Below are 56706 nucleotides of genomic sequence, written 5' to 3'. Positions count from 1 at the left end.
CCGAGGTAGCCGTTGTTCCAAGCGTGGGCGGCGAGCAACTGCGCCGTCGCGGCGAGGATGTCGCCGAGGTGGAACCCGCCCTCCGCGGCGAGATGTCCGGCGAGCCGGAAGCTGCGTCTGCCCTCGCCGACCGGCCCCTCCTCGCGAATCGCTTCGAGCAGCGCCCCGATCTGCCGCGTCAGGTAGTCCTGACCCGCGCTCTCCACCGTCACAGCAGTCCTCCACCCAGTCGCCGAGATCGTAGAAAGGTGTCAATGGGGAGCACATCAGATACATCGAATGCCGAACCGTTATCACCCGAATGGGGTGCACGGCGGTGGCTCACGGCGAACAGGGTGCCACGGCTCCCGTCTCGCCCGCGGCGCACCACCCCGGATGCCGACGCAGCCACTGGTCGCGAGCCTTCTCGATGTCGCGCTGAGTCATCCCGCGCGCGGCGTCGACGCAGCCACCGGTCTGGCATTTGGTGCTCGTCCCCGGCTCGTAGCACTGGCTCGCGTCCTTGCGGCAGGCCGTTCCGCGTTGGCCGGCCTTCGTCTTGGTGGGCGCTTTGGTGGTCGGCGCGGCGGTGGTCGAGGTGGCGACGATCGTCGTGGTCACTTTCGTGCTCGGCGGGTCGGTCGTGGCAGGCGCCGCGCTCGTCGTGACCGTGACGACCGGGCGCGCGGGCGAATCCGGCGTCGCACAGGCCACTGTCCCGAGGAAGAGCACGCCTGCCGATACCAGGAGCAGGACACGCGCCACGATTCCTCCGCCTCCGCCATTGAACCCGCCTGTATTCGGCGGGAAGACGAAGAGCGTTACAGAGTCCCGGGGCGACGCGCAGGAGACGTCGCCCCGGGACTCACTGGCGCGGCAAGGGTCAGCTCGTGGTGGCGGTGTTGATCGCCCTCGCGTAGGCGGCGGCCGTGCCTTGCGCCGAACACTTCTTGATGTCGTCGTACAGCCACATGAAGCCTCCGGGGATGCCCGCGGACGACTTCCACGACCTCATCCGGCTCTCCACCTGCGCGGGCGAGTTCCCCGCGGTGCAGCCGGAACCGTTCTTGCTCCACAGCCCCGGATCCACCGGCATGCCGAGCGACTGCGACCACGTCGCCGGGTTGTTGCCGCTGCCGCCCGCGTACGCCTGGAGATAGACGCGATCGACCAAGCCGCCGAGTCCGTTCTTCACGCCCTGCCAGTACGAGACAGCGGTGTACGGCGCGAGAGTGAAGTTCCGATAGCCCATCGCGTTCGCCATGCGGGCGAAGGTGACGGTGGAGTCGACGTCGTAGTGCGCTTCGTCGTCGTTGTTGATCGCGTCGGCGCCGGTGGCGTTCTTCAGCGCCAGGAAGTTGCGGTACAGCATGGTCCCGCTGCCGGTGCCGTCGCGCGTGATCAGCTTGTCGATGGCTTCCCAATCCGGCGTACCCCAGGCGCCGACCGAGACCTCGATGCGGTTGACCGACGTCGGTGCCTGCTTCAGCGTCCGCAGCCGCGCGGGCCATCCGGCGTCGCCGACGTACTTGCCGCCCGAGACCACGAGATGGTCGTTGTAGTACAGATCTCCGTTGTCGTGGACATGGATGCTCCACAGGATGACCGTGGTGAACCCTGAGGAGCGAAGGGTGTCCATGACGCCCTGTCCGTCCTGATAGAACGGTCCCCCGCCGTAGATCGCGGACCGGCCGGCCGCGGCGGGCGCCGTCCGGGCTTCGGCGGCGGCCGGTTGACTCGCCGGGACGATCGCCGCGGCGGCCACGAAGGCCACCATCGCACGCACCCAGGTCCACCTCATCAGGTCAGCTCCCTTCGGCCTGCTCCGGAGGGTATGAGATTTTCCAACGGGACGACCAGATTTGTTCAGAGATCTGTCCGGTGGAATAGACCATTCAGCTCACCGAGCCGGCGCCGCGGTGTCGCGAAAGCCACTTTCGGGACATCTGATGTCCCGAAAGTGGCTTTCGCGACACCCCAAGTCGCACCTCGGCGACCGCCAGGGCCCGCATCCAGAGGACTAAACGCGAGGAGCGGCACCCCGCTGCTCCTCGAAGATCAGCCAGGTCCGCGTAGACCGCACTCCGTCCAGTGCCTGGAGGCGTTCCAGGACGACATCCCGCAGCGACGCGTTGTCCGGCGTCCGCACCAGCAGCAGGATGTCGAAGTCGCCGCCGACCAGGGACACGTGCTCGACGTACGGGATCTCCCGCAGCTCGGCCGACATCGTGCGCCACGACGTCTGCTCGACGGTGATCAGGATGTACGCGCTCGTCCCGAGTCCGGCTCGCCGCGGGTCGATCCGGGCGCCGAAACCGGTGATGACGCCTTCGGATATCAAGCGATCGAGGCGAGCGTAGGCGTTGGTGCGCGAGATGTGCAGTCGTTCCGCCAGCGCGCGGACGGCGAGCCTGCCGTCCGAGGACAGTTCGCCGACGATCGCGCGGTCGATGTCGTCGAGGGCAAGGACCGTTCGTCCCGGATCCGGTCCGTGAGCCATGCCACTCGTGGACGGTTGGCGTGTCTGAACCGATTCTTCGGGCAGTTTGTCGCTCATTTCGCCTGCCTCTTGAACACCAGGACTCCGGAAACCACCATTTCAGCATCATATGTCTGTGAAAGGTGGTGCTGCGTCATGTCGCGGGAGACCCTTGCCGCCGCGTTGCTGCCGTCACCGGTCCCGGTGCGGTTCCTCGCCGAGGACGGCACGCGTGTCGACGAGCACGGCGCCTACACCGAGCCACCGTCCGAGCGGCTCGTCGAGGCTTACCGGCTGATGGTGCTCGGCCGCCGGTTCGACATCCAGGCGACCGCGCTGACGAAGCAAGGCCGCCTCGCGGTCTATCCGTCGAGCGCCGGCCAGGAGGCCTGCCAGGTCGCGAGCGCGCTGGCCCTCACCGAAGCCGACTGGCTCTTCCCCACTTACCGTGACTCGGTCGCGCTGGTCGCCCGCGGCCTCGAGCCGGGCGAGATCCTGACGTTGCTTCGCGGCGACGCGCACTGCGGCTACGACCCCGCCGAGACCCGCGTCGCTCCCCAGTGCACCCCGCTGGCCACCCAGACCCTCCACGCGGCCGGGCTCGCCCACGCGATGCAGCGCCGTGGCGAGGAGGCCGTCGCGTTCGCGCTCATCGGGGACGGCGCCACCAGTGAGGGCGACTTCCACGAGGCACTCAACTTCGCGGCCGTGTTCAAGGCGCCCGTGGTGTTCTTCGTGCAGAACAACGGGTTCGCGATCTCGGTGCCGTTCGAGAAGCAGAGCGCCGCGCCCGCGCTGGCCTACAAGGGTGTCGGCTACGGCGTCCGTTCCGAGCAGGTCGACGGCAACGACGCGGTGGCGGTCCTCTCGGTGCTGGACGACGCCGTCGCGCACGCGCGGGCCGGTCGCGGACCGGTCCTGGTCGAGGCGCACACCTACCGGATCGACGCGCACACCAACGCCGACGACGCGACCCGCTACCGCGATCCGGCCGAAGTCGAGAAGTGGCGCGCGGCGGACCCGGTCCGTCGCCTCGAGACCTACCTGACCACCGAGAACCTGCTGTCCGGCGAAGACATCGAGCGTTTCCGCGCCGAGGCCGAGACTTTCGCGGCCGGGGTGCGCGACACCTTGAACGCGGACGTCGAGCCGGATCCGTTGTCGTTGTTCGAGCACGTGTACGCCGTTCCGACCCGTCAGCTGGCCGCTCAGCGCGCGCTGGTCGCGGCCGAACTGGAAGCCGTGGAGGGCTGATGACCGAGATCTCGATGGCACAGGCGCTCAACGCCGCTTTGCGTGACGCGGTCAAGGACGACGATCGCGTGCTGATCTTCGGCGAGGACGTCGGCCCGCTCGGCGGTGTCTTCCGGGTGACCGACGGCATCACCGCCGACTTCGGCGAGGAACGCTGTTTCGACACACCGCTCGCGGAGTCCGGCATCGTCGGCTTCGCGGTCGGGATGGCGATGGGCGGCTTCCGCCCGGTGGTCGAAATGCAGTTCGACGCCTTCGCGTACCCCGCATTCGAGCAGATCACCTCGCACGTCGCGAAACTGCGGAACCGCACCCGCGGCGCGCTGTCGCTGCCCATGGTCATCCGGATCCCCTACGCGGGCGGGATCGGCGGCGTCGAGCACCACTGCGACTCGAGCGAGGCCTACTACACCCACACTCCCGGCCTGCGCGTCGTCACGCCGGGCACGCCCCAGGACGCCTACGACCTCTTGCGCGACTCGATCGACTCACCGGATCCGGTGATCTTCCTCGAGCCCAAATGCCGCTACTGGTCGAAGGAAACCGTGTCCTTCACCCGCGACGGCGCGGCCATGGACCGCGCGGTCGTACGCCGCGAGGGCAAGGACGTCACGCTGATCGCGTACGGCCCGATGGTCGCCACCGCGATGGAGACGGCGGAAGCCGCGAAGGCCGAGGGCTGGGACGTCGAGGTGGTCGACCTCCGGTCGCTGAGCCCGTTCGACGACGAGACCGTCACCGCTTCGGTGCGCCGCACCGGTCGCGCGGTCGTCGTCCACGAGGCCGCCGGGTTCGGCGGCTACGGCGCGGAGGTGGTCGCCAGGGTCACTGAACAGTGCTTCCACCAGCTGCACGCGCCCGTCCTGCGGGTCACCGGACTGGACATCCCTTACCCGCCACCGAAACTGGAACGCCACCAGCTTCCGGACGTCGACCGGATCCTGGACACCGTCGCCCGGCTCCAGTGGAACGACGAACCGGCGGTTGCCGGTGCCTGACTTCCTGCTCCCGGACCTCGGCGAGGGACTGACCGAGGCGTCGATCGTGAACTGGCTCGTCGCGGAGGGCGACACCGTCGGCGTCGACCAGCCGGTCGTCGAAGTGGAGACCGCGAAGGCCGCCGTCGAGGTACCGGTGCCGTTCGCCGGTGTCGTCACGCGTCTCCATGGCGAGCCCGGCCAGTCGCTGCCGGTCGGCGCTCCCCTGCTCACCATCGGCCCCGCGTTCACCGAACCCGGCGTGACGACGGCGAGCGAAGGCAGCGGCAACGTCCTGATCGGCTACGGCACGACCACCACGACGCGGCGTCGCCGGACGCGCGCCACCGTCGTCGAGCTGCCGCCCAAAGCACCGGGCGTGATCTCGCCGTTCGTCCGGAAAATGGCCGCTGACAACAAGATCGACCTGACGAAACTGACCGGCAGCGGCCCGGGCGGCATCATCCGGCGAGCCGACGTCGAAGCGGCGCTCACCGTCCCCGAGCAGAGGGACGGCGAGACGCGGATCGCGCTCACCGGGGTCCGCAAGGCTGTCGCCGACAAGCTGACGACCTCGCGACGCCAGATTCCCGAGGCGACGGTCTGGGTCGACGTCGACGCGACCGAACTCCTCGCCGCGCGGAAGTCGCTCAACGCCTCGGCACCGGACCGCCCGGTGAGCCTCCTCGGCCTCGTGGCCCGGTTCGCCGTGGCGGGACTGCGGAAGCACCCCGAGCTGAACTCGCGTGTCGAAGGCGACGAAATCGTCCAGCTGCGGGACATCAACCTCGGTTTCGCCGCGCAGACGGACCGCGGTCTCGTGGTGCCGGTCGTCCGCGACGCGGGATCACTGTCCACAAGGGAGCTTTCGGCGGCGATCGGCGAGCGGACGACCCAGGCCCGCGAAGGAAAACTCGGCCCGGCCGGCCTCACCGGCGGAACCTTCACGGTGAACAACTACGGCGTGTTCGGGGTGGACGGCTCCGCCGCGATCATCAACCATCCGGAGGCGGCCATCCTCGGGATCGGCCGGATCATCGACCGCGCCTGGGTCGTCGACGGCGCGTTGGTTGCGCGGAAGATCTGCGAGCTGACCTTGGCGTTCGACCATCGGGTGTGCGACGGCGGGACCGCAGGCGGGTTCCTGCGCTTCGTCGCCGACTGCGTCGAGTCGCCGGTCACCGCGCTCGGGGACCTCTGAGCGGCGCGTCGCACAACCGCCGGTTGTAGGCCGTCAACGACGCGTTGTTCGACTTCGGCGCCCAGCCTTGCTTTGATCTCGCGAATGGGTGGGCGGTCGCTGGGGCGACGATTCGGCTGGCTTTGGGCGGCGTACGCGGCGAGCGCTTTCGGCACGAGGTTCGCGTTCGACGCGTTCAGCCTCATCGCCATCGTGGCGCTGGGTGCGGGCGCCACCGAGGTCTCGCTGCTGGCGGCCGCGGGGCTCGTCGTGGGCGCCGTGGTCGCGCTGCCGCTCGGCCCCTGGGTCGAGTTCCGCCGCAAACGGCCGGTGATGATCGCGATGGACCTGGTCCGCTGCGCGGCGCTGCTGACCGTTCCGGTGGCCTACGCGTTCGGGCTGCTCGGCTTCGGACAGCTGCTCGCCGTGTCGGTGATCGTCGCCGCGGCGGACATCACGTTCCTCGCCGCCAGTGGCGCCTTCCTGAAAACGCTGCTGCCGAAGGAAGACCTGCTCGTCGCGAACGCGCGGTTCGAATCGACCACGTGGACGGCGACGGTGCTCGGCCCGCCGCTCGGCGGTTTCGCCGTCGGCCTGTTCGGGCCGGTGATCACGATCGCCGCCGACGCGGTCAGCTATCTGCTCTCGGCGGTGGGGATCCGCGCGGTCGGCGGCTCGGAGCCACCACCCGCGAGGCCGGACGGCCCCCGGCTGAGCGGCCGCGACCTGTGGGAAGGCTGGCGGTTCATCCTCACCCATCCGCTGCTGCGGCCCTTGTTCGTCAACACGATCGTGGTCAACGGCCTGATCATGGCGACCGCGCCGCTGCTCGCCGTCCTCATGCTCGGTCAGCTCGGTTTCGCCCCGTGGGAGTACGCGGTGGCCTTCGCCGTGCCCTGTCTCGGCGGGCTGATCGGGTCGAGGCTTTCCCGGAGCGTGGTCGCCCGGTACGGCCGTGACCGGGTCCTCTTCGTCGCGGGGTGGCTGCGCGTCTGCTGGCCCGTCGGGCTGGTCTTCGTCCATCCCGGTGTTTCGGGGCTGGTCCTGGTCATCGTCGTCGAACTCTGCCTGATCACCTGCATCGGCGTGTTCAACCCGGTGCTGGCCACCAGCAGGCTCGAACAGGTACCCCTCGACCGCGCGGCGCGCACCCTTTCGGCCTGGTCGATCGCGGGCAAGCTCACCACCGCGGGCTTGACCGCGACATGGGGCCTGCTCGCCGCGTTCACCGGCCCGCGTGCCGCTGTCGGCATCGCCGGGGCGCTCATGCTGGCGACGCCGCTCCTGCTCCCCCGAAAGCGTCGGACCCCTGTGCCAGGATCGACACATGTCGATCAAGAGAGTGGTCACCGACCTCGAAACCCAGTCGATGGACCGGGTGAAAGCCTTCTACGTGCAGGTGCTCGGCTTCGAAGTGGTGATGGACCACGGCTGGATCGTGACCCTGGCGGATCCGGAACGGCCGGAGGTCCAGCTGAGCCTCATGACCCATGACGAAACAGCGCCCGTCGTCCCGGCCGCCTCGATCGAGGTCGAAGACGTCGACGCGGCCTACGCGGCGGCCAAGGCCTCCGGCGCGGAGATCGTGCACGAACTGACCGACGAGCCGTGGGGCGTCCGGCGGTTCTTCGTCCGCGATCCCGGTGGCCACGTGGTCAACGTGCTGTCCCATCGCTGAGCCCGTTCGGCCCAGCTCGCTGGGCCCGATGGCGGGTTTCATCAAAATTTCATGACGCATCCCTAACGTTCGAACACGCACCGTAGTCGAACGGAAGGGACGATGAACGTGAAGAAATTCAGGGGGGTCCTGGCGGTGGCCGCGCTGGCCACCGGGCTGGTCGGCGCCATGGCGCCGGCGGCCCAGGCCGAGACGGCCGAGCAGGCGCGCTACTACATCCTCGTCGGCGGCACCTGCGACGGGGCCGCGACCGTGTACAACGACGCCTGGTTGCGAGGCGGGATCCGGAAGGTGGTCCACTACCCGGCGGGGGCCGCCGGACTGCCCAACTGCGACCAGACACCGATGGACCAGAGCGTCGCGCGCGGGCACGAAGAAGCCCGTCGTGTCGTCCAGAGCTCCTTCGACGAGAACCCCGGCGCGGAATTCACCGTCGTGGGCTACTCGCAGGGCGCGCTGGTCGCGAACCTGGTGCTGAACGACATCGCCGACGGGAAACTCGCCGTCGACAAGTCGCGGTTCAGCGCGAAGATCTTCGCCGATCCGATGCAGCCTGTCGGTCCGCCGGGACGCGGGATCAGCGCGGTGCTCCCGCCGGGCGCCGGGGCGCCGTCGCCGTTCGGCGGCTACGTGTCCTTCGGGCCCGGCCGCACCGATTTCGGTGGCATCCCGTTCATCCGCTACTGCATCGAAACCGACGGTGTCTGCCACTTCGACACCTTCGAAGCGCCTGGCGGGTATTTCGCCCAGCACCTTTGTTACCAGTGGGCCCGTCCCACCGATCACCGCTCGATCATGGAGGACACGATCGCGGACGGCGTGTACACCAACGGTTCGCACGCGCTGCCGCGGCAGAACTGCCGTCCGCCGCATCCCGCGCCGTGACCGGGTGAAGGCCGCTGTCATCCGGCGCCCGATCGCCGGGTGACAGCGAATCGGGCGCCTGCCCGTCCACAAGGGTGTGGGCGGGCAGGCGTCGGTCACCGGCAAAAAGCACTGTCCACAGTGGCCATCACCGCCTTGGAGCCCTTCTCGGCGTCTCCGAAAGTCCCTGGCATGGCGGTCACCGCGAGGCCGACCGTACGGCCGTCTTCCGTTGCCCCGCCACGGGTTTCGAAGCCGTGGATATCCCCGCCGTGCCCCCAGTACACCCCACCGCAGCTGAGCGGGTTGCTCATCAGGCCCAGGCCGTATTTCGTCCCCGGGAACAGCGGCGCGTCGACCGTCTTGCGCATCTCGGCCAGCTGCGCGGCGGGCAGCAGCTTTCCTTCGAGCAGGACGCGGAAGAACCGCGCCAGGTCGCTCGGCGTCGAGATCAGTTGACCGGCGGCGCCACCCCAGGACGGGTCCAGCTCGGTCGCGTCGATCACCTTGCCGGTGGCGGCGTTGCCGATGGCGTAACCCTGCGGGTGCCGTCCCTGGATGGTCTGGTCGCCGACCTGCGGCCAGTAGGTGTGCTTCAGTCCCGCCTTCTTGATCACACGTTCGGTGATCTGTTCCTGGATCGGGCGTCCGGTCACCTTCTCGATGACCATGCCCGCCAGCAGGTAGCCGGTGTTGCTGTACTCCCATTTGGTGCCGGGCGCGAACTTCGCCGGATGGCTCAAGGCCGCGGCGAGCAGTTCGTGGTTCGGGAAGTACCGGTGCTGCACCTTTTCGAAGTCCTGGAGGCCGAGATACTCGGTGTAGTTCGGCAGTCCGCTGGTGTGCTGCAACAGGTGCCGGATGGTGATCTCGGTGCCGTCGATGCCCTCCCCCCGCACGATCCCGGGAAGGTACTTCTCGATCGGGGCATCCAGTTCCACCTTGCCCTCGGCGACCAGCTGCAGGACCGCGACCGCGGTGAACGTCTTGGTGTTGCTGCCCGCCCGGACGCTGCCGTCGCGGGGGACCGGGACCTGGCGGTCGATCCGCGAGGACCCCGCCACCAGCGACGTCGTGCGCCCTCTGCCGGTCACAGAGGCCAGAGCGGCCGGGAACTTCTCCTGACGTACCAATGAATCGAGGCCTTGCTGCAGCTCAGACCCCTTGGCGGGGGCCGCGTCCGCCGCCGTGGTCCATGCGGAGCCCAACAGCCCCGCCACCGTCAGGACCACGACACCCTTGCGTACCGTCATGCGTACTCCTTCATCGACCGGATCAACACTGATCACACTGGTCGAATCGGGCACGAAGATCAGGAGGGCAGCCTCCCGGATCCCGGGTAGCGCTGGCGCTACCCGGGAAACTTTTTCGGACGAGAATTCGTCCCACCATTGTCCGCACGGGATGCGGCTGGTTAAGGTCAGTTCACTAAGTGGACTAGACCACCCGAGGCCGGGAGGCGACGATGCCCCTCGACGAACAGCAGACCTGGGCGATGCTGCGAGAGCTGGACGAACCCGGCTACTGGGAGGTACCGCACGACTTCGACGGACCTGCCGCTCGAGCCCGATTCGAGCAACTGGCCGAGCGGCTCGGGCGAGCCTTCGACTGTGTCTGCGATGTCGACCGCAACGTTCAGGACGCCAGCCATCTCGGCAGGATCGTGATCCCGGCGAGCGCGACCTCCGCGGTGGACCAGCTGACCGTCACGGTCAGCAATTTCGGCGGTCTCGTCGCGGTGACACTGGGAAATCCGGGCAGTTACGACGAGGACGAAGAGCTCGAGTTCTTCCCGGCGCGGGACCGGAGCCGGGTCGAAGACGAGCTGGAAGCACTCGGCTACCTGCCCGTCTCCGAACATCCGTTGTGGACCAAGTACACCGGGATCAGCGGCTTCGACGCCCTGTACCCGCCGGACCGGCCACCGTCGTGGTGGGACCGGTTCTTCGACTACCTCTAGACGCGGCTCGGCGCGAGCGCGGCGGCGAGTTCCGCCGCGTTCCGCGCGCTGACGAGCACTTCGTCGAAGCGAAGCCCGGCGACCGCGCGATCGATCTCGAGCCGTAGCGCCGGCACGCCCCGGCGGACCGACACCAGCTGACGGACTCCCGTCCCCAGCCCCCAGTACCCCACCTTCAGCACGCCGCTGATCAGCACTCCGGCCCGCCCACCGCGGGCCCGTCCCACCGGCGCCTCGACGCGCTCGACGGCCCTGATCGCCGCCAGCGGCACCACCACTTCGTCGCGCCACACCGCCAACCGCTCCCAGGCCGAGAACCTCACCCGCACCCCGCCCTCGGCGATGTCCATCTTCGCCATCACGACCACCTTCCCTCGGTAGCTATCTGATGTAGTTGTTATAGTAAGTGTATAGCAGATATCCTTGGTGGGTGTTGCTGACACTCGACCTCGACAGCGAGGTGCCGATCTACCAGCAGATCCGCGACCGGATCGTCGAAGCCGTCGCCGACGGCGTGCTGGTCGAGGGCAGCGCCCTGCCCTCGACCCGGCAACTCGGGGCCGACCTGGGGATCAACTTCCACACCGTCAACAAGGCCTACGACCTGTTGCGGACGCAGGGATTCATCCGGATCAACCGCAAGACCGGCGCCGTCGTGCGGCGGGACGCCGGCTCCGGGCCGGCGGAGGACGGCTACGCGGACGAGTGGCAGGAGCGGCTGCGCACCCTGCTCGCCGAGGCCGTCGCGCTCGGACTGGGTCCGCGCGAGGTGACGGGCCGGTGTGAAAGCGTGCTGGACTCCTTCGCGGTGGGCACGCGGCGATGACGCTGAACCTCGCCCTGATCGTGTTCACCGCGGGTGTCTTCCTGTCCGCGCCCGCCCTGTCGCGGCCGACGCTCCCGTTCGGTGTCCGGATCCCGGCAGGACGCGCCGAAGAGCCCGTCATCGCCCTCGTCCGCCGCCGCTACAACCGGGGAATCGGGGCAGCCGCCCTCATCGCCTGCGCGGCCGTCGTCTTCACCCGGCTCGCGCCCGACGTCGTCCTGATCGGTCTCGTCGTGGCGTATTCGCTGCTCGGCGGACTGGCGCATCGTTCGATCACCGCCGCGAAACGGGACGGCGGCTGGTACGCGGGGACACGGCAGGCGGTCGCCGCCGACACCTCGCTGTGGTCCGACCCGGTTCGTCCACAGTGGATTCTCTTGACGCCAGCGGGGTTGCTGGCCGTCGCCACGGCGGCCATCGGCCTGTCCAAGGACGTGACGGCCTTCTCGACGGTCATCGCACAAGCCCTGCTCGTCGTGCTGATCTCGCTCCTGGCCATCGCGATCCCCCGTGCCCGCCCCGAGATCGACGCCGCACAGCCGTCGGCTTCGGCTTCGCGATACCGGGAGTACCTGCACGGCGTGCTCAGTCTGCTGCTGATCTCCGCAGGCTGCGTCAACGCGACACTGCTCGTGGTCTCGCTCCAAGTGTGGGAGATCGTGGAAACGACGGTGCCGGTCACGATCGTGGCCTACCTTCCGCTGGCCGCGGCCTTCCTCGCGTGGATCGTCTTCGCCGTCCGGGCGGGCGACGCCGGGCACCGGCTCTCCCCCATCGGCGACGAAGCGGAAACCCCGTACGAGCAACGCGACGACGACCGCTACTGGCACGCGGCCGGGATGGTCTATCTGAACCGGGGAGACCCGGCGCTGCTGGTGCACCGGCGGGTCGGGACCTACTGGACGCTCAACCTCGGACATCCGGTCGCCTGGCTGGTCCTCGCCTTGGTCGCCGTGGCCGGGGTGCTCGCCGGAACCGGTGTCGTACCTCTCCCGGCCAAGGGCGTTTGACGGTATTTTGGTCGTGGGTGAGGAATCGTGGCCGTGGTGCCGGACTTCGTGGGGAAGCAGGCACTCGATGCCTGGTTGTCCGGGCACGAGGCGGGGTTACTGCTGCAAGGACCCGATCCCGACAGCCCGCACCCCCTCCTGAACGGCCGGGTCGCCGCGCAGTTGCCCGCGCCCGGAGCGCGGCTGCCTCAGTGGAGTGCGGTGACCGTCTGGATCACCGGCGGCGGAGACCCCGCAGGCGTCCGCGAGCCCCGGCGTCCGCTGCCGAACCTCCTCGAAGACCAGGCCGAGGGCTGATCACCGGGTGTGATCAGGGGAGCCCTGGCCGCTCGTTACCCTGAGGCAATGACGTCGCACAAGACCCCTCAAACCATGAAGCCCGCGACAGCGGCGAAGAAGCTGGGTGTGTACCTCGAGGCCACCCCGGCGGAGTTCCAGGAGGGTGTCGTCTCCCGCGACGAACTGAACGCGCTGCAGGCCGAGCCGCCCGAGTGGCTGCGGGAACTGCGCCGCAACGGGCCGCACCCGCGCCCGGTCATCGCGGCGAAGCTGGGCATCTCCATCAGCGGCCTGGCGCGAGGCGGGATCACCGGCGCCCTCACCACCGACCAGATCGACGCGGTCAAGACCGAAGAGCCCGACTGGCTGAAGCGTGAGCGCGAGACCCAGGCCGAGGTCCGCAAGGAAGAGGCGCGGGTGAAAGCCGCCCGCACCGACGGCTAGGCCGGGTCTCAGTCCTTCGCGATGCCCCCAATGCCACATTGGAGACGCTCAGTGTCTCCAATGTGGCATTGGGGGCATCGTCAGCTCCGGCTAGCTGCGGCGGCGGGGCTTGCCGCGTTTGGGAGCACCGCGCTGCGGCTTCCGGCCGCCAGGCTGGGGGCGCTTGATCTTCGCAGGCGCTTTCTTCTCACTGGCTTTCTTCTCCTGGACCTGCTTCTCCGGCGCCTGCTGCCGCCCCCGGGTGCTGTTGACGGTCCGGCCGCGGACGATCCCGATGAACTGCTCCATCAGGTCGGTGGTCTCTTCTTCCGGCCAGGACAGTGCGACCCCGGACTCCGGTGCGCCGGAGATCGGACGGTAGGTCAGATCACGCCGGTGGTGCAGGCGCGCGAGGGACTGCGGGACGAGCAGCAGCCCGACGCCGGCGGCGACCAGTTCGATGGCGTCCGCCGTCGTGGCGGGACGCTCCAGCGCGGGTTTCCCGGGCGGCCGGTCCCACTCCAGCGTGTCGTCGAGCGGGTGCAGCACGATGTCGTCGGCGATGTCGTCGACGGAGACCTCGTCCGCGGCGGCGACCAGGTGGTCCTTGGGGACGACCACGACAGTCGTCTCGGTGTAGAGCGGGATCGCGTGCAAGCCCTCGCGGTCGATCGGGAGCCTCAGCAGGACGGCGTCCACTTCGCGCTCCCGGACCAGCGCGGCGGCGTCGGCGGCGGTCGTCTGGACGAGGTCCAGCGGAACGCCGGGCGACCGCTCGTTCCAGATCCGGACCCACTTCGAGGGCGTCACGCCGGGGACGTACGCGAGCTTGAACGAGGCGGGTGTGTCCGGGCCGGTCATGGGGGCAAGGTTACCGGGCGTAGTGCGAGCCGTGAGTCGTCCATCCAATCACGCGTGTCGTCCGTCTGATCACACGTGCCGTCCATCCAGTCACGTGAACTACTCGAGTCTCGGACCTTGATCAACGGAGGATCGGGGACGCTCAACCCTCCGTTGATCAAGGTCGCGCCGGTTACGACACTCACGAGACCGGCCTACGGAGCCCAAGCCCCCGAGACCGCCCAGGTGACGTCCTGGTCGTACGAGACCGGGTTGTCGAACGGGTGGCCACCGCCGCTGGCCGCGACGAAGACCTCCTCGGCGTAGTGCCGCATGTTCGTGCCCAGTTCGTTCACCGACGCGAGCCGCACGCCACCGGGTCCGGGCTGGGCGCAGAACGTCGCGTCCTTCCGGAACAGGTCGGTGTTGTCGTTCCCGCCGAGCCGCACCCGGAAGTCCGCGTGCCGCAGGAACTGGCCCGGATAGTTGCGCGCCTCCAGCGAGTAGCACGACGGATCCGCGAGGCCGCGCCGCACGAAGAACGTCGCGTCCGCCTTGAGCACCGCCGCACTCGACGCGTTCACCACGTCCGTCCGCGCGAGACCGTCACGGTGCCGCAGGAAACGGTCGGTGAAGCCCGGTGTGGTCACCTTGAACGACCTTGCCTGATCCAGCGGCAGGTCGGCGCCGCTGCGCCAGAGCGGGACCGAGACGGCCCACGTCGTGTCCGCCGCGAAACCCGACGGGGTGTCCCAAGGGTTCGCCCCGCCGCTGCGCGCGAGATAGACCGTCTCCGCGTAGTGGCGGATGTAGGCGCCACGCTGGTTGAACGACTCCAGTGCCGTTCCTCCGGCACCCTCCCTCGCGCAGAAGGTCGCGTCCGCGGCGAACAGGGCCGAACCGTCGTTCGCGTCCTTGCGGATCCGCGACGACGCGTGCCGCAGGAACTGCCCGGGGTAGTTCCGCGACTCGAACGACAGGCACGCCGCGTCGGCCAGCCCCTGCCGTACCCAGAACGTCGCGTCCTTCTTGGCGACGTCCGCGCTGCCTTCGCCGAGGACGTCGGTGCGGACGAAATCGTTCTGGTGCCGCAAGTACCGGTCGGTGTACCCGGCCGTGGTGACCCTCAGCGAAACCGGCTCGCCCTTGCCCACTTCGGTGCCCTTGGCGATGGCGAGCACCTTCTGGTTGATCTCGCGCACCCGCGCTTCGGTCATCTTCAGGACACGGCGGTCGTAGGTGTAGAAGCCGTTGACCTCGTTCTCGACGTCGTACGGTTCGGTGTAGACCGACGCGGAAAGCCCGCGGCCCTGCACCATCCGCCCGACCTGCTTCGTGATCTCCACGTACCGGTTCGTCAGCGACGTCTCGTCCGGGTACAGCGCGCCGTACGCGAAACCCTTGCCGGGTTCCCATTCGTGCCCGACGACGCGTCTGCCGAGGCCGCCGTACTCCCCCAGCACCGCGACCCGTCTCGCGTCGGGTTGCCTTGTGCCGGTGGAGATCTGGTACGCGTGATCGTCGATCACGTCACCGTTGCCGGGATCCGGATCGGACACACAGCAGTTGGAACCCGAGTTGTGGTTGATCAGCCGGGTGTCGTCGATCGAGCGGACCAGGTCGACGATGCGTCCGGCGTCGTACTCGCCCCAGCCCTCGTTGAACGGCACCCATTGCACGATCGACGTGATGCCCTTGTGCTGCTCGATCATCCGCCGCAGTTCGGACTCGAAGTTCGTGTGCCCGTTGGGGACTTCGTCGACGGCGTCGAGCGCGGGCATGTCCTGCCAGACCATCAGCCCGAGCCTGTCCGCGTGATAGAACCATCGCGCCGGTTCGACCTTGATGTGCTTGCGGACCATGTTGAAGCCCAAGGCCTTCTGGCGTGCGAGGTCGAACCGCAGCGCCTCGTCCGTCGGCGCGGTGTAGATGCCGTCCGGCCAATACCCCTGGTCGAGGGTGCCCAGTTGGAAGACGAACTTGCCGTTGAGCAGCGGCCGCATCACGCCGCCGACCATCGCCTTGCCCAGCGAGCGCATGCCGAAGTACCCGGTGACGACGTCGCCTCCCGGCAGCCGCACCCGCAGGTCGTAGAGGAACGGATCGTCCGGTGACCACAGCCGCGCGTTCGGGACCGGAACCCGCAGGTGGGATCCGACGGCTCCGGTCGCGGTGCCGACCACTTGGCCGCCCGAAAGCACTTCGGCGGTCGCCTGCTGCCCGGGCGTGCCTTGGACCACGAGGTCGAGCGCGCCGCCGGGGACGTCCGGCGTGGTGTCGAGCCGGGTGATGTGCTCGGCCCGGACCGGTTCCAGCCAGACGGTCTGCCAGATCCCCGACGCCGCCGTGTAGAAGATGCCGCCGGGCGTCTTGCGCTGTTTCCCGATCGGGTACCGGCTGCCGTCGACCGGCGACGCGACACCGACGACGATCTCGTTCTCCCCCGCCTTGAGCGCCGGGGTGATGTCGAACGAGAAGGCGTCGAAACCGCCGGTGTGGCTCCCGATCGACGTCCCGTTGACCCAGACCCTGGTCTCCCAGGTGACGGCGCCGAAGTTGAGCTTCACCCTGCGGCCGTCCCAAGTGGACGGAACGGTGAACGTCCGGCGGTAGAACATGTTGTCCTCGTGCCGTTTGATCCCCGAAAGCATCGACTCGATCGGGTAAGGCACGAGGACGTTCTCGCCCAGCGGCCTGCCGATCGGCGGCGAGTTCAGGTTCGGCGCGCCGGTGAACCCCCAGGTCCCGTTGAGGTTGAGCCATTCCGAGCGCACCAGTTGCGGGCGCGGGTACTCGGGCAACGCGTTGGACGGCGAGACCTGGCTCGTCCATGGAGTCGGGAGCGGGACGGGGGCGGCTTGGGCGACGGGGACGAGTGTCGTCGCGGCGGCCAGCAGACCGGCCACGACGCTCAGGACGCGCGCGGTTCTTCGGTGCATGCGATCTCCCTATCTCCGGGTGGTCGTGCGGGCCAGCGACCGCTGCAGGACAACGACCACCAGCAGGAACGCGCCGCTGACCACCGACTGGTAGTTGCTGTCGAGAGTTCCTATCTGGTTGATGACGTTCTGGATGACCGTTCGGATGCCCACCCCGATGACCGTTCCGAGAATCGTGCCCATCCCACCGGTCAGCAGGGTGCCCCCGATGACGACGACGGAGATGGCGTCCAGTTCGAGGCCGACCCCGATCACCGTGACACCGGATTGCAGATAGGCCGCGGTGAGCGCGCCCGCGAGCCCGGAAAGGACACCGCTCATGACGTAGACGGTGACCTTCGTCCGCGCGACGGGCAGTCCCATCAGCTTCGCGGACTGCTCCGAGCCGCCGGTGGCGAACACCGACTGCCCGAACCGGGTCCGCCGCAGCAGGAGCCCGCCGATCAGGCACAGCGCCGCCGCGATGAACACCGGATAACCGAACCCGAACAGCGTGCCGCGCCCGAGTTCGACGAACGCCTCACCCTCCGGGATCTTGTACGTCGTGGCGCCTTCGCTGGTGATCGCGAGCAACAGCCCGCGGGCGAAGAGCAGCGTCGCCAGCGTGACGATGAACGGCGCCATCCCGGTTTTCGCGACGAGAAGCCCGTTGATCAGCCCGATCAGCCCGCAGACCGCCAGCGGGAGCAAAAGCGCCACGAGGAAGCCCCACTGAGAACCGTATGCCGCGAGGACCCCGCCCAGCGCGTACACGGAACCGACCGACAGGTCGATCCCGCCGGTGATGATCACGAACGTCATCCCGAGCGCGATGATCGCGAGGAACGAGCTCTGCAACGCGATGTCGCGCAGGTTGTCCAGGCTGCCGAAGCGCGGGAACAGCAGCCACGCCACGGCGACCATGAGCACCAGCGCGATGGCCGCGCCCTGTTTCTGCAGTACTCCGGTCATCAGCTCGCGCCGGGTGGAGTCCTGCCCGGCCAAGGTGGGCGCCGCGGTCATCGGCTGCTCCGTTCCCGTGCGACGTACACCGCGCCGACGATGATCGCGGCCTGGATCATCTGCGCGGTCGAATCCGGCAGGTTGTGCTTGATGAGCGTGGCGCGGACGAGCTGCATGAGCAGGACACCCATCACCGTGCCGAGGATGCGGACGCGTCCGCCGGTCAGCGGGGTCCCGCCGACCACGACCGCGGTGATCGCGGACAGTTCCATCAGCAGTCCGGCGTCCGCGGGGTCGCCGGCGCCGAGCCGGGCGGTGGAGAGCACCCCGGCCAGCGCGGCGAGCAGTCCGCAGATCGCGTAGACGCCGATGAGGACGCGGTTGACCGGCAGCCCGGCGAGCACGCTGGCACGGCGGTTGCCGCCGATCGCGACCAGCCGCCTGCCGAACGCCGTCTTCCCGACCAGCGCCGCCATCAGGACGGCCAGGACGGCCGCGATGAGGACGCTCACCGGGATCCCGAGGACTTCACCGGTGCCGAGGGCGAGGAAACCCGGATCGTGCAGCTGGACGAGCTGGCCGTCGGCGAGCACCAGCGCGAGCCCGCGCCCGCCGACGAGCAAGGCCAGTGTCGCCACGATCGGCTGGATCCCGACCTTGGCCACGAGGACGCCGTTGAGCGCGCCCGCCGCCAGTCCCGCGGCGAGCGCGATGGCGACGGCGGGCAGCGTCCCGGCGCCGAGGTACAACGGGATGATCGCCGCCGACAGGGCCATCACCGCGCCCACCGAGAGGTCGACGCCCTCGGTGCCGATCACCAGCGCCATCCCGAGCGCGACCACCAGTACCGGTGCGGCCTGGATGAGCTGGGTGCGGAAGTTGCCCACGGTCAGGAAGTTCGCCGTGAACGCGATGTTGAACAGCACGAGCGCGACGACGGCGACGTACACGCCGTACTCCTGCAGCCAGCGCGCCACCCTGGTCCGGTCCACCGTCTTCGCCGTGTCCGTCATGATGCTTCCCGGGCCCTCGGTTCTCTGCTGGGTGCTAGTCATTCGTTTCCCCGCCCGAGGCGATCGCGGCCAGCACGTGGTCCTGGGTCAGCTGCTCCCCCGCCAGTTCCCCCACCACCGCGCCGTCCTTGAGCACGACCAGCCTGTCGGCGCCGTCGAGGAGTTCCTCCATCTCGGAAGAAATGAGCAGGACGGCGAGCCCGTCCTTGGCGAGTTCGTCGATGAGCGCCTGTACCTCCGCCTTCGCGCCGACGTCGATGCCCCGGGTCGGCTCGTCGAGCAGCAGCACCTTCGGTTCGGTGCACAGCCAGCGGGCCAGCAGCACCTTCTGCTGGTTGCCGCCGGAAAGCTCGGAAACCTTCTGGTCGGGACTGGACACCTTGATCCGCAGGCGTTTGACGAACGTGTCGACGATCCTGTCCTGCCGGGCCCGGCTGACCAGGCCGAAGCGGGACAGCTTCGGCAACGCGGCCAGCACGATGTTCTCCCGGACCGAAAGATGGGGAATGATCCCCTCGGTCTTGCGGTCTTCGGCGAGCATGCTCACGCCCGCGCGCATCGCGGCCGCCACATTGCCCCGCGGGATCTGCTTCCCTCCCACGAGAACGGTGCCACCGGACAGCGGCAGATCGCCGACGATCGCCCGCGCGGTCTCGGTCCGGCCGGAGCCTAGAAGCCCGGCCAGCCCGACGATCTCGCCGGGTTTGATCTCCACCGAGACTCCGCCCAGCCGGTTGCCGCTGGTGAGGTTTTCCGCGCGCAGTATCGGTTCCCTGCCCGCTTCGTGATCACCCTCGAAGGCTGTCGACCCGTGCGATCGGATGTCGCCGACACTGCGGCCCAGCATCATCGACACCAGTTCCAGCCTCGGCAGGTCGGCGAGCGGTCCGGTGTGGACCCGCTTGCCGTCCCGCAGCACCGTCACCCGTTCGCAGATCCGGTACAGCTCGTCCATCCGGTGGCTGACGTACACGATCGCGATCCCGCGCTCGTGCAGCCTGCCGATGACCTCGAACAGCGTCTCGACCTCACGCGGCTCCAACGAGGACGTCGGCTCGTCCATGATCACGACGTCGGCGTCGACGGAGACGGCGCGGGCGAGCGCGACCATCTGCTGGGCGCCGACGCCGAGTGTCCCGAGTGGACGGCGGACGTCGGTGTCGATGCCGTAGTCCGCCAGCAGGGCCGCCGCGTCGGAGTTCATCCGCGCCCAGTCGACGAGCCCGAGCCGTCTCCTCGGCTCGCGGCCGAGGTACACGTTGCTCGCCACGCTCATCAGCGGGATGAGGTTGACCTCCTGGTAGATCGTGGAGATCGCGCCCCGCGCGTGGATCGTGCCGGAGTCCGGTCTGTGCACGCCGGTGAGCACCTTGATCAGCGTCGACTTGCCGGCGCCGTTCTCGCCCACCAGCGCGTGCACCTCGCCCGGCCGGAGCGCGAACGACACGTCGTCGAGCGCGCGCACCCCGGCGAACGTCTTCGTCACGCCTTCGACCTCGAGAACCGGTTCCATCGTCAGTACGCGTTCCCGAGCTTCTGCGCGGCGTTCGCCGAGTCGTACTGGTCGTCGGAGATCACCACGGTCGGCGGGATCTCCTTGCCCGCGGCGAAGTCCGCCAGGGTGGAGAAGGCGAGCGGGCCGAAGCGCGGGTTGGACTCGATGACCGCGTTGTAACTGCCGTCGGCGATGAGCTGGACGGCGTTGCGGGTGCCGTCGATCGAGACGATCTTGACGTCCTTGCCCGGCGTCTTGCCCGCGGCCTTGAGCGCGGTGACCGCGCCGATGCCCATCTCGTCGTTCTCGGCGTAGACGGCGGTGATCTCGGGGTTGCTCTGGATCAGCTGCTCCATGACCGTCTGTCCCTTGGAGCGGTCGAATTCACCGGTCTGCTCGGCGACGATCGAGATGCCCGGCGTCGAAGCGATCTCGTCCTTGAAACCCTTGGTGCGGTCGGTGGTCACGTTGTTGCCGGACGCGCCGAGCAGGATCGCGACCTTGCCGGTGCCGCCGGTCGCCTTCACCATCTCCTGTGCCGCGCGCTTGCCCTGCTCGACGAAGTTCGAGCCGATGAAGGTCAGGTAGTCCGAACACGGTTGTGAGGTCACCTTGCGGTCGATCGTGATGACCGGGACCTTCTTGGCCTTCGCCGCGTCGAGGGCGGGCTGCAGGCCGTCGGAGTTCAGCGGCGCCACGATGAGCAGCTGCGCGCCCCGGTCCAGCAACGACTTGATGTCGCTGACCTGCTTGTTGAGATCGCTCTGCGCGTTGGTGACCAGCAGTTTGTCCGCCGGGACACCGAGTTTCGCCGCTTCGTCCTTGATGGACTGCGTCTCGGCGATCCGGAACGGGTTCGCCTCCTTCTCCGACTGGGAGAAGCCGATGACCGCGTTCTTCACGTCCACCTGCGGGTAGCCGGTCTTCTCGCGGGCGCACCCCGGCCCGGTCGCGGCCTGGCTCGGCGCCGCCGAAGCGGCCGGTCCCGCCCCCGACGGGGCGGATTGCTGGTTCTCGCGGCTGGTGCAGGCCGTCAGCGCGAGCGCGAGGCCGGCCACCAGGACCAGGGTGCGGCGGATGGGCAGGGACATCGATCGCTCCTCGGGGAAGTCGAGCACACGGGTCTGCGGTGACCCATGTCACTCATAAGGACGATGCCAGATTTACATCGTTGGTACAACGTTGTAAATCCGCCGTTCGCGCGGCTAGGCTGTGCCGGATCTGTGCCGGAGCACTGCAGAGGGGAGCGAGGGTGGCCACGCTCAAGGACGTCGCCAAGCTTGCGGGCGTCTCGGTCAAGACCGTCTCGAACGTGGTCAACGGCTACGACTTCGTGAAGCCGGAGAACCGCAAACGCGTCGAGGAAGCACTGGCGTCGACCGGTTACCGGCCGAATCTCGGTGCCCGCAACCTCCGCCGCGGCCGCACCGGGTTCCTCGGGCTGATGCTGCCCGAACTCAGCATCCCGTACTTCGGCGAGCTGGCGGGACTGGTGCTGCAGGCGGCGCAGGAGCACGAGTGGAACGTGCTCATCGAACAGACCCTCGGCACCCGCGAGCGGGAGCGCAACGCGCTGTCCGCACTGGGCCCGCATCTGATCGACGGGGCGATCATCAGCCCGGAAGCGTTGCACACCAACGACTTCGAAGACCTGGCGCCGGGTGTGCCGCTCGTGATGCTCGGCGAGCACGTCGTCGACGTCCCGATAGACCATGTGGGCATCGACAACGTCCAGGCCGCGCGGATCGCGGTGCGGCACCTGATCTCGCTCGGCCGCCACCGGATCGCCGCGATCGGCGCGCATCCGCAGCGCCACACCGCAGCGCAACGGCTGGAGGGCTACCACTTCGCGCTCGACGAGGCGGGGATCGCGCCCATTCCGGAACTGGTCCTGCCCGCCCTTCGCTACCACCGCGCCAACGGCGCCGAGGCGATGGCGCATCTCCTCGCGCTGCCGGAACCGCCGGACGCGGTCTTCTGCTTCAACGACCTTCTCGCCATCGGCGCCCTTCGCGCCGCGGCCGAGCGGGGCGTCCAGGTGCCGTCGGACATGGCGATCGTCGGCTTCGACAACAACGAGGAGAGCGCGTACAGCCTGCCCTCGCTGACGACGATCGCCCCGGACAAGGCGGCGATCGCGCGGGCCGCGGTCGATCTGCTGCGACGGCGCATCGCGGGCGGGAGCGACCTCGAACCCGAGGACGTCCAGACGCCTTTTTCGCTGGAGATCCGGAACAGCACCATCGCCTGACAGTCGCGGGGCCGACGGGGTTCCGGAGTCCGTGAAGGACTCCTTCACTACCTTCAGAGTAGGCAAGGCCCCCTTCACGGACTTGGGTGTCGCGGTGTGACTGCTGGTGCACATGGGGCGAACGTGACGACCCGCAAGTCCGTGAAGGACTCCTTGAGGGACCCAAAGTCCCTCAAAGTTCCCCTCATCCGGCCCGAACCAGCATCTTGGACCCCAGCGACATCACCAGTCGCGACAACCGCGCGTGAAGGCCCCCTTCACGCGGCTCAGCCGGAGAAACTCGACCTTCACCCCTCCCCCAAGTACGTGAAGGCCCCCTTCCTTGCGCTAGGCGCAAGGAAGGGGGCCTTCACGTACTTCCAGCCGACCAAGACATCGAACCGGGGTCGGTCCGGTGTTGCGAGGTCACTACCGCATTTAGTCCTCTGGATGCGGTGCATCTATCGCATTTAGAGGACTGAACGCGAGTGTGTGGCATGGTGTGTCCGTGAACCGGGCCCTGGCCGTGCTGACCCTCGTCGCGTACGTGACGTTGCCCCTCGGCTCGGCCAACTACGAGACGCTCGTGCTGCCGACGCTCGTCGTCGGGCTGGTCTACGCGGCGATCGCGATCGCCGGGTTCCCGTGGGTCCAGAAACGCGGGCGGGCGCTCGCGATCGCGTACGTCTGCGTTCAGTTACCGCTCGGCTTCACACTGTTCTCGCTTTCGGGCGCCGCTGTCGGCGCGGTCCTGCTTCTCGTGGTCCTCGTCTGTCACACCGTGTTGCTGCTGCCACTGCCCGTGGCCTTCGGGGTCGCCGTGCTGATCCCGCTGATCCATCTGCCGATGGCGCCGTTGGACGGGCTCCGCGAAGGGCTCGGGACGCTGGCTGTCATGGTGTTCGCCGCGGTGGTGACCGAGCTGATCGTCCGCGAGAAGCGGTCGCGGGAGGAACTGGCCGAGGCGCATGAACGTCTTCGCGACTACGCCGCCCAGGCCGAACAGCTCGCGACGACCCAGGAGCGCAATCGGGTCGCGCGCGACATCCACGACGGGCTCGGTCACCATCTGACGGTCGTGCAGATGATGCTGCAGGCCGCCCGCGCGGTGATCGGCACCGGTGACACGGAACGGGTCGACGCGATGCTCGCCAAGGCGCAGGACCAGTCGCGCGAGGCGCTGGCGGAGGTCCGCCGGTCGGTCTCGGCGTTGCGGGAACCGCACTCCGCACCTCTTTCGGAAGCGTTGCGGACCTTGGTGGACGAAGCGTCCGCGGCCGGTGTGCCGACCGGGCTCGAGGTCAAGGGCACGGCGCGGGACACCCGCGTCGAAGTGGAGGAGTCGCTGTTCCGGGCGGCCCAGGAGGGACTGACCAACGTGCGCAAGCACGCGCGGGCCCAGGCCGCGACCGTGGTGCTCGACTACGCCGTCACCGATCGGGTCCGGCTCGAAGTCCGCGACGACGGCCGCGGCCTGGCCGGGGATCCCGCACCGGACAAGGGTTTCGGGCTCGTGGGACTCCGCGAGCGGGTCGCCGGGCTGGGCGGCCGGGTGTCGGTCGACTCCGCGGAAGGGCACGGTTTGACGCTCACCGTGGAGGTGCCGGGATGAGCGTCCGCGTGCTGATCGTCGACGACCAGGCGTTGTTCCGCGAGGCGTTGGCGACGCTGTTGGAGGTCCAGCCCGAGATCGAGGTCGTGGGTGAAGCGGGCGACGGCGAGCAGGCCGTCCGGCTCTGCGCCGAACTGTGTCCCGACGTCGCGCTGATGGATCTGCGGATGCCGGTGCTGGACGGGATCGCCGCGACCACCAGGTTGCGCGCCGAGCAACCCGGCGTCCGCGTACTCGCGCTGACCACGTTCGACGACGACGAGGACGTCTTCGCCGCGTTGCGGGCAGGTGCCGTCGGGTATCTGCTCAAGGACGTCTCGTCGGCCCGGCTTGTCGAGGCGCTGGTCGCGGCCAAGCGGGGCGAGTCGGTGTTGCAGCCCTCGGTGGCGGCGAAGCTCGTGGCGAAGGTGGCCCAACTGCCCGCCGACCCGCCGCGTGCGAGCCCGCTTTCGGAGCGGGAGCTCGAAGTGGTCCGGCTCCTGGCGGACGGCCGCAGCAACCGGGAGATCGCCAAGACGCTGTTCCTCGCCGAGGGCACGGTCAAGAATCTCGTGACGAGCGTGCTGACCAAACTCCAGGTGCGGGACCGGACCCAGGCTGCGCTGCGGGCGAAGGAACTCGGCCTGTTCTGACGGGGTCACATGACCCCGGTCATGACTTCCGGCACCTGCCGATATGCCCCGCCGAACCCGAACATTGCTCCCATTGCACCGATCGAGGGAGCCGGGAATGAACCACACGACAGAACCGAAGACCCGCGGCAGGGCCGTCCTGCACTTCACACGCCACGCCGTCGAGATGCTCGTCGCGATGGTGGCCGGGATGATCGTCCTCGAACCGGTCTGGTCGTTCCTGTGGCCGGATCTGGCGAAGAACGTGACCGCGAGCGCACTGGTGATGGCGACGAACATGTCGCTCGGCATGGCGCTGTGGATGCGGATCCGGCGCCACGGCTGGGCTTCGATCGCGGAGATGTCGGCCGCGATGTACCTGCCCTACGTTCTCTTCCTGCCGTTCTTCTGGACCGGCCTGGTCTCCGGGCCGACCTTGATGACGGCCGGGCACGTGCTGATGGTGCCCGCGATGCTCGCCGCCATGCTCCGCCGCCGCGCCGAGTACGGAGCCTGAGGATGCGCGCCTTCTTCCGTGTCACGCTGACCGTGCTCGCGTTCACCGTCGCCGCGCTGGCCCTGCCGCTCACACTCGGCGGGATCACGCTCAGCGCCAGCTTCGAAAACCGCTACACACCGAGACCTGACGGCGTCGTGCCGAAACCGGTCCGGCGCGCGCACGATCCCGCCAAGCCGACCGCGGTGGTCGTCGTGGGGAACGAAGGCGCCGTCGTCTCGGACACGCTCGCCCCGTACGAGATCCTGGCGGCGGCCGGCGCGTTCAACGTCTACACCGTCGCGCCGGAGGCCCGGCCGGTCACCTTGACCGGCGGGCTCGACCTCATCCCGGACCTCAGTTTCGCCGACCTCGACAGCCTGTTGTCATCCGGCGCGCCGGATGTCGTGGTGGTGCCCGCCCTGCCGGACCTCGGCGAGCCGACCACGCGGCCGGTGACCGACTGGCTCCGGCGGCAGTCGTCGAAGGGCGCGCTGCTCATGAGCGTCTGCAACGGTTCGGGCGTCCTCGCCTCGGCCGGGCTCCTCGACGGACGCCACGCCACCGCGCATTGGCTGCGCATCGGCGGTTTCGACGACGAATTCCCCACCGTGGACTGGATTCGCGGCACACGGTACGTCGACGACGGGAACATCGTGACCACGGCCGGGATCCTGTCCGGGATCGACGGGGCGTTCCGGATCACCGAGCGGATCGCCGGCACCGAGACCGCGCGGAAAACGGCCGAAGCCGTCGGATGGACCCACTACTTCCCCGGCTCCAGCACACCGATGGCACAGAACACCTTTGAGGCCGCGGACACCGTCGTCGGGTTCAACACCGCCTTCCGATGGGACAAGCCGAGGCTGGGTGTCCTGCTGACCAGCGGCATCCGGGAACTGGAACTCGCCGCGGTGTTCGACACCTACGGCCAGTCGCTGGCGGTCGAGACGACGGCCGTCGGCACGCCGATCCAGTCCCGGCACGGGCTGACCTTCGCCCCGCGCACCGCGGTGGCGGACGACCTCGACCGGCTGATCGTGCCCGGCGCCGACGCCGCCGCGAGTCACGCCGCCGACCGGTACTCCGGGTTCTCACCCGTCTACCTGCACGCCGGGCCCGGTTTCCCGTTCGACGCGGTACTCGAAGACCTGGCGCACACCACGGACACCGCGACCACGCGATGGACGGCCAGGACTCTGGAATACCCGTCCGCGCATCTCGAACTCGGTGGCGCGTCGTGGCCATGGACGGTCACGCTCCGGCCGATCGGGCTGGCCGTCCTCGGGCTGCTCGCGGCCTTAGGGATCCGCGCCCGTTATCGCCGCCGCGCGTGATGGATGCCGACCACCAGTTGCGGGATACCGGGCAGCCCGGTGAGCCCGAACAGCGAGACCCGGACCTTCGGCGGATCGAACGGCTCGATGACGGTCGAGCACCGCAGGCCCGCCTCGGTGGCGTGCAACCGGATCCGCTGTGCCAGCAGCCCCGCCCGCACGAGGGGACGGCGTGCCTCGGATGCGGTGGTCACCAAGAACGCCGACCAGGATTCCTCCGGATCCTCGCCGGGTGGCGCGATCGTCCGGGCGATCGCGGCACCGACCCTCGGCAGGGACCGGATCCGGCGCGGCGAAAGCGACTTCACGCGGACACCGTCGGCCGGTTCCTCGTCCACGCTCAGGATCGGCGAACCGTGACACGAGTACGACGCGCGCCCGGACATCGCCCCGAACCAGGCGAGATCGCCGGCGTCGGGGCGTTTCCGCGCGGCGGCGGTGATCCGCGCGATCCGTCGCGGATCGGCGTCGTCGCGCGAGAAATCGGTCTTCGGGAGCCAGCCCAGCGCCCGCATGGCGATCTCGAGATGGACGAGCAGCGCGCCGCACGCGATGAGCCTCCCCCTGCTGTCCTCCCCCGGCCGCTCGACCACGTCGACGCCGTCGCCCCGGACCTCCAGCGGCCATTCGCCGCGCAGCCACTGCCGTGGCGTCCAGCGCGCGGCCCGCACCAGGATCCGGGTCTCCTCGGCCGTCCACTCGTGGGTGCCGAGTACGGCGGGTGCGCTCACGGTCTGATCCTGGTGACCGCGCCGGCCGGGCGGCGCGGTGTGGTGCTCCCAGGGAAGCCATAGCCCAGGCGGAAAACGATGTGGGGGTGTTCGTTCTCCCCGAGCAGCGACCGCAGGACGGTGCGAGCGGACGGGATTTCCATGGGCTGCGAATAGAAGGACGCGCTGAGGCCGAGCGAGGTCGCCGTCAACAGTGCCCGCTGCATCGCCCGCCCGGCCCGGACCTGCGCGAGCGGCCCGTCGGTCGGCGTCGTCAGCACCGCGACGACCGGGTCGCGTTCGAATTCCCGTGTCTGGTCGCTCTCCCCGTGGTGCCGCACCGGCAGCAGCCCGCCCGAGGGACGCGGCCCGCCCGCGTAGGCGGGGACGCCGTCGTGGCTGCCGTCCCCCTTGGTCCACGCGCGCAGTTCCGCTTGGAAGCCTTCGTCGAGCGTCTGCAGGTGATCGGCCCGCCGGATCAGGCCGGCGACGGCCTCCAGCAGACCGAGCTCGTCGAGCAGGATCAGTTTCGCGCCCTCTTCGCGGGCCGCCAGCCGCACCGCGTGCCGGGCCCCGGCCGGGACCGGGGTCGAGGCGAACGGCCGCCGGTTGCTGTACCGCGCGCGGATCGACGTTGCCAGGCGCTGCTCGGCCGCCGTCGCCCGGTGCCGGGCCCGGAGCCCGACCCTCGCCAGCAGTTCCGGCCGGTCCTTCTCCGGCAGCAGCTCCACGTCGCAAGACCGCCCGGCGGCAGCGATCGCGAGCTCGAGGTTCAGCAGAGCCGCGCCGCACGACAGCCGCGCCTCGCGCCGGTCCGGGTCGCACACCGTGAGAACGCGGTTCTCGTCGAGGACGACGTCGATGACGTCCGGCCCGAGCTCGAAAAGCCAGGGCTGGGTGTTGTGAGGCGACGGCGCCCGGACCGCGGCCTCCAGCGCGGCGGTGACGACCGGTGTTTCAGTGAGGATCATCGCGGCTCCTAGCCGGAGAGGGTCCTCTCAGCCTGTCGCGCCGGAGGCGCCGCCGGGAGTGGCCGTGGTCCTTTTCGGACCGGGACTTTCGGCCCTCCCGCGCGTGATCCTCCGACGCCGATCCCCCGCGGTCAGTCAGCCACTCGCGAGCCTGGGCCGATTTCGCGGACCACGCGGTAGCGCGGGTTCGCGCTCACCCGCGACTCCACCTCGCCGGGCAGGCCGTCGAGCGCCGCCTGGATGGCTTCGAGGCGGCCCGCGGTGTCCGACGTCTCTTCGAAATGCCGGTAGTCCGCCTCGCTCGCCCAGCTGACGAGGTTGAAGACCCTCGTGCCGTCGATGCTCGCGTGGAACCGCGCCGAGACGTACCCCGGGTAGAACCGGACCCAGCGGTCCTGGATGTCGGCGAAGGCGTCCACCAGCGCCGACTGGGTCTCGGGCCCGTCGACCGCGTACTCGATGATCGAGTAGAAACCCTTGTCCTCGTTCATGATCACTCCTTGAAGCAGTTGGTGACCCCAGGATTCACCCTCCACCTAGGTGGAGATCAAGAGCGGCACTGTGACGTTCGCCAAACCCCGCTCCGCGAAGACCGGTACGGGCCTCGACGAGTGGTACGGCTGACCGGCAGCGCGGAAAAGCTGACAGATCGGACACATTGCTCCGGCCGGCCCTGGTGAACGGGCGCCCGCTCGACAAGGATCGCCCGATGCGCGACAGCAAGACGTTCGACCTGATAGCCCGAGGTGGGCTTCTCTGTTACGCCGTCGTGCATCTGCTCGTCGCGTGGCTCGCGGCGCAGGTCGCCCTGGGCGACAACGCCAAGGCCGACAAGGCGGGCGCCTTGCAGGTGGTGGTCGCCGAAGGTGGCGCGTGGCTGCTGTGGCTGATCGCGGCCGGTCTCGCCGTGCTGGCGTTGTGGCAGCTCAGCGAAGCACTCACCGGGCATCGGCACGTGAAGGCGCGGCGGCGGACGGTGCGCAGGATCGTCAGCGGTATCGAGGTCGTGCTGTACGGGCTCGTCTCCTACAGCGCGGTGAAGATCGCCATCGCGGGAGCGGACGACGGTCAGACGTCGTTGGTCGCGGAAGTCCTCGCGGAGTCCTACGGGCCGGCGCTGGTGACCGTCGCCGGGATCGCCGTCGTCGCGGTGGCGGTGTTCCTCGCCTCGCGCGGGATCCGGAAGACCTTCGTTCGGGAACTCGATTTCGGCAGCGCCTCGGGACCGACCAGGACCACGACGATCCGGCTCGGGCAGATCGGCTGGATCGCGGTCGCCGTCGCGTACGGCACCGTCGGTGTGCTGACGGTCATCGCCGCGGTCACGTTCGACCCCGCCAAGGCGAGCGGGCTCGACGCCGCGCTGAAGACGCTCGTCGCCCAGCCTTACGGTGGTCCGATGCTGCTCGCGCTCGCGGCCGGGATCGCCGCTTTCGGCGCCTTCGCGCTGCTGGACGCCCGATTCCGCAAGATCTGATCTGCCCGGCGAACCGACCTGTGGCACCGTGAGACGCGTCTGGAGGTCGTGATGGCAGGTGTGGTCGAACGGATCCGTGAGCAGGGCGAGGACGATCGGCAAGCGCGGATCGTCGAGGTGCTGGTGGAGGCCTTCGACGATCTCATGCGCGCGGACGCCGACGCGTTCCGCCGCAAGTTCCGCAAGATGGCGGCCGCCCCGTTCGCGTTCTACCGCGGTTCGGCGTGCCTGTTCTACGCGGACATGGCGCACGAGGACGACCCGTGGGCGAACGACGAGACCAGCCGGGTGTGGATCCAGGGCGACCTCCACGCCGAGAACTTCGGCAGCTACATGGATTCGTCCGGGACGCTGGTGTTCGACGTCAACGATTTCGACGAGGCCTACCTCGGCTGTTTCACCTGGGACCTCAAACGGCTGGCGGCCAGTGTCGCGCTGCTGGCGTGGAGCAAGGCGATCTCGGACGACGACATCGAGACGCTGATCGGCACCTACCTGCGCGCCTATGTGAAGCAGGTCCGCGAGTACGCGGAGCGTCCCGGCGACGAGCTCGTCCGGCTCCAGCTGGACAGCACCGAAGGCGTTCTGCACAGTGTCCTGCTCAGGGCCAGGCTCAAGACGCGGATCGACCTGCTCGACGAAGTGACCACCGTGGAGGACTACGACCGCAGGTTCCGGCACGGTCCGGGGGTCCGGGTACTGGAACAGGCCGAACGCGAAACCGCGACCGCCGCCTTCGAGTCCTATTTGGACACCATTCCGGAGAACAAGCGGTTCGGCAGCATCACCTACCGGGTCAAGGACATCGTCGGCCGGACCGGGTTCGGCATCGGCTCGGCCGGGCTGCCCGCGTACAACATCCTCGTCGAAGGCCGGACCCAGGCACTCGAGAACGACGTCGTCCTGTCGATGAAACAAGGGAACATCGCGGCGCCGAGCCGGATCGTGTCCGAGCAGAGCATCCGCGACTACTTCACCAACGAGGGGCACCGCACCGCCGTCTCGCAGCGCGCCCTGCAGGCGCACGCGGATCCTTGGCTCGGGTACACGGAGATCGACGGGACGGGTTTCGTCGTCTCGGAGTTGTCGCCCTACGTCGACGATCTGGACTGGTCGGATCTGACCGAGCCGGCGGAGATGCGGCCGGTGCTCGACTACCTCGGCCGGGCCACCGCGAAGATGCACTGCGTGTCCGATTCGGACTCCGAGCAGACCCTGGTCGATTTCCAGAGCGAAGCGGCCATCGCCGAAGTGATCGGTGACCGCGAAGACGAGTTCGTCCGCGCGCTGACCGAGTTCGGGATGGCCTACGCCGAGCAGTCGCGGGAGGACCACCGGTTGTTCGTGGACGCCTTCCGCGGCGGGAAGATCCCCGCCGTCCGGCCTGCCGCGGAGAGCTGACCGGACGACGGGGATCGCACTACTCGCGGAGGCCGATCGCCTCGATCGGCTTGGACCGCAGCGCCACCCGGGTGGCGAGGCCGAGCGAGAGCAGGCCGAGCAGGATCGCCCCGGCGATGACCCCGCCGAAGACGGCGATCGTGCCGGACGGCAGCGGTGTCCCGCGCAGGCCGAGGTTCAGCAGCACCAGGGGAATTCCCGCCACCACGGTCCCCAGCAGGGCCGCGACCCCGACGGTCGCCAGCGCCTCGAAGCGCATCATCCGCACGACCTGGCGTTTCGTGGTGCCGATCAGACGCAGCAGCGCGAACTCCCGCGAGCGCTGCGCCGTGCTCATCACCAGCGTGTTGGCCACCGAGATCACGACGTAGCCGAGGATCACGCCGACCGCGACCAGGTTGACGTAGAACTGGGCCTGCTGCTGACCGCCTTCGGGCGCGGCGACCGCGGATCCCGGCGTCACGACCAGACCCGGATACCGAGCCGCGAGGTCACGCAAGGCGGCGGTCACGGTCGCCGAGTCCGCGTCGGGCTGCTGCCGCACCAGCACGGAGTCGTCCATCCGGTCGCTGGTGTGCGCCCTCGCCAGCTCGACCGGCAGCACGTAGCGGCCGAAAGCCTGATCCCGGGTGTACGTGGCGACCAGGCGCAGCTTCGCCGGAGCGCCGTCGCCGAAGTAGAACTCGACCTCGTCGCCGATCTTCTTCTCGTACCAGTCGGCTTCCGATGCGCTCATCGCCACGGTGTTCCCGGTCAGGTCGGTGATCTTGCCCGACACGACACCCAGGTCGAGGTTTCCGCGGACCTGCGTGCCGTCCAGCCCTTGCGCCGGGTACCGATCGACGCGCACTCTGTCCTGCTCCTGCACCGTGTTCAGCACCTCGGTGCGCACGACCGGGGTCGCCGCGGAGACACCGGGGATCCGCCGCGCCGCCGCTGCCACCTCCGGGGACAGACCGCCCGTACCACTCGCGAGCACGTGGTCCGCGGTGGTCGACTCGACGGTCTCCTCCTGCCTGGCGGCGGCCGCGGAGGTCTGGCTGTAGAACATCGTCAGCGCGAACGAGACCGCCAGCATCACCGGCGTCACCGCGGCGGCGAGGCGGCGCGAGTTGGCTTGGTTGTTCGCGGCGGCCAGATAGCCGCTGATCCGTGAGGTCCGGTTGAGCACCGGGGCGATCATCCGGGTCATGAACGCGACCACCTTCGGGCTGAGGACGGCCAGCCCGATCACGATGATCAGCGCCGAACTGGACGAAGCCGCGAGCCCCGGCTCGCCGCGCAGGAAGATCGGGACCATCGAGCCGCCGAGGCCCGCCACCACGAGAGCGCAGCCGACGAAGGTCCGCACGCGGCCGAGTTCGCGCCGTTCCACCGCGGCCTCGCCGAGCGCCTCCACCGGGCGGATCGACGACGGGCGCCGCGAAGCGGACCAGGCGGCCAGCCGGGCCGTGCCCAGGCCCAGCGCCAGCGCGGCGACGAGCGGGATCGGGCTGAGCGCCAGTTCGAAGTCCGGCGGGATCACCCCGACGGCCCCGAAGGCGTTCCTCAGGCCGAAGCCGACGGCGACGCCGAGGCCACTGCCCAGCACACCGGCGACCGACGCGACCAGCATCGTCTCGGCGCCGATGAGCTTGCGGATCTGCTGGGGTGTCGCCGCGATCGCCCGCAGCAACGCGAACTCGCGGCGGCGCTGGTTGATGACCAGCGCCAGGGTGCTGGCGACGACGAACACCGCGATGAGGAGCGCGAAACCGCCGAACGAGCCCGCGAGCGCCATCAGCAGCATGCGGGTCTGGCTGACGTCGAGGAACTCGACCGTGCTGCGCTCGACCCCGGTCGTCACCGTCACCTTGTCGGTGCCCACCGCTTCGCGGATCTTCTCGGCGAGGTCGCCCGGCGTGACGCCGGGGTTCGCCAGCACGCCGATAGCGTGTACCTGGCCGGGTGTTCCGGCGAGCTCGGCGGCCTTCTCCTGCGAGAAGAACACCGCGGACTGCCGGCTCAGGCCGTCGCCCGATTTCGGGGCGGCGATCCCGGAGACCAGGAAGTCCACCGGCGTGGAGCGGACGGCGACCTTCACCCGCTGACCGACCGCGGCCCCGCTCCTAGACGCCAGTTCCGCGTCGAGGACAACCTCGTCCGCACCGGCGGGCGCCCGGCCTTCACGCAGCGAGAACGGCGCCAGCGCGGCGGCGTCCCAGTTGTGGCCCAGCGACTGGCCGCCTTCCGGCCCGTTCAACGCCCGGCCGTCGGCCGTCACCACGTTGGCCGGGAAGCTCTGCTCCGCCACCGCGCCGCGGACCCCGGACACCGCGGTGATCGTTCCGGCGAGTGTCACCGGCACCGAGGCCTGCTCGCCGACCTGCTGGGTCTCCATCGGACCGGCACCGGGCGGGTCGACCGTCTGCTGCCCGCCGACGACGACCGCCGCGTCGGCGTACCGCTGGGTCGGGACACCGGCCCGCAGACCGGATTCCATCAGGATGCCGCAACCGGCGACCAGCGCCGTCCCGCAGAGGATCGCGATGAACGCGCCGACGAAACCGCTCAGGCGGGTCTTGATCGTCTGCCATGCCAAATCCCACATGACGTCACCACTCCCCGAGGTGGGTCATGCGCTCGGCGACACGTTCCGGCGTCGGCTGCGCGAGGTGACCCGCGAGCTTGCCGTCGGCCAGGAACAGCACGCCGTGCGCGGCCGACGCCGCGACCGGGTCGTGTGTGACCATCAGCACGGTCTGCCCCATGTCGTCCACAATGGAGCGGAGCAGATCGAGCACCTGGCGCGCGGTGCGCGTGTCCAGCGCCCCGGTCGGCTCGTCGGCGAGGACGACCTCCGGCCGGGTGATCAGCGCGCGGGCGATCGCGACCCGCTGCTGCTGGCCGCCGGAGAGTTCCGACGGACGGTGTTCGAGCCGCTTCGAGATCCCGACCCCCTCGACGATCTCGCGCAGCCACTGCGGGTCGGGCTTCTGCCCGGCCAGCCGCATCGGGAGCGTGATGTTCTGCAGAACGTTCAGCGACGGCAGCAGGTTGTAGGCCTGGAAGATGAACCCGATGCGGGTCCTCCGCAGCTCAGTGAGCGCTTTCTCCTTCAGCCTGCTCAGTTCCGTGTCCCCCAGCAGCACCCGCCCCGAACTCGGCCGGTCCAGACCGGCCGCGCAGTGCAGGAAGGTGCTCTTGCCCGATCCCGACGGTCCCATCACAGCGGTGAACGTGCCCCTGCGCACCCCTACGGTCACCCCGTTCAAAGCCGTGACCGCGCCGTCACCGGATCCGTAGACCTTGCTCACGGATTCCAGCTCCAAGGCGCACGTGCCCCCTGCATTCATCGTTTCCCCTTAACCGTGGTGATCTGTCCCGACTGAACCTACGGCCACCGGACGTCGGGATCGATCCCGCGTGAGGGAAGACTCTTGGTGGTGCTGGCACCACCTCGGTCAGGCGATGTGGCGATCGTGTCCCGACCAGAACGGAGCGCGTAACGCCCGCTTGTCGACCTTGCCGATCGCGGTCAGCGGCAAGGTTTCGGCGAAGTCCACATCGGAGGGTACGAAATGCTCCCGTCCGAAGTACTCCCTGGCGTGCGCCCGGATCTCGTCGGCCGACAGCGTGCCCGGAGAAACCGGAACGACCACGGCGCGCACCCGCTCCCCCTCGCCGCCCGCACCCGGGACGCCGAACACGGCCACCGACCGGACCAGCGGATGCCGCGCGAGCGCGTTCTCGACCACGGTCGAGTACACCTTGGTGCCGTGTTCACCGGTGATGATGACGTCGTTCGCGCGGTCCAGCAGGTACAGATAGCCCTCGTCGTCGAACCGGCCGAGATCGCCCGTCCGCAACCATCCGTCGCCGATGGGTGGCGCACCGTGGTAGCCATCCATCATGGACAGTCCGCGCACCAGGACCTCACCGTCGTCGATCCGTGCCTCCATACCCGGCACGATCCGGCCCACGGATTCGAGCCGCTCCGGCCGCCCGTCGAGCTCCGCCGCGGAGATACTCGCGATCATCGGTGCCTCGGTGAGCCCGTAGCCCTGCCCGACCACCGGCCCGAACACGTCGAGCGCCTGAGCCAGCCGTCGCGGCGGGAGCGGCGCGGCACCCAGCGAAAGCTGCCGCACACTGCTGACGTCGGTCGACGCCATGGCCGGATGGTCGAGCACCGCCGCCAGCCGCGCCGGCGTGAGCGAAAGTGAAGTGACCCGGTGCGCCGCGATCGCGTCCAGTACGGTGCCCGCGTCGAAGCCCTTCTGCAGCACCACACTTTCCCGCCGCAGGATCGCCCCCAGCACGGTGGCGTTCCCGGTCATATGCGTCATCGGTGCGATCAGCAGAGTGCGCCCCGGCCCCGCCGGATCCGGTGCGAAGATATGCGCCATCCCGTCGTAGATCCCGCTGTGCCGGATGAGTTTCGGCGCCCCGGTGGTTCCACCGGTGGGAAAGATCACGGTGACCGACCCCGGCACTGTGGACGGCTCGGCCCCTTCGCGGGCCACCAGTTCGTCGAGCGCGATAACCCGGGTGTCGTCGGCGGGCCATCCGGTCACCTGATCGGTCACCAGCGTCGTGACACCGGCCGCCGACACCGCCGCGTGCCGATCCCGCGAGCTCGCCGAAGCCGCGATCAGCAGAACCGTGGAACCCCGGAGCTGCGCGGCGACTTGCAGGAGAACGGTCTCCGGCCGGTTGCCCGCGTCGATGGCGACGACACCGCCCTCGGGCAATCCGGCGGACAACCGGAACACCAAGTCGAGCGCTTGCCCGTAGGTGGTCACCTGGCCGTCCCGCACGAACAGCGTCTCGTCACCGGCGGAACGCAGCACACCCAGGACCCGGGTCAAAAACAGGCTCTCCACAACCCGGACCCTAACTTGTTTCGCACCGGCCTTCAGCGCGCTCCCGCGCTCGCGGCGGGGCCGCCATTCCACCTTCGCGGTCGATGACGGTTAGGCTCATTGACACTGCGCCAATCTGAAGTGGCGTGGCATGACCTAGCGGAAGGCACTATCGATGGCACAAAAGGTATCCGTCCAGATCGTCGACGACATCGACGGTGGCGAAGCCACCCAGACCGTGCCCTTCGCGCTCGACGGCGTCACCTACGAGATCGACCTCTCCGATGACAACGCCGGCGCGCTGCGCGAAGAGCTCGAGCGCTTCATCGACGCCAGCAGGCGAATCGGCGGACGCAAAGTGAAGGTCGCGACCGGACAGTCCACCGTGGCCGGTGGTACGGCGAAGCCCACCGACCGCGAGCGCAACCAGCAGGTCCGCGCCTGGGCGTCGGCGAACGGCTACGCGATCGCCGAGCGCGGTCGCATTCCCAACGAGATCTACGAAGCGTTCGACAACGCCGAATCGGCCCCCGCCGAGCCCGTCGCCGAAGAAGCGCCCGCCAAGCGCAAGCGCGCACCCCGCAAGAAGTCCTGAATCACCGGGATCGTGCTCATGGACGTGCCTTTCCCGAGTCGACGGGGAAAGGCACGTCCATGACACGGGCGGGCAGGGAGCCGGGCATCGAGGCAGCACTGCAGAATGCCGCTTCACCCAGCCGGACCGCCCACGAACTCCAGCCCGGGGAATGCGCTAGTCGGGACGGCCGACCTGGGTGTTCGACAAGTCGAGGCCGATTGCGAAGTCCGCCGTGTAGGTGGTTCCGACCTGCTGTGGTCGCAGCAGCATTTGGGCTCCGCCACTGCGGTAGATCGAGTCACGGTTGTTGGTCGTGTCGGCCGGACCTTTCCGCCGGTACGGATCGGTCCGCAGATAGGCCGCGCCGAACTCGGGCGTGAAGTAAAGCTGCGACGTGAACTCGTACGGCCGGCCGTTGGTTCCGACGGTACGTATTTTGATGTGGATGTGCAGCGTGCGTCCCGTGTACCAGCCCGGCAGAATGGTGGTGAACCGGGCGACCCCCGCTTGGTCGGTGTTCTGGTACCCGCGCAGGAATCGGCGGCCGGAACTTCCCTGAGACGGGATGTCGGAGTACAGCCCGAACGCGTCGCACTGCCAGAGGTCGATCATCGCTCCCGGCAGTGGCGTGCACACCTGCTGACGAATTTGCTGAATGGTGAAATTGAGTGCCAGCGCGGTGCCGGGAACCAGTTGCCCGGTGGCGGGCTCACTGCGGATATCGGAGCGGTTGAGCCGCTCGTCGACGAAGTACGGGCCCTCCATCTGCTCTGGTTTGACCACACAATCCAGCGCGCAGACCTCGGGAGCTCCTGCCGTGGAGGGGGTGGCGTTGGCAGTGGCGGATCCAGCGGCGGCGAGTGTCGCACCGGCGGCGCCGAGCAGAATCAACGCCTGCCGCCTGCCGAGCACTCGGCCTACTGGCTCATCATCGTCATGCATAGGTCTCCTTTTCGCCATATGATGGGAGCAGGGAACTAAGCGCAACAAGGCTTCGCCTGCAGGATGCCGCGCGCATTCGATCGTCCGCCATGACCGGCCCACTGTCGAGGCAATTCACTCTCACGCATCATACTTCGCAGCGAGCACCATACTTTGATGGGCCAAATCATCGAACCACCGTTACGGCATTTCGCCTACGGCGCCTCGAAGCCCATTCTGGCCGGCTCACCTCTCGTAGTACCGCCTGGCGTCGCCGCTTATTTCAGTCGCGGATTACCGCTGGTCATTGCGGCGGACCGCGGCATCCACCATGAGAAAGCCGGACACAGCGGACACCGGCAGGTCAGGGCATCCCACTGAGCGGCACTCACGTCGTCCATTGCGACGGAAGAGATACGGCGTATGTCGAAAGCCTGTTCCACCGGGAAATCTTCGGTGACGGAAAGGCGTGGCGTCCGTCGGATGTACGGGTCGTGCGGTTCCGGCCGGTTCCAAGGATCCTCGCGGCCTTCCTTGCCGCGGTGGCATGTCGGCCGTCGCCCTCCCGGTGGCACCGGCACCGCCATGACACCGCCGGACTCCGGATGGGAGACTGTCCAGGTGATCACCCGGCTGCGGTCCTGTTGGTCCGCGATCCGGTACCTGGCGATCGGCGCGGCCTCGTCCATGGTCGCCTGGTTCGCTCTCACGGGCATGCTCTTCGTGCTGTTGATGTGCCCGTTCGGTGTCGGGATCCCGGCCTTGCCGATCGCGCTCGAGCTGATCAGGCGACCGGTCAACTTCGAACGCCGCCGGGCCGCCCGGCTGCTGGGTGAGCCGATCCCCGAGCCGTACCGCTCGGGGAATCCCGTGACGGATCCGGCCTCGCGCCGGGACCTCGGCTGGCTCGCCTTCCACGCAGTCACCGGTTTCGTCATCGGCACGTTCGCCATCGCGCTGCCGCTCGGCGGGCTCCGGCAGGTCATCTCGGCGATCGTCTGGCCGTCGGTGGACGGCGGGGTGGAAAGCTCGCTCGGCTTCATGGTGACGTCCTGGCCGCTGGCGGCGCTCAGCGCGGTCACCGGCGTCGGTATGATCGCTATCACGTTCCTGCTCCCCAGGGTGGCCCGCTGGCAGGCTTCCGTCGCGCGGAAGCTGCTCGCACCCGCGGCAGGCGTCGTGCTGACCGACCGGGTCGTCGAACTGGCCGCGTCCCGCGCCGCCGCGTTGGAAGCACACGGCGCCGAACTCCGCAGGCTCGAACGCGATCTGCACGACGGGACGCAGGCGCGGATCGCCGCGGTGGTGCTGCAACTCGGGATCGCCGACTCGATCTTCGACAAGGATCCCCAAAAGGCGCGGGAGTTGCTCGGCAAGGCACAGGACACCGCGACCGGCGCACTCGCCGAACTGCGGACCGTGGTGCGCAGTATCTATCCGCCGCTGCTGACCGACCGCGGTCTCGACGGCGCCGTCACGGCCTTGGCCGACCGCTGCCCGGTTCCGTGCACTGTGGACGTTCTCAGCAGCAGCCGTCGCCCGGCCGCGGTGGAGGCGGCCGCCTACTTCGTCGTCGCCGAGATGCTGACCAACATCACCAAACACTCCGGCGCCGAACACGCCCGGGTCATCCTCGACGGCACCGTCGACACCCTCAGCATCGAAATCCGCGACGACGGCCACGGTGGCGCCGACGAATCCCAGGGCAGCGGGCTCGCCGGGATCCGCAAACGCGCCGAAGCGTTCGACGGGACGTGGAAGCTGACCAGTCCGGCCGGAGGGCCGACCGTAGTGAAAGTGGAGTTGCCATGCGGGTCGTGATCGTCGAGGACGACGCGCTGCTGCGCGAAGGCCTGGTCCTGCTGCTGAACACCTCGGGCATCGATGTCACCGCGGCCGTGGACAACGCGGACGAGTTCCTCGAGGTGGTCACCAAGGAGCGGCCCGACGCGGTGATCACCGACGTCCGGCTGCCGCCGACCCACACCGACGAAGGCCTCCGGGCCGCCGTCAAGGCGCGGAAGATGCACCCCGGGCTGCCGGTGCTGGTGTTGTCCGCCCACGTCGAGACGGGCTACGCGGCCGAACTCCTCGCCGACGGCAAGGGCGCTGTCGGGTACCTCCTCAAGGAACGGGTCGGGAAGGTCGAGAAGTTCCTCGACGCGCTGGACCGGGTCGTCAAGGGCGGGACGGCCATGGACCCCGAGGTGATCACGCAGCTGATGGCCCATCGCCGGGCCGCCGATCCACTCGAAGCCCTGACGGCGAGGGAACGCGAGGTGCTCGGGCTGATGGCGGAGGGGTACAACAACACGACCATCGCGGAACTGCTGGTGGTGAGCGACGGTGCCGTGCACAAGCACATCCGGAACATCTTCGCGAAGCTGGGGCTGCCGGAGGACAGCGGGCATCGGCGGGTGCTGGCGGTGTTGGCTTACTTGAGCGGGAAGGGCTGAGGCGGGCCTTTCGGGTGGTTGGTGGTTGCGGCGGTCAGTCGGAATCGCCCACGCGGTTGCCGCCGCCTGCGCGCAGAGGTCGTTTCGGCCAGTCCGATGTAGACGTTTCGCTCGTGGCTGGTGTCTCCACTGTGGAGTTGGGCGTCGACCGCGATGCGTCGTGTGAGAAGTGCGGTGATCCGCGGCAAAGGGCACGAGTTCATCACCGGGCAGCAGGTCCGATGACCGCGCTGGCGCGCGTGGTTCCAAGCCGTGTCTTTCTCAGGGCGTGTTTCTGCTGCCGCCCGGCGGGCTCGCCGGGCGGTTGTGAGTGAGCTCGTGCTGATCAGAACGGCGGGGTGTCGTCCTCCGGTTCTGGTCGTGGTTCGTGGAGTGGTTCGGGTGTGGCGTGGTAGGTGTGTCCGGTGGGGGTGGTGATGGTCATGCCGCCGTTGCCGGTAGGCGCTGCGGTCCAGCCGGGTTCTTCTTTGAGCAGGTTGTGGGTTTTGCAGGCGCCGTGGCAGTTGTGGTGATCGGTCTTGCCGTCCCGCGCCCAGGTGGTGATGTGGTCGATCTCGGAGAATTCGGCCGGACGGTGACAGCCGGGGTGGGTGCATTCCCGGTCCCGTGCCCTGATCAACCTCGCCAGTGAGGCCGGTGGCCGGTAGGTGCCAGCGCCGGCTTCCAGGATCTGCCCGGTGGCGGGGTCGGTGATCAACCGCGACCACGTCGAGCCGGGGTCCGACGCGATCTCGCGGACCAGCCAGTCGGGGATCGGCCCGTATCCGGCGAGAGTGGCGGGGTCGTTGCGGGCGCCGGTGAGGGTCAGGAAGTCGACGTAGACGTGGATGTGCGCGCGGGGTTTTCCGTGGCCGTCTTCGGCGAGCAGCCGTTCGGCGAACACGTCCGCGCGGTGCTGGTCCAGGGTGCGGGTTTTGTCCTGGGCGCGACGTGTTCGTGCGATGCGGCTGATCGAGGCATAGATCGAGGAGGCCAGTTCGGACGGCAGGAACCCGGAGAGGGTGGACATGGTCTCGTCCTCGTGTTCGAGCGAGATGTGCCGTCGTTCGCGTTTCTTCTCCGCTCGTTCCCGGAATCCGTCGGGGTCGTATTTCTCCACCGCGTAGCTCACCGAGCCCCGGATCGCCGCGGGGTCACGCGCGGCGAGACGTTTGGCCATGAACGCGTCCACCTGCGCGGCGACCTCGTCCGAGACCTCACGGGTCAGCTGACTGACCTTCGACGCCTTGAACAGATCGATGTCACCCTTGTCCAACGCCGCCAACGTATTCGGCAGACGCGACACCAGGGCGCAGGAGACCTCCAGCAGCAGGGCTGCTTGATTGCGGGAGACCGAGAAGCGCAACGCGACCTCCTCGGTCACCGATCTTCGCGAGCCGCCCACCGCGGCGAACCCGGCTAAAGCGCGCACCTGACGGCCTTGTGTCCGCCGCAGCGAAACCTCCTCGTCGTAGGCGGTGTCGAGAAAACGAGTGGCTTTCGGATTGAAAGCAAGAGTTGTGGTCATGTTCATGATCATACTCGAACATGAGTTCGACTGCCACAACGCGGCACCGATTGACTTCCGCAAAGAGCACTGCATCTCTGGCAGCACACACTATTCGAGCCAAAGAATCGTTCCGAGAAAGAATGAGGGGAACCTTTCGCCTCATCTGACGCGGCGAAGGGCGCCTTCACCCCATACCGGACCATCCATCCCCCAAGACCCGAGGTAGCGCCAGCACCACCCCGTGACCGGGGGCCACTCCCCTGGCTCCCCACCTCGCCGATCTCTAGCGTCTTTCCCATGAACGACACCAAAAACGCCGGCGGCGCCCTCGTCACCGCCTCCCTCTGGCTGGTCCTCCTCGTCAGCGCCGCCACCAACTCGATCGGCCAGTTCGCGGGGTTGGACTGGACCTTCCGCATGATCGCGGGCGCCATCTCGGTCATCTGCATCGTGCTGCTGATCGTCCGCTACGTGGCGCGGCGCAGGGCGTGATCGAGAAACCGTCGTCACGCAGACCTTCCCGGGCACAAGCAGGACCGCACGGCGGGGTGGCCGACACCCCCGCAGGTACCAATCGACTCGACAGGTTCATCAAGGCTTTGGCGGGCTTGGAAAGCCGCACCCTCGTCGACAAGATCATCTGCGCCTGAGTGCTCGGCCCGCCCGGAATCGTCCGGGCGGGCCGAGTGCTTTCAGGACACCTTGGGCGTCGCGCGCACGCCGTAGTGCATGTACGGCTCACCGGTCGGCAGCGTGTAGAACGTGACCGGCATCCACGTCCGCGCACCGGCCTCACGGCACACGTAGAGCGAGTCCGTCACCGGAACCAGGGCGAACTCCATCGTCTTCTCCGGCACGAGATCGGCCAGCGGCCCCGTGACGGTCTGCCGGAGCCGGATCCCGTCGCCGTCCGCCAGCACCTCCATCAGCACGCCCGCCCGTTCGTAGACACCGACGTGCCTCGAACCGTCCACGGTGACCGGGGTCGCGGGCGGCTCCAGCGGCCGCGGCATCGCCACGTCGGCCAGTTCCGCGAAGATCTCCCGGTACAGCTCCTCGTACAGGTCGCGCGTGTTGCCACCGTTGGTGAGCAGCGTGACGGCGAGTCCTTGATCGGGCAGCAGCCGCAAGAACGCCGACTGCCCGATCGTGTTGCCGTCGTGGCCGATGACCCGCCGTCCGTTCCAGTCGTCACGGATCCAGCCGAGGCCCCAGGAGTCGCCGAGCGAGTGCTTGTCGGGGATGTCGGTCTGCTTCGAGGCCATCGTGGTGGCGGACGCCGTCGTCAGGATCCGTTCACCGGACGGGGTGAGGCCGCCGGTCAGGTGCAGCCGGGCGAACCCGAGTACGTCCTTGGTGGTGGCGGTGATCAGTCCGGCCGGGCCCATGTTGCGCGGCAGTCCCCAGATGGGCGCGGGCTGCGGTTCTTCGTTCTCGCCTGCGACGTGACCGACGGCCGCGCGGAACATCAGCGCTTCCTCGGGCAGCGTCACGGTGTGGGTGAGGCCGAGCGGCGCGAACAGCTTCTCGCGCATCGCGGCGTCCCAGGTCAGCCCGGTGAGCTTCTCGATCACCCGGCCCATGAGCACGAAACCCGAGTTGCAGTAGGAGAACGTCTCCCCGAGCGGATGGTTCTGCGCGGCCTGGTCGAGGATCTCGACGTAGCGTTCGAGGGTGTCGTCGCCGCGTCCGGTGTCGGTGAAGACGTCTCCGTCGATCCCGCTGGTGTGCGTCAGCAGATGCCGCATGGTCACCTGCTTGGCGACGTCCGGGTCGGCCAGCCGCAGTTCCGGGACGACGTCGGAGATCGGCGCGTCCAGATCCAGCAGCCCTTCGTCGACCAGTTGCATCACCACGGTCGAGGTCCACACCTTGGAGACCGAACCGATCTGGAACACCGAGTCTTCGGTGACCTCGACGCCGGTCGCGGTGTTGAGCACGCCGTAGGTGACGTGCGCTTCGGCGTCGTCGCCGATCCGCGTGATGCCCAGCGCCGCACCGGGCACGCGGTACTTGCGCGCCAGTTCGGCCAGACGCCGCCGCCAGTGCGCCGCCTCGATCGGCACTCGCGACACGCCGTCCGCCGGTCCCGCGTACTGCTCGACCCAGTCGAGGACCCGACGGTTGAAGTCGAGACGGTGCGAAGGCGGGCCGTCGAGGATGAACAGATGCGACGCGCCCGGGTACAGCACCATCCGGGACGGGACGCCGCGCGCACGCAGGGCACCGAACCATTGCTCGGCCTGGCCGACCGGGCAGCGCTCGTCCTCCGCGCCCTGGACGACCAGCGTCGGCGTCCGCACCTGCGCGACCTTGGCGAACGGCGAGAAAACCTCGTTGGCCTTGTCCCACGACGAGCTGCCGAGTTCGCTGACGGCCAGGTAGTGCCCGGCGTCGGAGGTGCCCTCCATACTGGTCAGATCGCTGACGACGCCACCCGCGACGGCGGCGGCGAAGCGGTTGTCGCGGCTGGTCAGGTAGCAGGTCATGAACCCGCCATAGCTGTAGCCCGCCACGGCGAGACGGTCCGCGTCGGCGACCCCTTCGGCGACGAGCTGATCCAGCGGTTCGAGGAAGTCGGCGGCATCCGCGGTGCCCCACCCGCCGACGGCGCCCGTGAAGAAGTCCTCGCCGTAGCCGTCGCTGCCGCGCGGGTTGAGCAGCAGCACCGCCCAGCCGCGCGCGACGAGCGCCTGGTGATAGAGGTGGATCGAGTCGGCGGCGCCGTTCCACGCGTTGTGCGGTCCGCCGTGGATGTCGAGCAGCAGCGGCGCGGCACCGGATCGGGTCTGATCCCGCAGTAGCCAGCCGTGGACGACGGTGCCGTCGCCGATGGTGAATTCCCGTTCCTCGTGGCGGAAGAGTTCCGCGTCGGCGACGGAGGCGCCGTGGTCGGTCCGCACGTCGACAGCGCCGGTGGCCACGTCGACGACCGCGATCTCGCCGAACGAGGTGCCCGTCGCCAGGACGACCACCACCGTGTCGCCCGCGCTGTCCATTCCGGACACGACTCGGTCAGCGCCCGCGAGGACCGCGCGCGGGTTTTGCCCGTCGGTGTCCACTCGGTACAGATGAGTACAGCCGCGGTCGCGGAGACCGAACAGCACGGAACCGCCGTCCGCGGTCAGCTTCGGGAGCGCGCCCGGGTAGCCCGCGCCACCGAACATCGCGTTGCGGTCCAAGGAGGCGGTCAGATCGATCGGGTCGCCTCCGTCGAGCGGGACCCTCAGCAGGCCGAGGTGCCCGACTTCGGTGTCACCGCGACCCGCGACCAGGAGCTCGAGACCGTCCGCGGTCCAGGTGACCGGACCAGCCATACCTTCGCCGGAGCCGATCAGCCGCGGCTCGGAGGTCTTCGTGGTCACGTCGAGAACGTAGGCACCGGAACGGAAGGTCAGGTCGGCGTCGGCGTCCCGTCCGGCCGAGAAGGCCAGATGCGTCCCGTCGGGCGACCAGGCGGGGGCGCCGGCGTGCCAATCGCCGAAGGTGACCTGCCGGACCTCACGCGTGGCGACGTCGAGGACGTGCAGGTGCTTCCGGATGGTCTTGATCAGCCCGGCGCCGTCGGCCTTGAAGTCCAGCCTGTCCGCCACCACCGGGGCGTTCGACGCGGATTCGCCGTCCGCCAGGTCGATCGCGGCGGAGAACGCGATCTTGCCGCCGTCCGGGCTCCAGACCGGAGCGCCCGCACCGAGCGGCAGTTCGGTGACCTGCTCGGCCTCCCCGCCCGACGACGGCAGGAACCACACCTGCGGCGGTCCGTCCTTGGCACGGAGGAACGCGATCCGGGTGCCGTCCGGGGCCCAGTTCGGTGCCAGGTCGGTGGTTCCGCGCGTGAGCTGCCGGGCCTCGCCGGTGGTCGCGCCGACCTCCCAGAGCGTGGTCACGTTCCGGTCCTCGTCGCGGTCCGCGGTACGCAGGACGTAGACGATCCGGCCGCCGTCCGGTGACAGCGACGGCTGACTGGGCGCGGCGATTTCGTACAGGTCCTCGAGACCGAGACGTCGGGTCATGGTGCGCTTGCTCCTCTGGAGATCGCGAGCGGGTGGCTCTCGTGTTCGCTGAAATGGCAGGCCGCCGAGTGACGTCGGTGTGCCGCGTCTTCGGCGGGATCCGTCTGGAGGCAGAGTTCGCGGTCGGCGCGGACGAGCGGGCCGACCGGGCATCGGGTGTGGTAGCGGCAACCGCCCGGTGGGTGGTGCGGGTCCGCGGGTTCGGTGTCGGCGGTCGTCTCGTCCTCGCCGACGTCGAACAGCGAGGTGTGCGCGGACGGCGCCGCGGCGAGCAGATCCTTGGTGTACGGATGCCGCGGATCGGTGAGCACCTGCTCGGCCGGGCCGACTTCGACGATCCGGCCGAGGTACATCACCGCGACGATGTCGCTGAGATAGCGGATCACCGCGAGGTTGTGCGAGATGAACAGCATCGACAGGCCCAGCCGTCGTTGCACGGACCGGACGAGGTTGAGCACCGCGCCCTGCACCGAGACGTCGAGCGCGGAGGTGATCTCGTCCGCGATCAGCACCTCCGGCCGCCCCGCCAGCGCACGGGCGAGCGCCACACGTTGCCGCTGGCCACCGGAAAGCTGGCCGGGCAGGTGTCCGGCCCGATCCGGATCGAGGTTGACCAGTTCCAGGAGCCGGGCGACCTCGTCCTGGCGCGCGGCGCGGCCGGGAAGCACACCACGCGGGATCGCTTCGGTGATCGACTCGCCGATGCTCATCCGGGGGTCCAAAGAGGAGTACGGATCCTGGAACACCATCTGCAGCGGACGACGCCGGGGCAGCTTCCGGACGTCCACACCGCCCAGCAGGACCCGCCCGGCGCTGACCGGCGAGAGCCCGACGGCGGCGCGGGCCAGCGTCGACTTCCCCGAACCCGATTCGCCGACGAGCCCGACGACCTGTCCGGAAGGGACGGTCAGCCCGACGTGGTCGACAGCGGTGAGACCACGCCTCCCGCCGTACCGGACGCTCACCGCGTCGAAGACGAGATCGCTCACTCCGCACCTCCGGCGGCCACAGTTTCCTTGACAGGCAACGAAGACGACTCCCAGCACGCGACACGGTGCCCGGTTCCGACCTGTTCCAGTACCGGGTCTTCGAGACGGCATCGATCGGTCACCGCGGGGCACCGGTCGGCGAAGGCACACCCGGTGGGCACGCGATCCGGCTCCGGCGGGCGGCCGGGGATCACCGCCAGCGGCGCGTCGCGATCGGTCTCGAGGTCGAGCGTGGCGGCCAGCAGCGCTTTCGTGTAGGGATGCCGTGGCGTCCCCGCCGTCGGCAGGTCCTCCACCACCCGGCCGGCGTACATGACCAGCATCCGCTCGCAGGTCTGCGAGACGACCGCGATGTCATGGCTGATCAGGATGATCGCCGTGTTCCGCTCCGCCCTGGTCCGCGCCAGCAGGCGCAACAACTGCCGTTGCACGGTGACGTCCAGCGCCGTGGTCGGTTCGTCGGCGATGATCAGCTTCGGGTCGCCCATCAAGCCCATGCCGATCATCGCGCGCTGCCGCATCCCGCCGGAGAACTCGTGCGGGTACTGCCGCGCCCGCCGCTCGGCCGCGGGGATCCGCACCGAGCGCAACCGGTCGACGGCCAGCGCGAACGCCTTGGCGCGAGGAAGACCCTGGTGCTGTTCGGCCACCTCGGCCAGCTGACGGCCGATCCGCCTGGTCGGGTTGAACGAGGTCATCGGATCCTGGAACACCATCGCCAGCGACGTGCCGAGCAGACCGCGCAGCTCCCGTTCCGGGGTCGTCAGCAACGGTTTCCCGGCGAAGTCGAGCCTGTCCGCGGTGACCACGGCCGGCGCTTCGACCAGCCGGGACACCGCCAGCCCGGTCAGGCTCTTGCCCGAGCCCGACTCGCCGACGACACCGATCGCCTCACCCGCGCGGACGGTGAAGCTCACCCCGCGCACCGGGACCGTCCAGCCCTCCGGACGCGGGAACGCCACCTGCAGGTTTTCCACCACCAGCACGGCGTCGTCGCGATCCTGTACGACGGCCTCCCTGGCGGGAGTGACCTGCCGCGGTACGAGCTTGCGCACGCCGGTGCGGACACCGATCACCCCGGCCACGGTCTCCCCGGCCAGGTTGAAGGCGAGCCCCGCGAGCACCACCGCGACACCGGGCGCGAGCGCGGCCGCCGGGTTGATGTAGATCCCGTTGAGCCCCTCGCCGAGCAGCCGTCCCCAGTCGTACTCCGGTGCCTGGACGCCGATGCCGAGGAACGACAGTCCGGAGAACGCCAGCAGCGAGGCGCCCGCGCCGATGGTCGCGTTCACCACCAGCGGTTCGCCGATGTTGGGCAGGATGTGCCGCACCAGCAAGCGGATCCGGCCGACACCGGAGATCCGGGCGGCGGACACGAAGTCCTGACCCGCCACGGAAGCCGCCAGCGTCTGCGCCAGCCGCGCGAACGCCGGTGCCAGCGCGAACCCGACGGCCATCACCGCGCCGTGGGTACCGACGCCGAAGATCACCGAGAAGAACAGCACCAGCAGCAGCCCGGGGAACGCGACCGCGATGTTCACCGCCGACGTGACCAGCCGGGCGGCGGGCCGCGGCAGCAGCGAGGGCAGCGTGCCGAGGACGATCCCGGTCACCACCCCGATCACCGTCGCGAGTACCGCCAGCAGTACCGAAAGCCGGGTCGCCACCAGGACGCGGAAGAGGATGTCGCGGCCGAGGTCGTCGGTACCCAGCCAATGCGCCGCCGACGACCCTTGCGCGATCGCCTCGGTGTCGATCGCGAAAGCTTTGTCGTGCCACAGGATCGGGGCCAGCACCGCGAGCGCGATCACCAGGACCAGCAGGGTCGCCGAGAACGCGCCCACCGGGGTGCGCAGGGCCGCGAGCCATTTCGCGCGCCGATTCGCCACCATGTCAGCTCTCCCGGATCGTCGAACGCGGATCGAGGACGGCCAGCAGCACGTCCACCGTCAGATTCACCAGCAGCACCCCGATGCCGTAGACGAGCACGATCCCCTGCACCAGCGGATAGTCCTTCTGCAGGATCGACTGCGCGATGGTCGAACCGAGCCCTGGCCAGGCGAACACGTTCTCCACCAGCACCGTCCCGGCTACCATCCCGGTCAGGATCAGCCCGCCCATGGTCAGGGTCGCGGTCAGCGCGTTCGGCAGCGCGTGCCGGAGGTAGACCAGCCGTGACGGCAGCCGTTTCGCCCGTGCCGTGCGGATGAAGTCGTTGCCCAGCACGGAAAGCGTCTCCACCCGGACGATGCGGGAGAGTACCGAGGCCGGGCCGAGCGCCAGCGCGACGACCGGGAGCACGAGCGAACCCGCCCCTTCGCTCCCGGCCACCGGGAACCAGCCGAGCTGGACCGCGAAGAACGCGACCAGCGCGACGGCCACCAGGAATTCGGGGATGGCCGCCAGCAGCACCGTCATCGAGGTGAACGCCAGCTCGCCACCCCGCCGCCGCCCGCCGCGGGTCAGCACCGCGAACAGGAGGCCCAGCGGGATCGCCACCGCGATCACCACCGCGAAGGCGGGCAACGCCAGCTGGAGGGTGGCGGGCAGCCGGTCGCCGATCACCTCGGAGACCGGCTGCCCGCTCGTCATCGACGTCCCGAAGTCACCGGTGACCAGGCCGCCGAGGTAGTGGAGGTACTGCTGCCACAACGGATCGTCGAGGCCGAGGGCCGCGCGCCGGGCGTTCACCAGTTCGACCGGCGCGGTCAGGCCGAGCGCCGCCCGGACCGGGTCGCCGGGGATCAGCTGGATCATCAGGAACGCCGTGGTGACCAAGACCCACAGCGAAACCGCGAACCGGCCGAGGCGACGCACGGCGAACGAGAGCCAGGGATTGCCGCGCAACCCGGCCGGGGCGAGCGCGACCGTCATCAGCTGTACATCCGGATCGACGACGGTTCGATCGTGCCGAAGTTGACCTTGAACTTCGCGTTGCTGCCGAACGTCGGGATGACCGAGTTGACGTAGGGCACGACGTCCAGCCGCTCGATGAGCGCCGATTCCGCCGCGAGCCAGGTCGCGCAGCCGGAATCACCCGGCATCTGTGCCGCCTGGGCGGCCTGCGACGTGTACCGCTCGTTCTCGATATGCGCGAAGTTCGTGCCGGCGGGCGGTTTCGGCCCGGAGACGAACGGGCCTGCCTGACTCGGCAGCAGCAAGGTCACCGGCGCGAGCGAGATGTCCCACTCACCGGTGTTGAAGAGCACCTGGCTGGTTCCGGGGCTGTCGAGGCCCTTGAGCGTGACCTCCGCACCGGCGGCCTTCCACGACTGCTGCATCAGTTCGGCGGCCGGCGCCATCGTCGGGCCCAGCTGCGTGCCGTAAATGGCCGTGAGCGCCAGCCGCTTGCCGTCCTTGACCCGCACACCGTCCGCTCCCGGCTTCCAGCCCGCCGTGTCGAGGGCGGATTTGGCCGCGGCGACGTCGAACGCGGGCAGCTTGCCGCTCACCGCGTCGCCGGTGCAGGCCTTGGGTTCGGTGGTGACCATCCCCTGGCTGGGTGCCCCGGAACCGCTGGTGAGCACCTTCCCGATCTGGGCGAGGTCGAGGGCCTGCACGAGCGCGCGGCGGACGTTCTGGTCACCGCCCGCACGGCCGGGTGCCTGGTTGAAGAACATCTCGCCCATCGGCACGACCTGGTCACCGTGGAACAGCTTCTGGGCGCGCAGGCGCTGCTGGTCCTGGCCGACGATCCTGGCGGCGTTCAATTCACCGGACAGCAGCAGGTTCGCCGTGGTCGTCATGTTCGGGACGACCCGGAAGACCACCTTCTCCGGCAGGCCGGGCTGCTCACGCTGCCAGTCACCCGGACCCCACGTGTACTCCTTGCGCCGCGTGAGGGTGTAGTGGTCGTTCGGCACGATTTCGGTCATGGTGAACATGCCGGTGCCGTACTTTCCCTTGGCCAGCGCCGACCGGTCGGTCACGCCCTTGCCGCAGACGATCGGCATCCCGCCCAGGTTGCGCAGCAGGAACGCGTCCGGCGACCCGCTGGTGAGCGTGATCGTCCGCGCCGCGTCGTCGGCAGTCGCCTTGGTCCCCGGCGCGACGGTGAGCCCGGACATCGGGGACTTGTTGGCGGGGTCGCCGACGAAGTTGATGTTCGCCGCGACACCGCTCGCGGTCAGCGGGCTGCCGTCGTCGCAGGTGATCCCGTTCCGCAGGGTGAAGGACGCCGTGGTCGTGGTGGCCTCGAACTTCTCGGCGAGACCCGGGATCGGTTTGCCGGTCTCGTCGAGGTTGACCAGGCTGTCGTACAGGTAGCGGCCCATCTCGAGCGCGACCGCGAGCACGGTCATCGCCGGGTCGAGCGCTCCCGGATCGGTGCCGATCGCCATCGTGAAGGTCTTGCCTTCGGTCAGTTTCTGGTTCGCTGTCCGGTCTTCCCCGGATTGCGACGTCCCCCCGCACGCGCTCACGGTCAAGGCCACCACGCTCGCGATCGCGGCGGTGAGCCGGGCTTTCTTCATGGGGTTCTCCTACTGGGTCACGGTCTGCGCGCGAAGGTGTTCGACGGCGAGGCCGGCAGCCTCACCGATGGCGGAATCGACCGCGGGCAGGCGGTCGGCGAGGGAATCGGCGCGGGTGAACACCGCGACGGCGTAGCGGCGACCGTCCACATGGGTCACCACCCCCGCTTCGTTACGGACGGCGGGCAGGGTTCCGGTCTTCGCCGCGATCGCCACCCCCGCGGGGAAACCGGACGAGATCCGGTGCGGCCAGATCTGCTGGGCCATGATCGCCCGCACGCGTGCGCAGGCGGCCGGGTCGCCCGCGCGGTCGGTCCAGATCGCGTCGAGCAGGCCGGTGATCTCGCGCGGGGTCGACGACGTGGTGCGTTCCGGGTCGAGCACCGCGAGCTTCCACAGCTGCTCCTCGGTGGCCGCGGCGAAGACGGCTTCCAGATCGTCGTCCGGTTTCGCGCCGAGATCGGCGATCACCGAGGCGAAGAGGTCCTCGCAGCAGCCGATCAGCCGGGTCCTGGTGAGTCCGAGGTCGGTGAGGACCTTGTCGACGGCCTCCTGCCCGACCCGGTGGTAGACGAGGTCGGTCGCGGCGTTGTCGCTCATCGTCAGCATGAAATGCGCCAGGTCGCGCCAGCTCATCTCGACGTCGTCCGCGCAACCCGCGGTGCCGATCCCGCCGATCCGGTAGCGCGCGACGACACGGGTCCGCTCGGTTTCGTCGAGCCGCCCGGCGGCCACCTCGCGGGCGAAGGCGACCGCCACGGGGATCTTGAACACCGACGCCAGCACGACGGGATCGTCCGCGCCGACACAGACCTCGGGGCCGTCGGAGACGCCGACCTCGCGCGCGTGCACGAAGCCGCGCGCCCCCGCCTTCGCGAAGACCGCTTCGATCTCCTCGGCGATCGCCGTCACTGACTCACCCGCCGGTCGGCCCGTCCGGTGTGGACGAACAGCGCCCGGCCGTCGCCGTCGTCACCGACGAAGGCGTGCGGCATGTGCAGGCCGAGTCCGTCGTGTTCGACGACCAGGGTGTCGCCCTTGTATCCGAGCAGCCTGGCCTTCTCCGGCCCCGTTCCGAGGTCGGCGAAGATCCCCTTCGGTGTGCGCTCCAGCCACAGGTCGCCGTCCTCGTCCTGGCTGACGACGATGTCCGCCACCTGCGAGGAGTACTCGCCCACGAACCGCGACGGGTCGGCCGGGGCCTCGGCGGCGTTGGGTTCGGGCAGCGCCGGGACCTCGACGCCCGCGAGATCGCCCAGGACCTTCCGGAAGATGTCCAGGTAGAGGTGCATCGGCTTGCCGCCGTTGGTCAGCAGCGCCACCGCGACGTTGCTGCCCGGCACCACCCGCAGGAACGCCGACTGGCCGATGGTTCCGCCGTCGTGGCCGATCACCGGGCCGCCGTCCCAGTCGAAGATCATCCAGCCGAGCCCCCACGCCCCGCCCATCAGGCCGAGGTAGGGCAGTTCGACCTGGCGTTCCCACATGGCGCGGGCGGTCTCCGGCTCGAGGACCTGCGTGCCGTCGTCGGCGCGGCCTTCGTTGAGGTGCATGCGCACGAAGGTCAGCAGGTCGCGCGGGCGCATCGCGAGATGGGAACCGGCCGGGACGTTCGACCGGGTCAGCGCCCAGACGGGCGCGGCCACCGGCTCGTCGTCCGGCGTGGGCTGGACGTGGCCGATCGCGGCACGGAACCGGATCGCGTCATACGGTCCGGTGGCGGCGTGGGTCAGCCCGAGCGGGGCGAACAGGTGGTCGCGCAGGCAGTCGTCGTAGGACTTGCCGCGCAGGACCTCGACGATCCTGCCGAGCACGCAGTAACCGGCGTTGTTGTAGGAGAACATCTCCCCCGGGCCGAAGAGCTGGGGCACGTCGGACAGCGTCGCCACGAGCTTCGCGACACAGTCGTCGCCCTGGCCGGTGTCGGTGAAGATGTCGCCCTCGAAGCCGGAGGTGTGGCACGTCAGCTGCCGCACGGTGACCCGCTTCGCGGCGTCTTCGTCGGAGATGGCGAACTCGGGGAGGTAGTCACGGACGGGCTTGTCGAGGTCCAGCCGTCCTTCGTCGACGAGCTGCATCGCCAGGGTGGTCGTCCACACCTTGGTGATCGAGCCGATCTGGAAAACGGAATCCACAGTGGACTCCACGCCGGTGCCCTTGTTCAGCACGCCGGCCGCGTGGTCGATCACCTCGCCGTTCGCGAAGACCGCGACGGCCGCGCCGGGAACCTGGTGTTCGGCCAGCAGGGCGGGAAGGTTCTGCTCGAGCCAGGCATCGATTTCGGAAAGTTTCGACATGGGCATCCTCGTCCGTGGAAAGGGTGGACCGGCGTTTCCGGAAATGCTAGGACGGTGACGGGCGTCACCGGTTCGTGCGGAACTACGAGAGCGACGGGAAAATTCATCCGGGCGGACGAATCATTCGCCCCCGGCCTCGGGAAGCCTGAGCCATTCGACGGCCTGTGCCGCGGCGAAGCCGATGAACGCGTCCCGCTCCGGCACCCGCGACCGGCCGTCGACGGCGTCGGTGAAAATCCCTACCGCGTAACGGCCCCCATCCGGGTACTCGACCACGCCGACCTCGTTGCGCACCGACGGCAGCGTCCCGGTCTTGCCGCTGACGCGGATCCCGTCGTCCGGGAACCCGGACCGCAGCCGGTGCGGCCACACCTGGAGCTCGAGCCAGCGCCGGACGTCCGCGCACGCGGCGGGCGGGGCGGCCTCGTCACGCCAGATCAGCCCCAGCAGCCGGGTGATCTCTTCGGCGGTGGTCGCGCAGGTGTGCTCCGGTTGCAGTGCGCGCAACGCCCGGATCTGCTCGATCGACAGATCGGACAGCGCTTTCTCGTCGTCCTCGTAGGAGATCCCGAGGTCTTCCCCGATGCCGCCGAGCACCTCCGCGCAGTCCTGCGGGACCGTGGTGTGCTCGAAACCGAGGCGGCGCAACGTTTCTTCTGTGGCTTCCTTACCGACCTTGGCGACGATCAGGTCGGTGGCGACGTTGTCGCTGATCCCGATCATCAAGATCGCGAGGTCGTACCAGGACATCGTGATCTCGTGCCGGAAGGTGGCCAGTCCGTACGGGCTCGGCGTGGGATGACCCGGCGGGACGCTGATCCGCTCGCCGAGGTCGAGCCCGCCGTCGGCGGCCTGCCTCGCCAGCTCCAGCGCGATCGGGACCTTGAAGACCGACGCCGTGACGACGGGAGCGTGTTCATCGACGCCGATCCGCCGGGTGCCGTCGATTTCGGCGGCGTGCAGCCGGACCCGGACCCCTACCTCTTTCGCGCGGGCGTTGATCGTCGCGATGACTTCGGACGCGGTGGACATGAGGCTCCTGTCTACTGAGGACAACTGGGGAAGGTGCCGTGACCGTGGGCGGGCCACGGGCCGAAGACGTGATTCGCGTGATCAGACGGCGAACTCGCGTGATTGGAAGGCGAACTCGCGTGATCAGATGGAACCGGCCCGGTGGCGGGTATCCGGGAGACGGTCGGCTCTCACGGAGCCCCACGGGACCCCGCGCCGGTACTCGCCGGGGAGAAGGTGAACTGCGCGGGGTTCTGCGGAACCCAGAACGCCATCACGGCGGTGAGGAAGGTGGTGCCGATGAGAAACCCGAACGCGGCGGTGTAAGAGAACGTGTCGGCGAGCCAGCCCATCGCCACCGGGGCGACCGCGCCCGCCACCTGACCGCCGAAGTTCATCACGCCCATGCCGATCCCGGTGACCGCCGTGGGCAGCACGCGCAGCGGGAGACCGAAGACGGCCATCGTCGCCATGCCGAACACCGCGAGGGCCAGCGTCTCGTAGACGGTGAACTCCACCGTGCTGTCCGCGTTCACCATCAGTGTCAGCAGCACCACGGTGACCAGTGCGATCGAGCTGAGGTACCAGCGGCCGTGGTCGTGGAAGTACCGGTCGAACAGCCAGCCGCCGAGGATGGTGGTGCCGATGCTGACCAGCATCGGGATCGCGGCCAGGACACCGGTCTGGCTCAGCGACAGGCCCCGCGTTTCCAGCAGGTAGCTGGGAACCCAGGTGATCATCCCGTAGTTCAGCATGTTGGTGACGCAGAACAGCAGGGTGAACTTCCAGACCACAAAGGACTTCAGGACCTGCTTGCGCGAGACTTCGGGCGGCGCCGACTCCGTACGCGGAAGACTGCTCAGCGACTTCGGCAGCGCCTTGGGCAGCATCGTCCAGACGATCACGCCGATGATCGCGCCGATCCCCGCCATCCAGAAGAACGTGTGCCGCCAGCCGAGGGCCATCAGCAGCGGGCCGACGATCAGCGGCGCCAGCCCGGCGCCGATCCCGCCGGCCGACAGCATCACGCCGGTCACCGTCGCGCGGTTGCCCGGGGTGGTCCGTTCCGCGATCGCCTTGAACGAGGCCGCCGGGAAAAGTCCTTGGCACACCCCGAAAAGGCCGCGGACGACCAGCAGCATGCCGAAGGTGCCCGCCATCCCGGTCATCGCGGTGAACGCCGACCAGGCCAGCAGGGTCACCAGCATCGGCCCTCGCGAGCCGTACCGGTCGGCGAGGAAACCCGCCGGGATCTGGCAGACCATATAGACCAGCGCGAACACGGTCACGAGCCAGCCCTGCTGGGTCTTGCTGAGGTCGAACTCGGCGCCGATCATCGGCAGCGCCATCCCGATGGAGAACCGGTCGATGTAGTCGACCGCCCAGGCGAAGACCATCACCACCATGGTGATGAGCGCCGTCCGGTTGATCCGCCGCGCTGTCCAGGTGTCCTCGTTGACCACTGCCGTCATGGCGCCTCCGCGGAAACGTTGGGAGAGAAGGAGAACGACGCGAGCGTGGCGCCGATCACTCATTCTGAAACGCACTCGGCGAGCGGAGTTCGTGCGATCAGACGAACATCCGCCGCCGTTTCGGGCCGGAAGACCAACGTCAGTCTTCGGCGGCGGGCGGGCCGGTCCGCGCGTCGCGGGGCAGCAGCCGCAGTTGCAGCATCGCGGCGAACCGCTCCCCCGCGTCGTCGAGGTCGATCTCGCCGACTTCGGCGAGCCGCCGCAAGCGGTACCGGAAGGTGTTCGGGTGGACGTAGGCCGCGGCGGACGCGGCGCCGATGTCACCGAAGGCGTCCAGCCAGCACCGGAGGGTGTGCACCAGTTGTGACTGGTGCTGGGCGTCGTAGGCGAGCAACCGCGCGACAGGTCCTGTCGCGACGTCGCCCCTCGCCGCGGCGAGATCGGCGAGTTCCAGCATGAGCGCGTCGACATGGACGTCGTCGGACGTCGCGACGCGTTTCGTGCGGGCATTGGTGAGCAGGACGCGCAGCGCCCTGTCGGCACCGTCGCGGGAGGCACGCAGGCCGGAGCCGTCGAGTGCGAGCGGTCCGATGCCGATCGCGGCCGCCGCCCGGCGTCCGGTGCGCTCCAAGAAGGTCGACGCGACCCGCACCGAGCGTTCCTGGCAGTCGTCGTGGCTGCCGGGCATCGGGACGATCCCGTAGGCGACGTCGCCGACGAGAGCGACGGCCGAACGCGGCTGGACGGCGCTGAGGTGCATGGCCAGCGCGTCGGCGACCCGCTGCCGTTCCGCGACCAGGCGGAGGTCGTCCTCCAGCGCGGGCGTGCCGAGCAGGCCCATGGCGAGCACGATCGACGGCTGGCCGAGCAGGCCGAGCCGGGCGATCGCCTCCGGTGCCCCGGTGCCGCCTTCGAGCGCCGTGCTCACCAGGTCCGCGCGCAACCGCCGCTCGACGTCGGCACCCGCGCGCAATCGGAGCATGTGCAACGCGACGAGTTTGGCGGCGTCGATCAGCGCCTGGGTCCGCTCCTCGCTGAGCGGTTCCCGCACCGCCGCCCAGATCGAGCCGAGTATCTCGTCGCCTGCCCGGACGGCGAGTGCCACCCTGGGAAGGACGAGCTCGACTTCGTCGTAGCGCTGCGGGTCGACGTAGACAGGTGTGTGGTCGCGGTACAGCCTGT

52 protein-coding genes (2 of these 52 only partly in view) are annotated in these 56706 nt (G+C 69.0%); 22 read left to right on the top strand and 30 right to left on the bottom strand.

The genetic code is table 11. The features are described from left to right. The 4 genes from HDA45_RS39125 to HDA45_RS39110 all read right to left on the bottom strand — a co-directional run. Positions 1 to 212 carry the beginning of a hypothetical protein gene (locus HDA45_RS39125; RefSeq protein ID WP_184904128.1) on the bottom strand. Its footprint begins 250 nt before the window's first position, so only the first 212 of its 462 coding nucleotides appear in the window; its start codon is at positions 210 to 212; its stop codon lies beyond the left edge, outside the window. A gap of 109 nt (positions 213 to 321) precedes the next feature. After that, entirely contained in the window at positions 322 to 744 is a 423-nt protein-coding gene (locus HDA45_RS39120) for a hypothetical protein (protein ID WP_184904126.1), read from the bottom strand. A 118-nt stretch (positions 745 to 862) separates the two neighbouring features. After that, complete coding sequence (locus tag HDA45_RS39115; RefSeq protein ID WP_184904124.1) at positions 863 to 1780, bottom strand: lysyl endopeptidase; 918 nt, start codon at positions 1778 to 1780, stop codon at positions 863 to 865. A gap of 219 nt (positions 1781 to 1999) precedes the next feature. Beyond that, positions 2000 to 2479: an Lrp/AsnC family transcriptional regulator gene (locus HDA45_RS39110; protein ID WP_184904122.1), complete on the bottom strand. Its 480-nt coding sequence runs from the start codon at positions 2477 to 2479 to the stop codon at positions 2000 to 2002. 135 nt (positions 2480 to 2614) lie between these two features. On the opposite strand from HDA45_RS39110, the gene pdhA reads away from it, so the two are divergent. From pdhA to HDA45_RS39080, 6 genes are all read left to right on the top strand, one after another. After that, positions 2615 to 3712 (top strand): pyruvate dehydrogenase (acetyl-transferring) E1 component subunit alpha, encoded by a 1098-nt coding sequence (gene pdhA / locus HDA45_RS39105; protein ID WP_184904120.1) that lies wholly within the window; start codon positions 2615 to 2617, stop codon positions 3710 to 3712. Then, entirely contained in the window at positions 3712 to 4710 is a 999-nt protein-coding gene (locus HDA45_RS39100) for an alpha-ketoacid dehydrogenase subunit beta (RefSeq protein WP_184904118.1), read from the top strand. Before pdhA ends, HDA45_RS39100 begins: the two co-directional genes overlap by 1 nt. Next, positions 4703 to 5890 (top strand): 2-oxo acid dehydrogenase subunit E2, encoded by a 1188-nt coding sequence (locus tag HDA45_RS39095; RefSeq protein WP_184904115.1) that lies wholly within the window; start codon positions 4703 to 4705, stop codon positions 5888 to 5890. Before HDA45_RS39100 ends, HDA45_RS39095 begins: the two co-directional genes overlap by 8 nt. A gap of 84 nt (positions 5891 to 5974) precedes the next feature. Beyond that, a complete protein-coding gene (locus HDA45_RS39090; RefSeq protein ID WP_246480941.1) occupies positions 5975 to 7363 on the top strand; it encodes an MFS transporter in 1389 nt (462 codons plus the stop codon). Next, positions 7248 to 7547: a VOC family protein gene (locus HDA45_RS39085; protein WP_343072258.1), complete on the top strand. Its 300-nt coding sequence runs from the start codon at positions 7248 to 7250 to the stop codon at positions 7545 to 7547. The genes HDA45_RS39090 and HDA45_RS39085 overlap by 116 nt, the downstream gene beginning before the upstream one ends. Positions 7548 to 7649: 102 nt before the next feature. After that, positions 7650 to 8432 carry a PE-PPE domain-containing protein gene (locus HDA45_RS39080; protein ID WP_184904111.1) on the top strand — a complete coding sequence of 261 codons (783 nt, stop codon included), beginning with the start codon at positions 7650 to 7652 and terminating at the stop codon, positions 8430 to 8432. Positions 8433 to 8527: 95 nt separating this feature from the next. Here the strand turns inward: HDA45_RS39080 and HDA45_RS39075 are convergent, their stop codons facing one another. Continuing rightward, positions 8528 to 9664 (bottom strand): serine hydrolase domain-containing protein, encoded by a 1137-nt coding sequence (locus HDA45_RS39075; RefSeq protein WP_184904109.1) that lies wholly within the window; start codon positions 9662 to 9664, stop codon positions 8528 to 8530. A gap of 212 nt (positions 9665 to 9876) precedes the next feature. On the opposite strand from HDA45_RS39075, the gene HDA45_RS39070 reads away from it, so the two are divergent. Beyond that, positions 9877 to 10371 carry a hypothetical protein gene (locus HDA45_RS39070; RefSeq protein ID WP_184904107.1) on the top strand — a complete coding sequence of 165 codons (495 nt, stop codon included), beginning with the start codon at positions 9877 to 9879 and terminating at the stop codon, positions 10369 to 10371. On the opposite strand, the gene HDA45_RS39065 is transcribed toward HDA45_RS39070, so the two are convergent. After that, positions 10368 to 10730, bottom strand: a complete 363-nt coding sequence (locus tag HDA45_RS39065) for a hypothetical protein (RefSeq protein WP_184904105.1) — start codon at positions 10728 to 10730, stop codon at positions 10368 to 10370. The two genes, HDA45_RS39070 and HDA45_RS39065, sit on opposite strands and share 4 nt — an antisense overlap. Positions 10731 to 10801: 71 nt before the next feature. Between HDA45_RS39065 and HDA45_RS39060 the strand changes: the two genes are divergently transcribed. The 4 genes from HDA45_RS39060 (at position 10802) to HDA45_RS39045 (ending at position 12930) form a co-directional block, all read left to right on the top strand. Beyond that, positions 10802 to 11197 (top strand): GntR family transcriptional regulator, encoded by a 396-nt coding sequence (locus HDA45_RS39060; protein ID WP_184904103.1) that lies wholly within the window; start codon positions 10802 to 10804, stop codon positions 11195 to 11197. Continuing rightward, positions 11194 to 12207 carry a DUF1648 domain-containing protein gene (locus HDA45_RS39055; RefSeq protein WP_184904101.1) on the top strand — a complete coding sequence of 338 codons (1014 nt, stop codon included), beginning with the start codon at positions 11194 to 11196 and terminating at the stop codon, positions 12205 to 12207. The genes HDA45_RS39060 and HDA45_RS39055 overlap by 4 nt, the downstream gene beginning before the upstream one ends. 27 nt (positions 12208 to 12234) lie before the next feature. Next, positions 12235 to 12504: a PASTA domain-containing protein gene (locus tag HDA45_RS39050; RefSeq protein WP_221471356.1), complete on the top strand. Its 270-nt coding sequence runs from the start codon at positions 12235 to 12237 to the stop codon at positions 12502 to 12504. 75 nt (positions 12505 to 12579) lie between these two features. Beyond that, on the top strand, positions 12580 to 12930 hold the full coding sequence (locus tag HDA45_RS39045) for a DUF5997 family protein (protein WP_221472956.1): 351 nt from the start codon (positions 12580 to 12582) through the stop codon (positions 12928 to 12930). 90 nt (positions 12931 to 13020) lie between these two features. Here the strand turns inward: HDA45_RS39045 and HDA45_RS39040 are convergent, their stop codons facing one another. From HDA45_RS39040 to HDA45_RS39015, 6 genes are all read right to left on the bottom strand, one after another. Continuing rightward, entirely contained in the window at positions 13021 to 13770 is a 750-nt protein-coding gene (locus tag HDA45_RS39040) for a LysR family substrate-binding domain-containing protein (protein WP_184904097.1), read from the bottom strand. Positions 13771 to 13964: 194 nt separating this feature from the next. Further along, positions 13965 to 16688, bottom strand: a complete 2724-nt coding sequence (locus HDA45_RS39035; RefSeq protein WP_184904095.1) for an AbfB domain-containing protein — start codon at positions 16686 to 16688, stop codon at positions 13965 to 13967. Positions 16689 to 16697: 9 nt separating this feature from the next. Beyond that, on the bottom strand, positions 16698 to 17690 hold the full coding sequence (locus HDA45_RS39030; protein WP_184904093.1) for an ABC transporter permease: 993 nt from the start codon (positions 17688 to 17690) through the stop codon (positions 16698 to 16700). Next, positions 17687 to 18643 carry an ABC transporter permease gene (locus HDA45_RS39025; RefSeq protein ID WP_184904091.1) on the bottom strand — a complete coding sequence of 319 codons (957 nt, stop codon included), beginning with the start codon at positions 18641 to 18643 and terminating at the stop codon, positions 17687 to 17689. The genes HDA45_RS39030 and HDA45_RS39025 overlap by 4 nt, the downstream gene beginning before the upstream one ends. Before the next feature lie 34 nt (positions 18644 to 18677). Continuing rightward, positions 18678 to 20156, bottom strand: coding sequence for a sugar ABC transporter ATP-binding protein (locus HDA45_RS39020; RefSeq protein ID WP_184904089.1), 1479 nt, complete (start codon positions 20154 to 20156; stop codon positions 18678 to 18680). A 2-nt stretch (positions 20157 to 20158) separates the two neighbouring features. After that, entirely contained in the window at positions 20159 to 21229 is a 1071-nt protein-coding gene (locus tag HDA45_RS39015) for an ABC transporter substrate-binding protein (protein WP_184904087.1), read from the bottom strand. Between the two features lie 161 nt (positions 21230 to 21390). On the opposite strand from HDA45_RS39015, the gene HDA45_RS39010 reads away from it, so the two are divergent. From HDA45_RS39010 to HDA45_RS38990, 5 genes are all read left to right on the top strand, one after another. Beyond that, complete coding sequence (locus HDA45_RS39010; protein ID WP_184904085.1) at positions 21391 to 22389, top strand: substrate-binding domain-containing protein; 999 nt, start codon at positions 21391 to 21393, stop codon at positions 22387 to 22389. 487 nt (positions 22390 to 22876) lie between these two features. Further along, positions 22877 to 23980 (top strand): histidine kinase, encoded by a 1104-nt coding sequence (locus HDA45_RS39005; protein ID WP_184904082.1) that lies wholly within the window; start codon positions 22877 to 22879, stop codon positions 23978 to 23980. Beyond that, positions 23977 to 24612, top strand: a complete 636-nt coding sequence (locus HDA45_RS39000; protein ID WP_184904080.1) for a response regulator — start codon at positions 23977 to 23979, stop codon at positions 24610 to 24612. The genes HDA45_RS39005 and HDA45_RS39000 overlap by 4 nt, the downstream gene beginning before the upstream one ends. Positions 24613 to 24709: 97 nt before the next feature. Continuing rightward, complete coding sequence (locus HDA45_RS38995; protein ID WP_184904078.1) at positions 24710 to 25108, top strand: hypothetical protein; 399 nt, start codon at positions 24710 to 24712, stop codon at positions 25106 to 25108. 2 nt (positions 25109 to 25110) lie between these two features. After that, on the top strand, positions 25111 to 26424 hold the full coding sequence (locus tag HDA45_RS38990) for a DJ-1/PfpI family protein (protein WP_184904076.1): 1314 nt from the start codon (positions 25111 to 25113) through the stop codon (positions 26422 to 26424). On the opposite strand, the gene HDA45_RS38985 is transcribed toward HDA45_RS38990, so the two are convergent. The 3 genes from HDA45_RS38985 to HDA45_RS38975 form a co-directional block, all read right to left on the bottom strand. Next, positions 26406 to 27155: a hypothetical protein gene (locus HDA45_RS38985; protein ID WP_184904074.1), complete on the bottom strand. Its 750-nt coding sequence runs from the start codon at positions 27153 to 27155 to the stop codon at positions 26406 to 26408. The two genes, HDA45_RS38990 and HDA45_RS38985, sit on opposite strands and share 19 nt — an antisense overlap. Further along, complete coding sequence (locus HDA45_RS38980) at positions 27152 to 28105, bottom strand: Acg family FMN-binding oxidoreductase (RefSeq protein WP_184904072.1); 954 nt, start codon at positions 28103 to 28105, stop codon at positions 27152 to 27154. Before HDA45_RS38980 ends, HDA45_RS38985 begins: the two co-directional genes overlap by 4 nt. Positions 28106 to 28236: 131 nt before the next feature. Continuing rightward, a complete protein-coding gene (locus HDA45_RS38975) occupies positions 28237 to 28596 on the bottom strand; it encodes an antibiotic biosynthesis monooxygenase (protein ID WP_184904070.1) in 360 nt (119 codons plus the stop codon). Positions 28597 to 28814: 218 nt separating this feature from the next. Between HDA45_RS38975 and HDA45_RS38970 the strand changes: the two genes are divergently transcribed. Continuing rightward, entirely contained in the window at positions 28815 to 29582 is a 768-nt protein-coding gene (locus HDA45_RS38970) for a DUF1206 domain-containing protein (RefSeq protein ID WP_184904068.1), read from the top strand. A 51-nt stretch (positions 29583 to 29633) separates the two neighbouring features. After that, positions 29634 to 30983 (top strand): DUF2252 domain-containing protein, encoded by a 1350-nt coding sequence (locus tag HDA45_RS38965; RefSeq protein ID WP_184904066.1) that lies wholly within the window; start codon positions 29634 to 29636, stop codon positions 30981 to 30983. 19 nt (positions 30984 to 31002) lie between these two features. On the opposite strand, the gene HDA45_RS38960 is transcribed toward HDA45_RS38965, so the two are convergent. The 3 genes from HDA45_RS38960 to HDA45_RS38950 all read right to left on the bottom strand — a co-directional run bounded on the left by HDA45_RS38960 (position 31003) and on the right by HDA45_RS38950 (position 35848). Next, positions 31003 to 33573, bottom strand: coding sequence for an FtsX-like permease family protein (locus tag HDA45_RS38960; protein WP_184904063.1), 2571 nt, complete (start codon positions 33571 to 33573; stop codon positions 31003 to 31005). A 4-nt stretch (positions 33574 to 33577) separates the two neighbouring features. Further along, positions 33578 to 34318, bottom strand: coding sequence for an ABC transporter ATP-binding protein (locus HDA45_RS38955; RefSeq protein ID WP_184904061.1), 741 nt, complete (start codon positions 34316 to 34318; stop codon positions 33578 to 33580). Positions 34319 to 34426: 108 nt separating this feature from the next. Further along, entirely contained in the window at positions 34427 to 35848 is a 1422-nt protein-coding gene (locus HDA45_RS38950; RefSeq protein WP_184904059.1) for an AMP-binding protein, read from the bottom strand. Positions 35849 to 36002: 154 nt separating this feature from the next. Between HDA45_RS38950 and HDA45_RS38945 the strand changes: the two genes are divergently transcribed. Continuing rightward, positions 36003 to 36422, top strand: a complete 420-nt coding sequence (locus HDA45_RS38945; protein ID WP_184904057.1) for a histone-like nucleoid-structuring protein Lsr2 — start codon at positions 36003 to 36005, stop codon at positions 36420 to 36422. A 156-nt stretch (positions 36423 to 36578) separates the two neighbouring features. Here the strand turns inward: HDA45_RS38945 and HDA45_RS38940 are convergent, their stop codons facing one another. Further along, the gene (locus HDA45_RS38940; RefSeq protein WP_184904055.1) at positions 36579 to 37346 is read right to left on the bottom strand and encodes a dioxygenase family protein; all 768 of its coding nucleotides are present in this window, start codon (positions 37344 to 37346) and stop codon (positions 36579 to 36581) included. Positions 37347 to 37946: 600 nt separating this feature from the next. Here HDA45_RS38940 and HDA45_RS38935 point away from each other — a divergent pair. Both HDA45_RS38935 and HDA45_RS38930 read left to right on the top strand, forming a co-directional pair. Continuing rightward, the gene (locus HDA45_RS38935) at positions 37947 to 39146 is read left to right on the top strand and encodes a sensor domain-containing protein (RefSeq protein WP_184906504.1); all 1200 of its coding nucleotides are present in this window, start codon (positions 37947 to 37949) and stop codon (positions 39144 to 39146) included. Beyond that, positions 39134 to 39781, top strand: a complete 648-nt coding sequence (locus HDA45_RS38930; RefSeq protein WP_184904053.1) for a response regulator — start codon at positions 39134 to 39136, stop codon at positions 39779 to 39781. Before HDA45_RS38935 ends, HDA45_RS38930 begins: the two co-directional genes overlap by 13 nt. A 325-nt stretch (positions 39782 to 40106) precedes the next feature. Here the strand turns inward: HDA45_RS38930 and HDA45_RS38925 are convergent, their stop codons facing one another. Then, a complete protein-coding gene (locus HDA45_RS38925) occupies positions 40107 to 41144 on the bottom strand; it encodes a DUF222 domain-containing protein (protein WP_184906501.1) in 1038 nt (345 codons plus the stop codon). 423 nt (positions 41145 to 41567) lie between these two features. On the opposite strand from HDA45_RS38925, the gene HDA45_RS38920 reads away from it, so the two are divergent. Beyond that, positions 41568 to 41762 (top strand): hypothetical protein, encoded by a 195-nt coding sequence (locus HDA45_RS38920; RefSeq protein ID WP_184904051.1) that lies wholly within the window; start codon positions 41568 to 41570, stop codon positions 41760 to 41762. A 200-nt stretch (positions 41763 to 41962) separates the two neighbouring features. Here the strand turns inward: HDA45_RS38920 and HDA45_RS38915 are convergent, their stop codons facing one another. From HDA45_RS38915 to HDA45_RS38870, 10 genes are all read right to left on the bottom strand, one after another. After that, positions 41963 to 45283: a serine hydrolase gene (locus tag HDA45_RS38915; protein WP_184904049.1), complete on the bottom strand. Its 3321-nt coding sequence runs from the start codon at positions 45281 to 45283 to the stop codon at positions 41963 to 41965. Continuing rightward, entirely contained in the window at positions 45280 to 46272 is a 993-nt protein-coding gene (locus HDA45_RS38910; protein ID WP_184904047.1) for an oligopeptide/dipeptide ABC transporter ATP-binding protein, read from the bottom strand. Before HDA45_RS38910 ends, HDA45_RS38915 begins: the two co-directional genes overlap by 4 nt. Beyond that, positions 46269 to 48164, bottom strand: a complete 1896-nt coding sequence (locus tag HDA45_RS38905; protein ID WP_184904045.1) for a dipeptide/oligopeptide/nickel ABC transporter permease/ATP-binding protein — start codon at positions 48162 to 48164, stop codon at positions 46269 to 46271. Before HDA45_RS38905 ends, HDA45_RS38910 begins: the two co-directional genes overlap by 4 nt. A gap of 1 nt (position 48165) precedes the next feature. Then, positions 48166 to 49146, bottom strand: coding sequence for an ABC transporter permease (locus HDA45_RS38900; RefSeq protein ID WP_184904043.1), 981 nt, complete (start codon positions 49144 to 49146; stop codon positions 48166 to 48168). Continuing rightward, positions 49146 to 50744, bottom strand: a complete 1599-nt coding sequence (locus tag HDA45_RS38895; protein ID WP_184904041.1) for an ABC transporter substrate-binding protein — start codon at positions 50742 to 50744, stop codon at positions 49146 to 49148. The genes HDA45_RS38900 and HDA45_RS38895 overlap by 1 nt, the downstream gene beginning before the upstream one ends. 9 nt (positions 50745 to 50753) lie before the next feature. Further along, entirely contained in the window at positions 50754 to 51656 is a 903-nt protein-coding gene (locus HDA45_RS38890; RefSeq protein WP_184904039.1) for a serine hydrolase, read from the bottom strand. Beyond that, positions 51653 to 53041, bottom strand: coding sequence for a serine hydrolase domain-containing protein (locus tag HDA45_RS38885; protein ID WP_184904037.1), 1389 nt, complete (start codon positions 53039 to 53041; stop codon positions 51653 to 51655). Before HDA45_RS38885 ends, HDA45_RS38890 begins: the two co-directional genes overlap by 4 nt. Positions 53042 to 53161: 120 nt before the next feature. Next, a complete protein-coding gene (locus HDA45_RS38880) occupies positions 53162 to 54073 on the bottom strand; it encodes a serine hydrolase (protein WP_184904035.1) in 912 nt (303 codons plus the stop codon). A 170-nt stretch (positions 54074 to 54243) separates the two neighbouring features. Then, complete coding sequence (locus HDA45_RS38875; protein WP_184904033.1) at positions 54244 to 55524, bottom strand: MFS transporter; 1281 nt, start codon at positions 55522 to 55524, stop codon at positions 54244 to 54246. A 139-nt stretch (positions 55525 to 55663) separates the two neighbouring features. Continuing rightward, positions 55664 to 56706, bottom strand: partial view of a helix-turn-helix domain-containing protein gene (locus tag HDA45_RS38870; protein WP_184904030.1) — the 3' portion only. Its footprint extends 628 nt past the window's final position; only the last 1043 of its 1671 coding nucleotides appear in the window; its start codon lies beyond the right edge, outside the window; its stop codon occupies positions 55664 to 55666.

The organism is Amycolatopsis umgeniensis, assembly GCF_014205155.1.
GTDB classification, from domain to species: Bacteria; Actinomycetota; Actinomycetes; order Mycobacteriales; family Pseudonocardiaceae; genus Amycolatopsis; species Amycolatopsis umgeniensis.
Note: the sequence above shows the minus strand (reverse complement) of the source record. Positions and strands in the feature narration are given on the sequence as shown.

Bases quoted from the DNA above. Each gene is read 5' to 3' on its own strand.
- HDA45_RS39115 (WP_184904124.1), bottom strand. From the start codon at position 1,780: ATGAGGTGGACCTGGGTGCGTGCGATGGTGGCCTTCGTGGCCGCCGCG.
- HDA45_RS39110 (WP_184904122.1), bottom strand. From the start codon at position 2,479: ATGGCTCACGGACCGGATCCGGGACGAACGGTCCTTGCCCTCGACGAC.
- pdhA (WP_184904120.1), top strand. From the start codon at position 2,615: ATGTCGCGGGAGACCCTTGCCGCCGCGTTGCTGCCGTCACCGGTCCCG.
- HDA45_RS39100 (WP_184904118.1), top strand. From the start codon at position 3,712: ATGACCGAGATCTCGATGGCACAGGCGCTCAACGCCGCTTTGCGTGAC.
- HDA45_RS39090 (WP_246480941.1), top strand. From the start codon at position 5,975: ATGGGTGGGCGGTCGCTGGGGCGACGATTCGGCTGGCTTTGGGCGGCG.
- HDA45_RS39080 (WP_184904111.1), top strand. From the start codon at position 7,650: ATGAACGTGAAGAAATTCAGGGGGGTCCTGGCGGTGGCCGCGCTGGCC.
- HDA45_RS39075 (WP_184904109.1), bottom strand. From the start codon at position 9,664: ATGACGGTACGCAAGGGTGTCGTGGTCCTGACGGTGGCGGGGCTGTTG.
- HDA45_RS39070 (WP_184904107.1), top strand. From the start codon at position 9,877: ATGCCCCTCGACGAACAGCAGACCTGGGCGATGCTGCGAGAGCTGGAC.
- HDA45_RS39065 (WP_184904105.1), bottom strand. From the start codon at position 10,730: ATGGCGAAGATGGACATCGCCGAGGGCGGGGTGCGGGTGAGGTTCTCG.
- HDA45_RS39055 (WP_184904101.1), top strand. From the start codon at position 11,194: ATGACGCTGAACCTCGCCCTGATCGTGTTCACCGCGGGTGTCTTCCTG.
- HDA45_RS39045 (WP_221472956.1), top strand. From the start codon at position 12,580: ATGAAGCCCGCGACAGCGGCGAAGAAGCTGGGTGTGTACCTCGAGGCC.
- HDA45_RS39040 (WP_184904097.1), bottom strand. From the start codon at position 13,770: ATGACCGGCCCGGACACACCCGCCTCGTTCAAGCTCGCGTACGTCCCC.
- HDA45_RS39035 (WP_184904095.1), bottom strand. From the start codon at position 16,688: ATGCACCGAAGAACCGCGCGCGTCCTGAGCGTCGTGGCCGGTCTGCTG.
- HDA45_RS39030 (WP_184904093.1), bottom strand. From the start codon at position 17,690: ATGACCGCGGCGCCCACCTTGGCCGGGCAGGACTCCACCCGGCGCGAG.
- HDA45_RS39025 (WP_184904091.1), bottom strand. From the start codon at position 18,643: ATGACGGACACGGCGAAGACGGTGGACCGGACCAGGGTGGCGCGCTGG.
- HDA45_RS39020 (WP_184904089.1), bottom strand. From the start codon at position 20,156: ATGGAACCGGTTCTCGAGGTCGAAGGCGTGACGAAGACGTTCGCCGGG.
- HDA45_RS39015 (WP_184904087.1), bottom strand. From the start codon at position 21,229: ATGTCCCTGCCCATCCGCCGCACCCTGGTCCTGGTGGCCGGCCTCGCG.
- HDA45_RS39000 (WP_184904080.1), top strand. From the start codon at position 23,977: ATGAGCGTCCGCGTGCTGATCGTCGACGACCAGGCGTTGTTCCGCGAG.
- HDA45_RS38995 (WP_184904078.1), top strand. From the start codon at position 24,710: ATGAACCACACGACAGAACCGAAGACCCGCGGCAGGGCCGTCCTGCAC.
- HDA45_RS38990 (WP_184904076.1), top strand. From the start codon at position 25,111: ATGCGCGCCTTCTTCCGTGTCACGCTGACCGTGCTCGCGTTCACCGTC.
- HDA45_RS38980 (WP_184904072.1), bottom strand. From the start codon at position 28,105: ATGATCCTCACTGAAACACCGGTCGTCACCGCCGCGCTGGAGGCCGCG.
- HDA45_RS38975 (WP_184904070.1), bottom strand. From the start codon at position 28,596: ATGAACGAGGACAAGGGTTTCTACTCGATCATCGAGTACGCGGTCGAC.
- HDA45_RS38970 (WP_184904068.1), top strand. From the start codon at position 28,815: ATGCGCGACAGCAAGACGTTCGACCTGATAGCCCGAGGTGGGCTTCTC.
- HDA45_RS38965 (WP_184904066.1), top strand. From the start codon at position 29,634: ATGGCAGGTGTGGTCGAACGGATCCGTGAGCAGGGCGAGGACGATCGG.
- HDA45_RS38960 (WP_184904063.1), bottom strand. From the start codon at position 33,573: ATGTGGGATTTGGCATGGCAGACGATCAAGACCCGCCTGAGCGGTTTC.
- HDA45_RS38955 (WP_184904061.1), bottom strand. From the start codon at position 34,318: ATGAATGCAGGGGGCACGTGCGCCTTGGAGCTGGAATCCGTGAGCAAG.
- HDA45_RS38945 (WP_184904057.1), top strand. From the start codon at position 36,003: ATGGCACAAAAGGTATCCGTCCAGATCGTCGACGACATCGACGGTGGC.
- HDA45_RS38940 (WP_184904055.1), bottom strand. From the start codon at position 37,346: ATGCATGACGATGATGAGCCAGTAGGCCGAGTGCTCGGCAGGCGGCAG.
- HDA45_RS38930 (WP_184904053.1), top strand. From the start codon at position 39,134: ATGCGGGTCGTGATCGTCGAGGACGACGCGCTGCTGCGCGAAGGCCTG.
- HDA45_RS38920 (WP_184904051.1), top strand. From the start codon at position 41,568: ATGAACGACACCAAAAACGCCGGCGGCGCCCTCGTCACCGCCTCCCTC.
- HDA45_RS38915 (WP_184904049.1), bottom strand. From the start codon at position 45,283: ATGACCCGACGTCTCGGTCTCGAGGACCTGTACGAAATCGCCGCGCCC.
- HDA45_RS38905 (WP_184904045.1), bottom strand. From the start codon at position 48,164: ATGGTGGCGAATCGGCGCGCGAAATGGCTCGCGGCCCTGCGCACCCCG.
- HDA45_RS38900 (WP_184904043.1), bottom strand. From the start codon at position 49,146: ATGACGGTCGCGCTCGCCCCGGCCGGGTTGCGCGGCAATCCCTGGCTC.
- HDA45_RS38895 (WP_184904041.1), bottom strand. From the start codon at position 50,744: ATGAAGAAAGCCCGGCTCACCGCCGCGATCGCGAGCGTGGTGGCCTTG.
- HDA45_RS38885 (WP_184904037.1), bottom strand. From the start codon at position 53,041: ATGTCGAAACTTTCCGAAATCGATGCCTGGCTCGAGCAGAACCTTCCC.
- HDA45_RS38880 (WP_184904035.1), bottom strand. From the start codon at position 54,073: ATGTCCACCGCGTCCGAAGTCATCGCGACGATCAACGCCCGCGCGAAA.
- HDA45_RS38875 (WP_184904033.1), bottom strand. From the start codon at position 55,524: ATGACGGCAGTGGTCAACGAGGACACCTGGACAGCGCGGCGGATCAAC.